The 54,852-nt window shown below is 73.8% G+C and carries 57 protein-coding genes and 1 rRNA gene (1 of these 58 cut by a window edge); 36 read left to right on the forward strand and 22 right to left on the reverse strand.

Translation table 11 applies throughout. The features are described 5' to 3' along the window. The 3 genes from ACIBPC_RS06570 to ACIBPC_RS06580 form a co-directional block, all read left to right on the forward strand. Positions 1–753: the 3' portion of a hypothetical protein gene (locus ACIBPC_RS06570; protein WP_398841792.1), read on the forward strand. It extends 456 nt beyond the left edge of the window; 753 of the gene's 1,209 nt are visible here — the last part of the coding sequence; the start codon falls outside the window, past its left edge; it ends in the stop codon at positions 751–753. Between the two features lie 128 nt (positions 754–881). Continuing rightward, complete coding sequence (locus ACIBPC_RS06575; RefSeq protein ID WP_398841685.1) at positions 882–2,297, forward strand: NCS2 family permease; 1,416 nt, start codon at positions 882–884, stop codon at positions 2,295–2,297. Positions 2,298–2,301: 4 nt separating this feature from the next. Beyond that, a complete protein-coding gene (locus ACIBPC_RS06580; RefSeq protein WP_398841687.1) occupies positions 2,302–2,811 on the forward strand; it encodes an NUDIX domain-containing protein in 510 nt (169 codons plus the stop codon). 254 nt (positions 2,812–3,065) lie between these two features. On the opposite strand, the gene ACIBPC_RS06585 is transcribed toward ACIBPC_RS06580, so the two are convergent. Further along, positions 3,066–3,836 (reverse strand): IclR family transcriptional regulator, encoded by a 771-nt coding sequence (locus ACIBPC_RS06585; protein WP_362966640.1) that lies wholly within the window; start codon positions 3,834–3,836, stop codon positions 3,066–3,068. 119 nt (positions 3,837–3,955) lie between these two features. Here ACIBPC_RS06585 and ACIBPC_RS06590 point away from each other — a divergent pair, with 119 nt between their 5' ends. Next, positions 3,956–5,497, forward strand: coding sequence for an aldehyde dehydrogenase family protein (locus ACIBPC_RS06590; protein ID WP_398841689.1), 1,542 nt, complete (start codon positions 3,956–3,958; stop codon positions 5,495–5,497). Between the two features lie 147 nt (positions 5,498–5,644). After that, on the forward strand, positions 5,645–7,603 hold the full coding sequence (locus tag ACIBPC_RS06595; protein ID WP_398841690.1) for a PhoX family protein: 1,959 nt from the start codon (positions 5,645–5,647) through the stop codon (positions 7,601–7,603). A gap of 81 nt (positions 7,604–7,684) precedes the next feature. On the opposite strand, the gene thpD is transcribed toward ACIBPC_RS06595, so the two are convergent. The 4 genes from thpD to ectA all read right to left on the reverse strand — a co-directional run bounded on the left by thpD (position 7,685) and on the right by ectA (position 10,944). Continuing rightward, entirely contained in the window at positions 7,685–8,584 is a 900-nt protein-coding gene (thpD, locus tag ACIBPC_RS06600) for an ectoine hydroxylase (RefSeq protein WP_398841692.1), read from the reverse strand. 69 nt (positions 8,585–8,653) lie between these two features. Next, positions 8,654–9,052, reverse strand: a complete 399-nt coding sequence (locus ACIBPC_RS06605; protein WP_362966632.1) for an ectoine synthase — start codon at positions 9,050–9,052, stop codon at positions 8,654–8,656. Positions 9,053–9,106: 54 nt separating this feature from the next. Further along, on the reverse strand, positions 9,107–10,369 hold the full coding sequence (gene ectB, locus ACIBPC_RS06610) for a diaminobutyrate--2-oxoglutarate transaminase (RefSeq protein WP_398841693.1): 1,263 nt from the start codon (positions 10,367–10,369) through the stop codon (positions 9,107–9,109). An 86-nt stretch (positions 10,370–10,455) separates the two neighbouring features. Further along, positions 10,456–10,944 (reverse strand): diaminobutyrate acetyltransferase, encoded by a 489-nt coding sequence (gene ectA, locus ACIBPC_RS06615; RefSeq protein WP_362966711.1) that lies wholly within the window; start codon positions 10,942–10,944, stop codon positions 10,456–10,458. Between the two features lie 666 nt (positions 10,945–11,610). Between ectA and ACIBPC_RS06620 the strand changes: the two genes are divergently transcribed. Together ACIBPC_RS06620 and ACIBPC_RS06625 are read left to right on the forward strand one after the other, a co-directional pair. After that, complete coding sequence (locus tag ACIBPC_RS06620; RefSeq protein WP_398841695.1) at positions 11,611–12,702, forward strand: amidohydrolase family protein; 1,092 nt, start codon at positions 11,611–11,613, stop codon at positions 12,700–12,702. A gap of 139 nt (positions 12,703–12,841) precedes the next feature. Beyond that, positions 12,842–13,795, forward strand: coding sequence for an SCO1860 family LAETG-anchored protein (locus ACIBPC_RS06625; RefSeq protein ID WP_398841697.1), 954 nt, complete (start codon positions 12,842–12,844; stop codon positions 13,793–13,795). Positions 13,796–14,132: 337 nt separating this feature from the next. On the opposite strand, the gene ACIBPC_RS06630 is transcribed toward ACIBPC_RS06625, so the two are convergent. From ACIBPC_RS06630 to ACIBPC_RS06640, 3 genes are all read right to left on the reverse strand, one after another. Next, positions 14,133–14,816: a CbiX/SirB N-terminal domain-containing protein gene (locus tag ACIBPC_RS06630; protein ID WP_362966622.1), complete on the reverse strand. Its 684-nt coding sequence runs from the start codon at positions 14,814–14,816 to the stop codon at positions 14,133–14,135. Positions 14,817–14,990: 174 nt separating this feature from the next. Continuing rightward, positions 14,991–15,185 (reverse strand): hypothetical protein, encoded by a 195-nt coding sequence (locus ACIBPC_RS06635; protein ID WP_398841698.1) that lies wholly within the window; start codon positions 15,183–15,185, stop codon positions 14,991–14,993. Between the two features lie 78 nt (positions 15,186–15,263). Next, positions 15,264–16,547 (reverse strand): anion permease, encoded by a 1,284-nt coding sequence (locus tag ACIBPC_RS06640; RefSeq protein ID WP_398841700.1) that lies wholly within the window; start codon positions 16,545–16,547, stop codon positions 15,264–15,266. Positions 16,548–16,617: 70 nt separating this feature from the next. Between ACIBPC_RS06640 and ACIBPC_RS06645 the strand changes: the two genes are divergently transcribed. The 11 genes from ACIBPC_RS06645 (at position 16,618) to amaP (ending at position 25,796) form a co-directional block, all read left to right on the forward strand. Continuing rightward, complete coding sequence (locus ACIBPC_RS06645; protein ID WP_398841702.1) at positions 16,618–17,283, forward strand: class II aldolase/adducin family protein; 666 nt, start codon at positions 16,618–16,620, stop codon at positions 17,281–17,283. Between the two features lie 55 nt (positions 17,284–17,338). Continuing rightward, a complete protein-coding gene (locus ACIBPC_RS06650) occupies positions 17,339–18,460 on the forward strand; it encodes an alpha/beta hydrolase (protein ID WP_398841703.1) in 1,122 nt (373 codons plus the stop codon). A 64-nt stretch (positions 18,461–18,524) separates the two neighbouring features. Then, on the forward strand, positions 18,525–19,898 hold the full coding sequence (locus ACIBPC_RS06655) for a hypothetical protein (RefSeq protein ID WP_398841704.1): 1,374 nt from the start codon (positions 18,525–18,527) through the stop codon (positions 19,896–19,898). A gap of 303 nt (positions 19,899–20,201) precedes the next feature. Next, positions 20,202–21,800, forward strand: a complete 1,599-nt coding sequence (locus ACIBPC_RS06660) for an ABC-F family ATP-binding cassette domain-containing protein (RefSeq protein WP_362966610.1) — start codon at positions 20,202–20,204, stop codon at positions 21,798–21,800. Positions 21,801–22,124: 324 nt separating this feature from the next. Then, the gene (locus ACIBPC_RS06665) at positions 22,125–22,346 is read left to right on the forward strand and encodes a helix-turn-helix domain-containing protein (RefSeq protein WP_362966709.1); all 222 of its coding nucleotides are present in this window, start codon (positions 22,125–22,127) and stop codon (positions 22,344–22,346) included. A 73-nt stretch (positions 22,347–22,419) separates the two neighbouring features. Then, on the forward strand, positions 22,420–23,199 hold the full coding sequence (locus ACIBPC_RS06670; protein ID WP_362966608.1) for an enoyl-CoA hydratase/isomerase family protein: 780 nt from the start codon (positions 22,420–22,422) through the stop codon (positions 23,197–23,199). A gap of 111 nt (positions 23,200–23,310) precedes the next feature. Then, positions 23,311–23,784, forward strand: coding sequence for an Asp23/Gls24 family envelope stress response protein (locus ACIBPC_RS06675; RefSeq protein ID WP_362966605.1), 474 nt, complete (start codon positions 23,311–23,313; stop codon positions 23,782–23,784). A gap of 134 nt (positions 23,785–23,918) precedes the next feature. Further along, a complete protein-coding gene (locus tag ACIBPC_RS06680; protein ID WP_052851674.1) occupies positions 23,919–24,116 on the forward strand; it encodes a hypothetical protein in 198 nt (65 codons plus the stop codon). Positions 24,117–24,119: 3 nt separating this feature from the next. Continuing rightward, positions 24,120–24,527, forward strand: coding sequence for a hypothetical protein (locus ACIBPC_RS06685; protein WP_362966603.1), 408 nt, complete (start codon positions 24,120–24,122; stop codon positions 24,525–24,527). Next, entirely contained in the window at positions 24,524–25,153 is a 630-nt protein-coding gene (locus tag ACIBPC_RS06690; RefSeq protein ID WP_398841705.1) for a DUF6286 domain-containing protein, read from the forward strand. The genes ACIBPC_RS06685 and ACIBPC_RS06690 overlap by 4 nt, the downstream gene beginning before the upstream one ends. Before the next feature lie 61 nt (positions 25,154–25,214). Beyond that, on the forward strand, positions 25,215–25,796 hold the full coding sequence (amaP, locus tag ACIBPC_RS06695) for an alkaline shock response membrane anchor protein AmaP (RefSeq protein ID WP_362966599.1): 582 nt from the start codon (positions 25,215–25,217) through the stop codon (positions 25,794–25,796). Positions 25,797–25,811: 15 nt separating this feature from the next. On the opposite strand, the gene ACIBPC_RS06700 is transcribed toward amaP, so the two are convergent. The 4 genes from ACIBPC_RS06700 to ACIBPC_RS06715 all read right to left on the reverse strand — a co-directional run bounded on the left by ACIBPC_RS06700 (position 25,812) and on the right by ACIBPC_RS06715 (position 29,561). Next, positions 25,812–26,654: a helix-turn-helix transcriptional regulator gene (locus ACIBPC_RS06700; protein ID WP_398841707.1), complete on the reverse strand. Its 843-nt coding sequence runs from the start codon at positions 26,652–26,654 to the stop codon at positions 25,812–25,814. A 35-nt stretch (positions 26,655–26,689) separates the two neighbouring features. Continuing rightward, the gene (locus tag ACIBPC_RS06705; protein ID WP_398841708.1) at positions 26,690–27,469 is read right to left on the reverse strand and encodes an SDR family NAD(P)-dependent oxidoreductase; all 780 of its coding nucleotides are present in this window, start codon (positions 27,467–27,469) and stop codon (positions 26,690–26,692) included. Positions 27,470–27,617: 148 nt separating this feature from the next. Next, positions 27,618–28,454 (reverse strand): SURF1 family protein, encoded by an 837-nt coding sequence (locus ACIBPC_RS06710; protein WP_398841710.1) that lies wholly within the window; start codon positions 28,452–28,454, stop codon positions 27,618–27,620. Between the two features lie 78 nt (positions 28,455–28,532). Continuing rightward, positions 28,533–29,561: a DEDDh family exonuclease gene (locus ACIBPC_RS06715; RefSeq protein WP_362966591.1), complete on the reverse strand. Its 1,029-nt coding sequence runs from the start codon at positions 29,559–29,561 to the stop codon at positions 28,533–28,535. 153 nt (positions 29,562–29,714) lie between these two features. On the opposite strand from ACIBPC_RS06715, the gene moaA reads away from it, so the two are divergent. After that, complete coding sequence (moaA, locus tag ACIBPC_RS06720) at positions 29,715–30,704, forward strand: GTP 3',8-cyclase MoaA (RefSeq protein WP_398841712.1); 990 nt, start codon at positions 29,715–29,717, stop codon at positions 30,702–30,704. Here moaA and ACIBPC_RS06725 read toward each other — a convergent pair. From ACIBPC_RS06725 to ACIBPC_RS06745, 5 genes are all read right to left on the reverse strand, one after another. Then, positions 30,687–30,947 carry a hypothetical protein gene (locus ACIBPC_RS06725; protein WP_362966587.1) on the reverse strand — a complete coding sequence of 87 codons (261 nt, stop codon included), beginning with the start codon at positions 30,945–30,947 and terminating at the stop codon, positions 30,687–30,689. The genes moaA and ACIBPC_RS06725 overlap by 18 nt on opposite strands. 205 nt (positions 30,948–31,152) lie before the next feature. After that, entirely contained in the window at positions 31,153–31,497 is a 345-nt protein-coding gene (locus ACIBPC_RS06730) for a DUF3099 domain-containing protein (RefSeq protein WP_362966585.1), read from the reverse strand. Positions 31,498–31,541: 44 nt separating this feature from the next. Next, entirely contained in the window at positions 31,542–32,951 is a 1,410-nt protein-coding gene (tyrS, locus tag ACIBPC_RS06735) for a tyrosine--tRNA ligase (RefSeq protein ID WP_398841795.1), read from the reverse strand. 103 nt (positions 32,952–33,054) lie between these two features. Beyond that, positions 33,055–34,470 carry a metallopeptidase TldD-related protein gene (locus tag ACIBPC_RS06740; protein ID WP_398841714.1) on the reverse strand — a complete coding sequence of 472 codons (1,416 nt, stop codon included), beginning with the start codon at positions 34,468–34,470 and terminating at the stop codon, positions 33,055–33,057. After that, positions 34,467–35,990 carry a TldD/PmbA family protein gene (locus tag ACIBPC_RS06745; RefSeq protein WP_362966581.1) on the reverse strand — a complete coding sequence of 508 codons (1,524 nt, stop codon included), beginning with the start codon at positions 35,988–35,990 and terminating at the stop codon, positions 34,467–34,469. Before ACIBPC_RS06745 ends, ACIBPC_RS06740 begins: the two co-directional genes overlap by 4 nt. Positions 35,991–36,251: 261 nt before the next feature. Between ACIBPC_RS06745 and fabG the strand changes: the two genes are divergently transcribed. Together fabG and fabI are read left to right on the forward strand one after the other, a co-directional pair. Further along, positions 36,252–36,971 (forward strand): 3-oxoacyl-[acyl-carrier-protein] reductase, encoded by a 720-nt coding sequence (gene fabG, locus ACIBPC_RS06750; protein ID WP_362966579.1) that lies wholly within the window; start codon positions 36,252–36,254, stop codon positions 36,969–36,971. A 2-nt stretch (positions 36,972–36,973) separates the two neighbouring features. After that, positions 36,974–37,753 (forward strand): enoyl-ACP reductase FabI, encoded by a 780-nt coding sequence (gene fabI, locus ACIBPC_RS06755; protein WP_398841717.1) that lies wholly within the window; start codon positions 36,974–36,976, stop codon positions 37,751–37,753. Between the two features lie 61 nt (positions 37,754–37,814). On the opposite strand, the gene ACIBPC_RS06760 is transcribed toward fabI, so the two are convergent. Continuing rightward, positions 37,815–38,495, reverse strand: a complete 681-nt coding sequence (locus ACIBPC_RS06760; RefSeq protein ID WP_362966575.1) for an FCD domain-containing protein — start codon at positions 38,493–38,495, stop codon at positions 37,815–37,817. A 65-nt stretch (positions 38,496–38,560) separates the two neighbouring features. On the opposite strand from ACIBPC_RS06760, the gene ACIBPC_RS06765 reads away from it, so the two are divergent. The 5 genes from ACIBPC_RS06765 (at position 38,561) to ACIBPC_RS06785 (ending at position 42,011) form a co-directional block, all read left to right on the forward strand. Continuing rightward, the gene (locus tag ACIBPC_RS06765) at positions 38,561–39,835 is read left to right on the forward strand and encodes a CynX/NimT family MFS transporter (protein ID WP_398841719.1); all 1,275 of its coding nucleotides are present in this window, start codon (positions 38,561–38,563) and stop codon (positions 39,833–39,835) included. Positions 39,836–39,851: 16 nt separating this feature from the next. Continuing rightward, positions 39,852–39,968, forward strand: a complete 117-nt coding sequence (locus tag ACIBPC_RS06770) for an SGM_5486 family transporter-associated protein (RefSeq protein ID WP_362966571.1) — start codon at positions 39,852–39,854, stop codon at positions 39,966–39,968. Between the two features lie 204 nt (positions 39,969–40,172). Then, complete coding sequence (locus ACIBPC_RS06775; RefSeq protein WP_362966568.1) at positions 40,173–40,364, forward strand: hypothetical protein; 192 nt, start codon at positions 40,173–40,175, stop codon at positions 40,362–40,364. A 58-nt stretch (positions 40,365–40,422) separates the two neighbouring features. Then, complete coding sequence (locus ACIBPC_RS06780; RefSeq protein ID WP_362966566.1) at positions 40,423–40,941, forward strand: histidine phosphatase family protein; 519 nt, start codon at positions 40,423–40,425, stop codon at positions 40,939–40,941. A gap of 29 nt (positions 40,942–40,970) precedes the next feature. Further along, positions 40,971–42,011: a helix-turn-helix transcriptional regulator gene (locus ACIBPC_RS06785; RefSeq protein ID WP_398841721.1), complete on the forward strand. Its 1,041-nt coding sequence runs from the start codon at positions 40,971–40,973 to the stop codon at positions 42,009–42,011. Here ACIBPC_RS06785 and serB read toward each other — a convergent pair. Further along, positions 41,941–43,200 (reverse strand): phosphoserine phosphatase SerB, encoded by a 1,260-nt coding sequence (gene serB / locus ACIBPC_RS06790; RefSeq protein WP_362966562.1) that lies wholly within the window; start codon positions 43,198–43,200, stop codon positions 41,941–41,943. The two genes, ACIBPC_RS06785 and serB, sit on opposite strands and share 71 nt — an antisense overlap. A 218-nt stretch (positions 43,201–43,418) precedes the next feature. Here serB and ACIBPC_RS06795 point away from each other — a divergent pair, with 218 nt between their 5' ends. The 5 genes from ACIBPC_RS06795 to ACIBPC_RS06815 all read left to right on the forward strand — a co-directional run bounded on the left by ACIBPC_RS06795 (position 43,419) and on the right by ACIBPC_RS06815 (position 48,759). Beyond that, positions 43,419–45,947, forward strand: coding sequence for an FHA domain-containing protein (locus tag ACIBPC_RS06795; RefSeq protein ID WP_398841723.1), 2,529 nt, complete (start codon positions 43,419–43,421; stop codon positions 45,945–45,947). A gap of 161 nt (positions 45,948–46,108) precedes the next feature. Continuing rightward, positions 46,109–47,302 carry a GAF domain-containing sensor histidine kinase gene (locus ACIBPC_RS06800; protein ID WP_398841725.1) on the forward strand — a complete coding sequence of 398 codons (1,194 nt, stop codon included), beginning with the start codon at positions 46,109–46,111 and terminating at the stop codon, positions 47,300–47,302. Between the two features lies 1 nt (position 47,303). Continuing rightward, positions 47,304–47,942, forward strand: a complete 639-nt coding sequence (locus ACIBPC_RS06805; protein WP_362966705.1) for a response regulator transcription factor — start codon at positions 47,304–47,306, stop codon at positions 47,940–47,942. A 194-nt stretch (positions 47,943–48,136) separates the two neighbouring features. Continuing rightward, the gene (locus tag ACIBPC_RS06810; RefSeq protein ID WP_362966556.1) at positions 48,137–48,376 is read left to right on the forward strand and encodes a chaplin; all 240 of its coding nucleotides are present in this window, start codon (positions 48,137–48,139) and stop codon (positions 48,374–48,376) included. 143 nt (positions 48,377–48,519) lie between these two features. Then, positions 48,520–48,759 carry a chaplin gene (locus ACIBPC_RS06815; RefSeq protein ID WP_362966554.1) on the forward strand — a complete coding sequence of 80 codons (240 nt, stop codon included), beginning with the start codon at positions 48,520–48,522 and terminating at the stop codon, positions 48,757–48,759. Positions 48,760–48,863: 104 nt separating this feature from the next. Here ACIBPC_RS06815 and ACIBPC_RS06820 read toward each other — a convergent pair whose 3' ends face one another. Next, positions 48,864–49,658: a hypothetical protein gene (locus ACIBPC_RS06820; protein WP_362966552.1), complete on the reverse strand. Its 795-nt coding sequence runs from the start codon at positions 49,656–49,658 to the stop codon at positions 48,864–48,866. Between the two features lie 108 nt (positions 49,659–49,766). On the opposite strand from ACIBPC_RS06820, the gene ACIBPC_RS06825 reads away from it, so the two are divergent. The 3 genes from ACIBPC_RS06825 to ACIBPC_RS06835 all read left to right on the forward strand — a co-directional run bounded on the left by ACIBPC_RS06825 (position 49,767) and on the right by ACIBPC_RS06835 (position 52,089). Further along, the gene (locus tag ACIBPC_RS06825) at positions 49,767–50,558 is read left to right on the forward strand and encodes an ABC transporter ATP-binding protein (RefSeq protein WP_362966550.1); all 792 of its coding nucleotides are present in this window, start codon (positions 49,767–49,769) and stop codon (positions 50,556–50,558) included. An 86-nt stretch (positions 50,559–50,644) separates the two neighbouring features. Further along, positions 50,645–51,067, forward strand: a complete 423-nt coding sequence (locus ACIBPC_RS06830; RefSeq protein WP_362966548.1) for an NfeD family protein — start codon at positions 50,645–50,647, stop codon at positions 51,065–51,067. A gap of 59 nt (positions 51,068–51,126) precedes the next feature. Next, positions 51,127–52,089 (forward strand): SPFH domain-containing protein, encoded by a 963-nt coding sequence (locus ACIBPC_RS06835; protein ID WP_362966546.1) that lies wholly within the window; start codon positions 51,127–51,129, stop codon positions 52,087–52,089. 91 nt (positions 52,090–52,180) lie between these two features. On the opposite strand, the gene ACIBPC_RS06840 is transcribed toward ACIBPC_RS06835, so the two are convergent. Both ACIBPC_RS06840 and ACIBPC_RS06845 read right to left on the reverse strand, forming a co-directional pair. Continuing rightward, the gene (locus ACIBPC_RS06840) at positions 52,181–52,699 is read right to left on the reverse strand and encodes an HNH endonuclease (protein ID WP_362966544.1); all 519 of its coding nucleotides are present in this window, start codon (positions 52,697–52,699) and stop codon (positions 52,181–52,183) included. 188 nt (positions 52,700–52,887) lie between these two features. Beyond that, the gene (locus ACIBPC_RS06845; RefSeq protein ID WP_362966542.1) at positions 52,888–53,427 is read right to left on the reverse strand and encodes a YbhB/YbcL family Raf kinase inhibitor-like protein; all 540 of its coding nucleotides are present in this window, start codon (positions 53,425–53,427) and stop codon (positions 52,888–52,890) included. A gap of 93 nt (positions 53,428–53,520) precedes the next feature. Between ACIBPC_RS06845 and ACIBPC_RS06850 the strand changes: the two genes are divergently transcribed. Both ACIBPC_RS06850 and ACIBPC_RS06855 read left to right on the forward strand, forming a co-directional pair. Next, positions 53,521–54,210 carry a DNA-3-methyladenine glycosylase gene (locus tag ACIBPC_RS06850; protein ID WP_398841729.1) on the forward strand — a complete coding sequence of 230 codons (690 nt, stop codon included), beginning with the start codon at positions 53,521–53,523 and terminating at the stop codon, positions 54,208–54,210. A gap of 363 nt (positions 54,211–54,573) precedes the next feature. Further along, positions 54,574–54,852 (forward strand): 16S ribosomal RNA (locus tag ACIBPC_RS06855); the annotation flags it as partial.

A 54,852-nucleotide genomic window follows, 5' to 3' on the forward strand; every position in this document is an offset into this window, starting at 1 on the left:
GCCGTACGACCGGGCGCGCGCGGCACCGAGCTGGAATCCTGCGGCTGGTACGGCCTCGACCACCTCCACGCGCACGACAAGACCGGCGGCGCGGCGCTCGGCGGCGTCGGCGGCTTCCTCATGTCGCTGTGCTTCTGCGACATCTGCCGCACCGGCGCCGCCGCCCACGGCATCGACCCGGAGGCGCTGCGCGCGTCCGTCGTGAAGGCGCTCGACCCCTGGTGGACGGACGGCCCCGCCAGGCCACGCCCCGCCTACCGTGCGGACGAGTGGACCGCCGTCCGCGACCTGCTGGGGGAGGAGACGGCCGCCGCCGTCGCCGCCTGGCGCGGCGCGACCGCCGGCACGTTCCAGCGCGCCGCCGTCACCGCCGTCCGCGAGGAGGCCGCGCGCCGGGGCGTCGAGGGCTTCCGCGTCCTCCTGCACGCCGACCCGGCGCCGCACCGCTGCGGCGCCAACGCGGGCGTGGACCCGGCGGCCGTGCTCGCCCACGCCGACGGCGTCGTCCTGCCCTGCGCGGGCGGCGCGACGGCGCGCGCCGACGTCCTCGCGCCGTTCGCCGCACACCGTGAAGCTCATCACACCGTCGCGGCGAACTTCCCCGTCGTCACCGGCATGGGAGGCAGCCCCGCCACCCTCGCCGACGACGCGCGCCACGCGGCGTCCCTGGGCGCCACCGAGCTGCGGCTCTACCACTTCGGCCTCGCGCCGGACGCCGACCTCGACGCGGTGGCGGTCGCGCTGGGGAGCTGAGCCGAGGGCGCAATTCCGTAACGGTGCGGCATCGTGTTACACAGGGAAAACCTCCCCAAGCTGCTGAGCAGGCAGAATCCCGGGGTCCCCGTAAAACCGTCCCCCACCCCGTTACAGAGGATGACGTCATGCCTCCTGCGCCCGCGCAGCGCTTGGACCGCTTCTTCCAGATCTCGGAGCGCGGCTCCACCATCGGCCGGGAGGTGCGCGGCGGACTCGTCACGTTCTTCGCGATGGCCTACATCCTGGTCCTCAACCCGCTGATCCTCGGCGGCGACAACGTCCAGGACATCAACGGCGACCAGCTGTCGTTCCCGCAGCTGGTCACCGTCACCGCGCTCGTCGCGGCCGTGATGACCATCCTCATGGGCATCACCGCCAACCTGCCCCTCGCCCTCGCCGCCGGCCTCGGCATCAACGCGATGCTGGCGTTCCAGATCGCCCCGCAGATGACCTGGCCCGACGCGATGGGCCTCATCGTCATCGAGGGCATCATCCTGTGCGTCCTCTCCGCGACCGGGCTGCGCGAGGCGGTGATGAACGCGATCCCCATGGGCCTCAAGCAGGCCATCGGCGTCGGCATCGGCCTGTTCATCGCGCTGATCGGCTTCGTGGACGCGGGCTTCACCACCGGCCTCGCCGGCTCCCCGCCGCTGAGCCTCGGCGGCACCGGCGAGCTGCACGGCTGGCCCATCCTCGTCTTCTGCCTCGGCCTGCTGCTCACGCTGGCGCTGCTCGCCCGCAAGGTGAAGGGCGCGATACTCATCAGCATCCTGGCGATGACCGTCTTCGCGATCATCGTGAACGCGATCGCCGACGTGGACGACGCCGCCTGGGGCGTCACCGCGCCCAAGCTGCCCGACGACATCGTGGCCAGCCCCGACCTCGGCCTGCTCGGCAACTTCAGCCTCTTCGGCGCGTTCGGCGAGGTCGGCACCGTCACCGTCGTCCTGCTGATCTTCACCCTCTTCCTGACCGACTTCTTCGACACCATGGGCACCGCCGTCGGCGTCACCAACGAGGCCGGGCTCCTGGACGAGAACGGGCGCGTGCCGCGCCTGGGCCGCCTGCTGTTCGTGGACGGCCTGGCCGCCGCGGCGGGCGGCGCCGCGTCCGCCTCGTCCAACACGTCGTTCGTCGAGTCCGCCGCAGGCGTCGGCGAGGGCGCGCGCACCGGCCTGGCCAACATCGTCACCGGCGGCCTGTTCGCCGCCGCGATCTTCCTGTCCCCGCTGGCCGCCGTCGTCCCGCCGCAGGCCGCCGCCCCCGCCCTGGTCGCCGTCGGCTTCCTGATGATGGTCCAGGTCGGCCGCATCGACTGGACCGACTACGCGATCGCCATCCCCGCGTTCGTCACCATCGCGGTCATGCCGTTCACCTACTCGATCACCAACGGCATCGGCGCCGGGTTCATCGCCTTCGTCGTCCTCAAGGTCGTCCTCGGCCGCGCCCGCGAGGTCAGCTGGCTGCTGTGGCTGACCGCCGCCCTGTTCCTCGTCTACTTCGGGATCAACCCGATCGAGCAGCTGCTCGGGGTCGACTGACGCCATGCCGCGCCTCCCCGGAACGGGACACCGCTACGCACGCCGCACCGCGCGCGTCCTCCTGCTCGACGCAGACGACCGGCTCCTGCTCCAGCGCATGGAGGACCGCGCGACCGCCGCCGCCTACTGGCTCACGCCGGGCGGCGGCGTCGGGCGGCACGAGGACCTGGCCGCCGCGGCGGCCAGGGAACTGCGCGAGGAGACAGGCCTGCACGTCACCACCGCCGCGCTCGGCGCCCCGGTGGCCCGCACGCACGGGCACCTGGCCTCCGACTGGCTGACCGGCCTGGTCGAGGACACCTTCTTCCTCCACCGCGTGACCGCGCACACCGTCGACACCAGCGGGATGGAGGAGTTCGAGCGCGGCGCCACCACCGCGTTCCGCTGGTGGACCGTGCCCGAGATAGCGGCGACGGCCGAACGCGTCGTCCCCTTCGCCCTCGCCCCCCTGCTCACCGACCTGATCGCGGGCCGCGTTTCCGCCCGGCCCGTCGAACTGCCCTGGCACCACTGAGCGGACGGCGCCCTCCGGGGAGACGCCCGGCGTTCTAGGGTCTGTCCGGCGGGTCTTGCCTGTCTCACGACGTCCGGCGTGGGGGGCCTCCCGGGCCTCCGGGCCTGGGGGAACCTCGCTGCGTTGCCGCATCGCGCGAATACGGCCGGGTATGAGCTGCGATCCGGCGCCTTGCGATGCACCGGCACCTGGGGGCACCCCCAGCCGCCAGGCTGGGGGAGCCGTGAGCCGCGACAAGATCCGCCGGACAGACCCTAGAGGTGCCTGGTCGCCAGCGCCAGCCGGTCGCGGGCGTCGAAGAGCGCCTCGCGGATCAGCTGCTCGTGCCCCGGACGCAGCCGCGCCACCGGCACCGAGCAGCTGATCGCGTCCCGCGCCGGACGGCGGTAGGGGATCGCGATGCCGAAGCAGGTGAGCCCGAGCGTGTTCTCCTCGCGGTCGATGGCGTAGCCGCGCTCGCGGATGACCGCCAGCTCCCCGATCAGCCGCTCGCGGTCGGTCACCGTGTGCTCGGTCAGCGGCTCCAGCTTCTCCGGCAGCAGCGCCCGCACCTGGTCGTCCGAGTGCGTGGCGAGCAGCGCCTTGCCGAGCGACGTCGAGTGCGCCGGGAGCCGCCGCCCGACGCGCGTGAACGGCCGCAGGTAGTGCTGCGACTGGCGCGTCGCGAGGTAGACGACGTTGGTCCCGTCGAGGCGGGCGAGGTGGATCGTCTCCGACGTGTCGTCCGACAGCCGGTCCAGCGTCGGCCGCGCGGCGGCCACCACCTCGTCGCCGTCGATGTACGACGTGCCGACCAGCAGCGCCCGTACGCCGATGCCGTAGCGGGTGCCGGTCGCGTCGGTCTCCACCCAGCCGAGGTCCACCAGGGTGCGCAGCAGCATGTAGAGGCTCGACTTCGGGTAGCCGACGGCCGCCTGCACGTCGGCGAGGGAGTGCATGCCGGGCTGCCCGGCGAAGTACTCCAGCAGCTCGACCGTGCGCACCGCCGACTTGACCTGCGCTCCGCCCGTCTCCGGTACAGCCATCCGGCCTGACCCCCTTGTTCCGCGCCGCAGCGACATATTACAGTCCCGTTATTCACATACAGGGACGTCGTTCAGTATAGAGAACCGGGCGGCGTGCGACAGGAGGAGGCGCGAGCCCGGTGGCCGTACCAGTGTGGAGCGTGGACCCGCGGACCGGAACGCGGCGCGGGCAGGCCGCCGAGGAAGCCACGGCCGCCGGTGTGGACGCCGCCGTCCGCGCCGCGCACGCCACCCGCGCCGCCCTCGCCGACCGCGACCGCCGCACCGCCCTGCTGCGCGCGGCGGCCGCGCGGCTCACCGAGGCGGGGGACGCCCTGATCGCCGCCGCCGACGCCGAGACGGCCCTCGGCGTCCCCCGCCTCACCGGCGAACTCGCCCGCACCACCGGCCAGTTCCTCGCCTTCGCCGACGAGGTCGCGGACGGCGGCGCGCTCGGCGTCGTCATCGACCACGCCGACCCCGCCGCCACCCCGCCGCGCCCCGACCTGCGCCGCTACAAGGTGCCGCTCGGCGTCGTCGCCGTCTACGCCGCCTCCAACTTCCCGCTCGCCTTCTCCGTCCCCGGCGGCGACACGGCCAGCGCCCTCGCGGCGGGCTGCCCCGTCGTCGTCAAGGCCCACCCGGACCACCCCGAGACCTCCGAACGCGCCGCCGCCGCCCTGCGCCTCGCTGCCGCCGACGCCGGGCTGCCCGAGGACGTCGTCACCCTCGTCCACGGCTTCCAGGCCGGGATCGACCTCATCGGCCACCCCCTCGTCACCGCCGCCGGCTTCACCGGCTCGGTACGCGGCGGCCGCGCCCTGTTCGACGCCGCCGCCGCCCGGCCGGTCCCCATCCCCTTCTACGGCGAACTCGGCAGCCTCAACCCGGTCGTCGTCACGGAACGGGCCGCCCGCGAGCGCGCGGACGAGATCGGCGCCGGGCTCGCCGCCTCGATGACCCAGGGCACCGGCCAGTTCTGCACCAAGCCCGGCCTCGTCCTCGTCCCCTCCGGCGACGCGGGCGACGCCCTCGTCGCCGCGCTCGCCGCCCGCCTCGGCGAGGCCGCCCCCGGGGTGCTGCTCGACGCCGGGATGCGCGACGCGTTCGCCTCCGGCGTCGCCGCGCGGACGGCCCTCGACGGCGTGACGGCGCCGGTCGCCCCCGGCCGGGCCGCCGACGGCACCGTCACGCCGGGCTTCCTCACCGTGGACGCCGCCGGGCTCGCCGCCGAAGGCCCGCACGACCTGCTGCTCGACGAGTGCTTCGGCCCGGTCACCGTCGTCGTCCGCCACACCGGCGATGCCACGCAGGGCCCGGCCGCCGCGCTCCTCGCCCGCCTCGGCGGCAGCCTCACCGCGACCGTCCACCTCGCCGCCTCCGAGACCGGCGGCGAGCACACCGCGACCGGCGGGGCCCTGCTCGCCGCCCTCACCCCCCTCGCGGGCCGCGTCCTCGTCGGCGGCTGGCCCACCGGCGTCGCCGTCACCCCCGCCCAGCACCACGGCGGCCCGTACCCCGCCACCACCTCGCTGTTCACCTCAGTCGGCGCGACGGCGATCGAACGGTGGCTGCGCCCCGTCGCCTACCAGTCCACCCCGGAGGCCCTGCTCCCCCCGGAACTGCGCGACGACAACCCCCTCGGCCTTCCGCGCCGCGTGGACGGCGTACGGCAGGGCTGACACGCGGCCGTCCGCACGCCGCGGCCGGAGATGAATAGGCCGTACGAATGGAGGTGGCCGGACGTTCACCTTCGGGGCTTCTCGGCGCCACCGGCGGCTCCTAGCCTCACGGAAACGTCACTGCCGCCCCACACGTGAGGTCACGCGATGTCAGGACAGCTGCCCGTCTTCCCGGAGATCGACCCCGACGACGTGAGCTCCAACCCCTCCGGAAACCGCACCTTCGGGGAGGTGGCCGCACGCCGGCTGTCCCGCCGCGACGCCCTCCTCGGGGGAACGGCCGCCGCTGCCGCCGGGTTCCTGGCGGCAGCCGGCGCCGGCACCGCCTCGGCCGCGACCGCCACGGCTGCCGCACCCGCCGCCGCACCGGCACGGCACGGCGGCGGCCGCGGCCTGCTGGGCTTCACCCCGGTCCCCACCAGCACCGACGACGCGCTCACCGTCCCCGACGGCTACGTCGCCCAGGTCCTCATCCCGTGGGGCACCCCGGTCCGCCCCAGCGGCCCCGCCTGGCGCCCCGACGCGGGCAACACCGCCGAGGAACAGGCCCAGCAGGTCGGCATGAACCACGACGGCATGCACTACTTCCCCCTCGGCCGGGGCTCCGAGGGCAGCCGCCGCGGCCTGCTCGTGCTGAACCACGAGTACATCGACCAGGAACTCCTCTTCCCCGACGGCCCCGCCGAGATGACGCCGGAGAAGGTCGCCAAGGCCCTCGCCGCGCACGGCGTCAGCGTCGTCGAGATCGAACGGCGCGGCGACACCTGGCGCGTCGCCGAGTCGCGCCGCGCCCGCCGCATCACCGGCAGCACCCCCGTCACGTTCTCGGGCCCCGTCCGCGCCGACCACCCGGCCCTGCGCGCGGACGGCCCGCCGCTGGGCACGCTCAACAACTGCTCCAACGGCTGGACGCCCTGGGGCACGTACCTCACGTGCGAGGAAAACTGGAACAACTACTTCGGCACGACCGACCCCGACTGGCAGCCCACCCCCAGCCAGGCCCGCTACGGCGTCTCCCGCAGCGGCGGCGGCTTCCGCTGGCACCTCGCCGACCCGCGCTTCGACCTCGCGGCCAACCCGAACGAGATCAACCGCTTCGGCTGGGTCGTCGAGATCGACCCGGAGAACCCGCAGGCCAAGCCCGTCAAGCGCACCGCGCTCGGCCGCGTCAAGCACGAGGGCTGCACCGTCACCGAGTCGCGCGGGCGCATCGTCGCCTACACCGGCGACGACCAGGACGGCGACTACATCTACAAGTTCGTCGGCCAGGGCAACTGGCGGGTCCAGCGCGCCCTCGGCCGCAGCCCGCTCGACCACGGCACGCTCTACGTCGCCCGCTTCGACGACGACGGCACCGGCACCTGGCTCCCGCTCGAACACGGCCGCGGCCCCCTCACCCGCGCCAACGGCTGGGCCGACCAGGCGGACGTCCTCCTGCGCACCCGTGAGGCGGCCGACGCGGTCGGCGCCACGCGCATGGACCGCCCCGAGTGGATCTCCGTCAACCCCGACAACCAGGACGTCTACTGCACGCTGACGAACGGCAGCGGCTGGGACAGCGCGGTCAGCCCCCGCCGCCCCAACCCGTACGGCCACATCGTCCGCTGGACCGAGCACCACAGGGACAACGCCGCGACCACCTTCGAGTGGGACCTCTTCCTCCTCGCGGGCGACCCGGCGCACGACCCGGAGACGACCCTCGACGAGCGCGACGTCTTCGGCTCGCCCGACGGCCTGGCCTTCGACGCCGACGGCCGCCTGTGGATCCAGACCGACGTCTCCAACTCGACGCAGAACCTCCCCGAGCGCGGCCACGAGAACATCGGCAACAACCAGATGCTCGCCGCCGACCCGCGCACCGGCGAGATCCGCCGCTTCCTCACCGGCCCGCGCGGCGCCGAGATCAGCGGCATCACGTTCACCCCCGACCGCAGGACGATGTTCGTGAACGTCCAGCACCCCGGCGAGGCGACGACCGCCTGGGGCACGCCGAGCCCGGACGACCCGCGCGCCGTCAGCAACTGGCCCGACTTCGCCCCCGACGGGCGTCCCCGCTCGGCGACGGTCGCCGTCCGCCGCAGGGACGGCGGGGTCATCGGCGCCTGACCCGCTCCGCCCATCGCACGCAACGGCGCGGGCCCGGACACCCCAGGGGTGTCCGGGCCCGGTCGCGCCGTCGCCGCGCGGTTAGCGCACGGGGGTGAAGTCCCGCGCGCCGATGAAGTCCGGGCGCCGCACCGGCGCCGCGAACGGCTCCACCGCCGCGTTCTCCACGCTGTTGAACACGATGAACACATTGCTGCGCGGATACGGGGTGATGTTGTCCCCCGAGCCGTGCATGCAGTTGCAGTCGAACCAGGTCGCCGACCCGGCCCGCCCCGTGAACAGCTTGATCCCGTGCCGGTCCGCGAAGTCCGTCAGCGCGTCGTCCGACGGCGTGCCCGCGTCCTGCATCTGGAGCGACTTCTTGTAGTTGTCCTTCGGCGTCTCGCCCGCGCAGCCGAGGAACGACGTGTGCGAGCCCGGCATGATCATCAGGCCGCCGTTGGTGTCGTAGTTCTCGGTCAGCGCGATGGACACCGACACCGCCCGCATGCGCGGCATGCCGTCCTCCGCGTGCCAGGTCTCGAAGTCCGAGTGCCAGTAGAACCCGCTGGCCCCGAAGCCCGGCTTCACGTTGATCCGGCTCTGGTGGACGTACACCTCCGAGCCGAGGATCTGCCGCGCCCGGTCCACCACCCGCGGGTCGCGCACCAGGCGGGCGAACACCTCGCTGATCCGGTGCACCTCGAAGACCGAGCGGATCTCCCCGGACTGCGGCTCCACGATCGACCGTTCGTCGGCCCTGATCCGCGGGTCGTCCACCAGCCGGTCCAGCTCGGCCCGGTAGACCGCCACCTCGTCCGGCGTGATCAGCTCCCCGACCGCGGCGAACCCGTCACGCTCGAACGCCGCCAGCTCCGCCGAGGCGAACGGGCCCGGCGCGTCCGTGCCCGCCCACACCACCGGGTCCTGGCGCGGGGTGGCCACCTCGGTGGCGCCCCGGGTCGGGTACAGGTCGGCTGTCCGCTCGGGTGCGGCTGTCATGACTGACTCCTCTCCTCGTGGTCCTGCGTGTCCTGCGTGTCCTGCGCGCGCTGCGTGCCCCGCGCCGTGCTACGACGCCTCGGTCAGCAGCGGGTAGACGCCGTTCTCGTCGTGGTCCTCCCTGCCGGTGACCGGCGGGTTGAAGACGCAGATGGTGCGGAAGTCGGTGCGCGGGCGCAGCGTGTGCTTCTCGTGCCCGTCGAGGAGGTACATGGTCCCGGGCGTGATCAGGTGCTTCTCGCCCGTCTCCTCGTTGGTCAGCTCGGCCTCGCCCTCCACGCACAGCACGGCCTCGATGTGGTTCGCGTACCACATCCGCGTCTCCGTGCCCGCGTAGAGCACCGTCTCGTGCAGCGAGAAGCCGACGCCTTCCTTGGCCAGCACGATGCGCTTGCTGCGCCAGGTCCCGGACGCCGACTCGACGTCCCGGTCGGTGCCCTCGATGTCCTTCAGCGATCGGACGATCACGCTTCTCCCTCTCGGTCTGCTCTCGGTCAGTGGTGTGTGCGGCGTGGGGCCCGGTCAGTCCGTCTCGCGCACCGCGCGGGTCAGCGTCCGCAGGCCCTCGTCCAGCTCCTCGGGCGTGACGGTCAGCGCGGGCAGCAGCTTCACGACCTCGCTCTGCGGCCCCGACGTCTCCACCAGCAGCCCCAGCTCGAACGCGCGCCTGCACACCGCCGTCGCCCGCTCCGGGTCCTCGAACGTGAGGCCCCACACGAGCCCGCGCCCCCGGTACGCCGCGCCGGTGTGCTCGGCGGCCAGCTGGCGCAGCGCCGTCTCGACCTGCTCGCCCCGGGCGAGGGTCTGCTTCTCCATGCCGCCGTCCGACCAGTACGTGTCCAGCGCGGCGGCGGCCGTGACGAACGCCGGGTTGTTCCCGCGGAAGGTGCCGTTGTGCTCGCCCGGCTCCCAGATGTCCAGCTCGGGCGAGAACAGCGCCAGCGACATGGGCAGCCCGTACCCGCTGATGGACTTCGACAGCGTCACGATGTCGGGGACGATGCCCGCCTCCTCGAAGGAGAAGAACGCGCCGGTGCGCCCGCAGCCCATCTGGATGTCGTCGACGATCAGCAGCATGTCGTGCCGCTTGCACAGGTCCGCGAGGCCGCGCAGCCACTCGGGCCGCGCCACGTTGATGCCGCCCTCGCCCTGCACCGTCTCCACGATCACGGCGGCCGGCTTGTTCAGCCCGGACCCCGCGTCGCCCAGCAGGCGCTCGAACCAGATGAAGTCCGGCGTGCGCCCGTCCAGGTAGTCGTCGAACGGCATCGGGGTGCCGTGCACCAGCGGGATGCCCGCCCCGGCGCGCTTGAACGCGTTGCCCGTGACGGCCAGCGCGCCCAGCGACATGCCGTGGAACGCGTTGGTGAACGACACGATCGACTCGCGCCCCTTCACCTTGCGCGCCAGCTTCAGCGCGGCCTCGACGGCGTTGGTCCCGGTCGGGCCGGGGAACATCACCTTGTAGTCGAGCCCGCGCGGGTGCAGCACGGTGCTGCGGAACGTCTCCAGGAACGCGCGTTTGGCCGTCGTCGACATGTCGAGGCCGTGGGTGACGCCGTCGCGCTCCAGGTAGTCGAGCAGGGCGCGCTTGAGGACCGGGTTGTTGTGGCCGTAGTTGAGCGACCCCGCCCCGGCGAAGAAGTCGAGGTACGTGCGGCCGTCCTCGTCGTACATGCGGCTGCCGCGGGCGCGGTCGAAGATCGTGGGCCAGCCACGGCAGTAGCTGCGCACCTCCGACTCCAGGGTCGTGAAGACGCTCAGGTCGGGCTGGGTGATGGTCACAGCGGTCTCCTGGTCTGCGAGAGGTCTCAGGGATTCGGCGGGTGGGGGGAACAACAGGGGGTGCGGGTGGGCGCGCGGCCGTCGGGTCAGGGGTGGAGCGCGCCTTCGCGGGCCTCTATCGGCCCGATCCGGTAGAGCAGTTCGGGCGCGTGCCCGCCCTCGGGGAACAGCGCCGCGTCGAACAGCACCTCGCGCTCGACGACGGCGCCGTGGCGTTCGGCGAAGGACGTGAAGAGGCGGTCGGAGGCGTGGTTGTCCGGCGTGACGGTGGTCTCGACGGCGTTCACCCCCCGCGCGCTCCCCGCCCGCCGGACCAGGGCGTCCAGCATGGCGGCGGCGACGCCCTTGCCACGCTGCGCGTGATCGACCGCCACCTGCCAGACCAGCAGGGTGCGCGGGGCCTCCGGACGGGTGTACCCGGTGATGAAGCCGACCGCCTCGCCCGATCCGTCGCGGGCCACGATAGAGGTCGCCGCGTAGTCGCGGCACCACAGCAGGTAGCTGTAGGAGGAGTTCAGGTCAAGGACGCGGGAGTCGCGGGCGATGCGCCACAGCGCGGCTCCGTCGGCGGGCATCGGGGCGTCCAGGACGAGGCCGTCGCCGGCGGGGGAGGCGTCGCTCCCGGCCTCGAAGCGGTCGTCGGGATCGGCGGGGAAATCGCGTTCTCGCACACTGCCGGGCGCTTCGCGATGTGCGCGATCACGTCCGTCGCGCCGGGCATCGATATCGGTGTCAGCGGGGTCTGGTTGTGCGGGGGTCATGGAGATTGAATTTACCCAGTAACGCTGAAAAACGCATGGCGGATTCGGGTTACCAAGCGTGCCCTCCTGTGGTAACGCGCGCGTGAAGGCGGACGGCCGGGTCGGCGAAAACGGGCGTTCTGTCCGTTAGTTACCGGACAAAAGGGGCGCTCGTGTGGGGGTCATCACAGATGTGTAACGTCCGTGTGACCTTCTTGTCCTTGTCTTGGCCTGATCCGGTGACCGTCGGGGGAGTCCGCGAAAGGGGGTTTAGGGTCCGCGAAAGCGGGCAGAAGTGCGCCGGTAACCTCCCCTCGATATTCACCGGAATACGCGGTGGAAAAACCGCTGAATTCTCTCTGTCGGGAACATGACCGCCACCTTCCGCACCGTATCGGATTCCCCGCGGCCGGCCCCCGCGCGACCACCCCGAGTGCCTGATTCGTTCGACACGGTGTGCGGCCGTCGCCCCCGTGTGCAGACCGCCGGGACCGTGTGATCATGGGGCCCGTGCCCGACCTCCATCTCACGGGACGCGTGCTCGCCGGTCCCGACGACGTACGGGACGGCCTGTGGGTCGTCGGCGGACGCGTCAGCCTCACCCCGCCCGCCCACGACCGCGACACGGTCACGGTCGACGGCTGGGTGCTGCCCGGCCTCGTGGACGCCCACTGCCACGTCGGCCTCGGACGGCACGGCGCCGTGGACAGGGCGGAGACCGAACGGCAGGCGCGCGCCGACCGCGACGCGGGCGCCCTCCTGCTGCGCGACGCCGGATCGCCCGCCGACACCCGCTGGACCGACGCGCGCCCCGACCTGCCGCCGGTCATCCGCGCGGGCCGCCACATCGCCCGCACCCGCCGCTACATCCGCGGCTACGCCGACGAGGTCGAACCGGAGGGCCTGGCGGCCGCCGTGCGCCGCGAGGCGCGCCGCGGCGACGGCTGGGTGAAGATCGTCGGCGACTGGATCGACCGCGCCACCGGCGACCTCGCCCCCTGCTGGCCCGCCGGCGCCGTCCGCGCCGCGGTCGCCGCCGCCCACGCCGAGGGCGCCCGCGTCACCGCCCACTGCTTCGCCGGGGACTCCCTGCGCGACCTCGTGGAGGCGGGCATCGACTGCGTCGAGCACGCGACCGGTCTCACCGAGGACACCATCCCGCTCTTCGCCGAGCACGGCGTCGCCATCGTCCCCACACTCGTCAACATCGCGACATTCCCCGCGCTCGCCGCCGGGGGCGACGCCAAGTACCCCCGCTGGTCCGCCCACATGCGGCGGCTGCACGAGCGCAGATACCACACCGTGCGCGCCGCGTGGGACGCAGGAGTGCCCGTCTACACGGGGACGGACGCGGGCGGCGGCGTGGCGCACGGCCTGATCGCCGCCGAGGTCGCCGAGCTGGTCAGGGCGGGTCTCCCGCCGCTCGACGCGCTCTCCGCCGCCACCTGGGGCGCCCGCGCCTGGCTCGGCCGCCCGGGGCTCACCGAGGGCGCCCCGGCCGATCTGGTCGTCTACCCGGCCGACCCCCGCGCGGACATCCGCGTCCTGGCCCGCCCGACCCGCGTCGTCCTGCGCGGACAGGTGGTTGCCTAAACCTCCGCAACTACGCCCGATCGAGTGAAGCGGTCCTGTTTCACGGGTCTTTCACCCCCACGCACCGAAGGATGACCGACGTCCCGGACACCGCCGCACACCCGGCGGTGTCCCTCCTTCGCAGAGGGGTAAGCCACCCGTGTCCAACTCCGCCTTCCGCAGGTCCACCGCCGCAGCCGTCGCCACCGTCGCCGCACTCCTCGGGGCGCTCGCCCCGGCAGCCGCCGCCGACGACCGCGAGGACGCCCCGGGCGGGACCGCGAACGCGGCGGTGCTCCGTACCGGCCTGAACGTCTCGCTCCTCAACCGCACGCTCGAACTGCCGCTCGCCGTCACCCTCAACGAGGTCGGCGCGCCCGAGGGGGGCGGCACCGAGGACGAGACGCTGCTGACCGCGACGCTCGACGGCGTCGCGGGCGGCTCACCGTTCGAACTCCTGCGGGCCGAGGCCGCGTCCGCGACCGCCACCGCGGACGAGGAGGACGGCGCCGCCGCCGAGGTCTCCCTCGTCAACGCCCAGGTGCACGTCCCCGGCCTGCCGGGCGTCGCGCTGATCGCCGCCGACGTGGTCGGGGCCAGCGCCGTCTGCGCCCCCGGCGAGGCGCCGCGCGCCGACGTCACGATGCCGGCCGCCGTCACCGTCCTCGGCCGCACCGTCGAGCTGAGCGCCTCGGGCACCACCGAGGTGGACGTCCCGGGCGTCGGCGAGGTCACGCTCGACCTGTCCCGCACCGAGACCACGGACGCGTCCGCGTCCGCCGCCGCGCTGCGGCTCGGTGTCCGCGTCAACCCGCTGGAGCTGAACGTCGCCGAGGTCACCGGCGAGGTCACCCTCGCCGAGGCGGCCTGCACCGCCCCCGCCGCGGCCGAGGAGCCGGGGGAGGAGCCCACTGAGGAGCCGGGCGAGGAGCGGCCCGGCACCGAGGCGCCCCCCGCCGACGCCGAGGGCACCCGGCCGCAGACCGGTCAGGGCCCCGACCTCGCCGAGACCGGCGGCGGCTCCGGCACGCCGCTCGTCGTCGGCGGCGCCGCGGCGCTGCTCGCGGCGGGCGCGGCCACCGTCTGGATCACACGGCGCCGCCGGTCGGCCTGACCGTGCTCCGAGCGGCGTCCCCGGGCGGGGACGCCGCTCACCGGCGGCCGGTCGGTCATGCCGGGGTCGGCGGTTCGACGCACCGCCAGGCGGCCACCGGGGCGCCGCCGTTCCGGCAGTCCCGGTACGCCGTCGGCCGTCGGCCGTCGGCGGCCGCCGGTCCGTCCGACGGAAGCGTGGTGGCGTCCCCGGTCAGGGACGCCACCCGTCCGGCGGACGGCGAGGGCGCCCGGCCGCAGGCCGGTGAGGGCTCGGACCTCGCCGGGACCGGCGGTGTCGGCGGCGGGCGCGGCCACCGTCCGGTTCACGTGACGCCGTTCCTCGACGACCGGTCGGATCAGGCCGGGGCCAGTGGTTCCGCGCGGTGGCCGCAGGCGTCGCACCGCCCGGCGGCCACCGCGGCGCGGTAGCGCGCCAGCACCAGGCCGCCCAGCTCGTCCACAGGACCGAGCACGTCCGCGTACCGCACCTCGGTCCCCGGCCTGGCCGCGGCCCAGCCCTCCGCGTGCGCCCTGGCCCGGTCGGCGTGACCGCCGGGGAAGACGGCGAGCGGCAGCAGGACGACCCGCTCCGCGCCCAGCGCCACGCAGCGGTCGAGGCCGGAGGGCACGTCCGGCGCCGCCACCGAGACGAACGCCACCTCGACGCCCGCCAGCCCGCTGCCCTCCCACAGCAGCCGCGCCGTCCGGTGCGCCGCCGCGTTCACCTCGGGGTCGCTCGATCCGGGCGCGGCGAGGAGCACCGTCGTGCGGGCGCGCTCCGGCAGCGTCACGGCGTCGCCGACGCGCCGCTCCAGCGCGTACAGCAGCTCGGCGGCGAGCGGGGCGGCGTCCAGGCCGACGACCACCGCGCCCGGGGCGGGGCCGGGGGGAGTACCGGGTCCGTGGCCCGCCACCGGCACACCCGCGGCGTCCGGCCGGTCGGACAGCCCGCCGACGAACGAGCGGAACGCGGCGGCGCCCTCGTCGTCCAGCGGTCCCTCGTGCGCGACGAGCAGGGCGGGCGGATCGGACGGACTCACGGATGGCTCCCCGGGGACGCACAAGCAGTCAACATGATCCATTTTCGCCGGTGTTGCGGCGGCGCGGCGCCCGGGGGTCGCCTCGCCGCGGTCCGGACAGCACGGCGCCCGGCCGGGCGGCGGCGCGGCGGCGGTCCGCCGCACCCCTCCCCGGCCGGGCGCCGGTCGCGCGGGCTACGCCGTGATGAGGAAGATCCCGTAACCGACGGCCAGCGCGCACAGGCCGAAGCCCAGGTAGCCCACCGGGCGTACGGCGGCGCGCTCCGACGACCCCGCCCTGATGCCGAGCGAGAAGAAGCCGACCAGCGCGATGGTCAGCACCACGGAGACGACGATGACCTGGGCGAGCGTGCCCCAGTCGATGTCCATCGGATTACCTCGGTCCAGGAGCGGGGGAGGGGGAGGCGGGCGGGAGGAGCGGGCCGTACGGCCGTGTCACGCGGCCGGTCACGGCACCGGTCCCGTGGCGGGGGCCGGGGCGGACACCGGTGCGGCGGGGGCGGGGAGGACGACCTGCGGCGCGGCCGCCACGGCGGTCCCGTCGCCGTTCACCTTCGCCGCCACGCTCCCGTTCACCCCGGCCGCCGTGCCGTCCGCCTGGGCGGCGGCACTCGGGAGACCGGTGTCATCCAGCTCGTTGACGTTCGCCGCGTCCACGGGGCGGCGGCGCGACAGGGACCAGATCAGCCCGGACGCCGCGACCAGCAGCACCGCGACCGCCGCCACGCCCCAGTCGCCCTGGTCGGCGAGCAGCGCGCCGCCCGCGCCGATGAGCCCGGCGGCCGGCAGCGTCAGCCCCCAGGCGACGACCATCCGCGCCGCCGTGGACCAGCGGACCACGCCGCCCTTGCGGCCGAGCCCGCAGCCCATCACCGCGCCGGAGCAGACCTGCGTGGTGGACAGCGCGAAGCCCATGTGCGAGGAGGCGAGGATCGTGGTCGCCGCGCCGGTCTGGGCGGCGAAGCCCTGCGGCGGCTGGATGTCGGTCAGGCCGCGCCCCATCGTGCGGATGATGCGCCAGCCGCCCAGGTACGTGCCCAGCGCGATCGCCGTGCCCGCCGAGGCGATGACCCACATCGGCGGGTCGGCGCCCGGGGCGAGCGACCCGCCGGTGATCAGCGCGAGCGTCATGACGCCCATGGTCTTCTGCGCGTCGTTGGTGCCGTGCGCCAGGGAGACGAGCGCGGCCGAGGCGATCTGGCCGGTGCGGTAGCCGCGCGCGGCGGACCGCTCGTCGGTGCCCCGGGTGACGCGGTACGTCAGCCGGGTCGCGAGCATCGCGGCGACACCGGCGACCAGCGGGGCGGCCACGGCCGGGATCAGCACCTTGGTGACGACCGCGTCGCCGTTGATCGCGCCGGAGCCGACGGACGCGAGGGTCGCGCCGATCAGGCCGCCGAACAGGGCGTGCGACGAGCTGGAGGGCAGGCCCGCCAGCCAGGTGAGGAGGTTCCACACGATCGCGCCGACGAGGCCGGCGAAGATCACTTCGGGGCGGACGCCCGCCTCCTCGTCGATGATCCCGCCGGAGATCGTGCGGGCCACCTCCACGGAGAGGAACGCGCCGATCAGATTCAGGGCGGCCGACATCGCCACCGCCGCACGGGGCTTCATGGCCCCGGTCGAGATCGTGGTGGCCATCGCGTTGGCCGTGTCGTGGAATCCGTTGGTGAAGTCGAACGCCAGGGCCGTGATGATCACGATGGTGATCAACAGCGTGATGTGTTCCATGTACCTGGACAATCATTCGGCGGGCCGGGGGGCAAACGCCGTTAACGTAAGGTGAATAGGTGAACAGCAGATGAATTTGCGGCGGCGTGTTCCTGATACTTGGCGCCGGGCCTGGAGGGAGCTGCTCGCGTACGCCCGCCGGACCGTCGAAGACGGCCTCGTCGTCGGCACGTCGGGCAACCTCTCGGTGCGCGTGCCGGGCGCCGTCCTGGTCACCCCGAGCGGTGTCCCCTACGACCTGCTCGGCCCCCGCGACCTGCTGGCCGTCGATCTCGAAGGCAACCGCATCACCGGCCCGCGCCCGCCCACCAGCGAGCTGCCGATGCACCTGGCCGTCTACCGCGCCACGGACGCGGCACACGCCATCGTCCACACCCACGCCGTGCACGCCACGGCCGTGTCCACCCTCGTCGACGAACTGCCCGCGATCCACTACATGACCGCCGCCCTGGGCGGCCCCGTACGCGTCGCCCCCTACGCCCGCTACGGCAGCGACACCCTGGCCGCCCACGCCCTGGCCGCACTCCGCGACCGCAGCGGCTGCCTCCTGCGCAACCACGGCACCCTCGTCCACGGCCGCGACCTGCGCCAGGCGTTCGACAACACCGCCCAGCTCGAATGGATGTGCAGGCTCTGGCTGGCCGCCTCCTCCGTCCCGGGCCACCACCCCTCGCTGCTGTCCCCAGGCGACCTCGCCGACGTCGCCTCCCACCTGCGCGACTACGGCAAGGGCTGACCCCCGCACGCGCTCCCGGTGGCCGAACAGCCGCCACGGGCGCATGCTAGAGATCATGCGTCGGCGCACCCAGGCGGCCGTAGCCGCCACCACACTCCTGAGTGCCGGAGCGGCGGCGGCCCTGGCCGTCGCCGTGACGAACCGCCGTTCCCGCGGCGGTCCCACGGCCTTCCCGACCGCGCGGCTCACCGTGCACGGCACGGCCGCGGGCCGGGTCACGCTCACCCGCACCGCCGAGTCCGTCCTGCCCGGCACCTACGCCCTGGTCGGCAAGGACTGCCGCGCCGTCGTCGGCCCCGTCGTCGACCACGCCCCGAACGGCACCCCCGACACGGTGGTGCGCCGCCTCGAACGCGTCACCCGGGGCGACCTCGCGCCCGGCGCGACCGTCACGCTGTCCCCGCAGCTCTACGCGGGCGACCCCGGCAGCGCCCTCGGCATCGACTTCTCCGAGGTGGACGTCACCGGCGACCGGGGAACGCTGCCCTCCTGGTTCGTCCCCGGCCTGCGCGACACCTGGGTGATCCTCCTGCACGGCCTGGGCGCGACACGCGAACAGGCGCTCAACGTCCTGCCGTTCCTCCACCACCAGGAACTGTCCGTCCTCGTCCCCGGCTCCCCCGAAGGGCACGGCGACCGGGGGAACGCCAAGGACGGGACCGAGCCCACCGGCCTCGGCTCCGCCGAGTGGACCGACGCCGAGGCCGCCCTGCGCTACGCCGTGCGCTGCGGCGCGGGCAGCGTCGTCCTCTACGGCAGCTCCACCGGCGCGACCATGGCCCTGAACACCGCCGTCCGCTCCCCCCTGCGCGGCCGGATCAGCGGCCTGGTCCTCGACTCCCCGGTCCTCGACCCCGCCACCACCGTCCGCGCCCTCGCGCAGCACCGCGGCGTCCCCGGCGCCCTGTGGCCGCTGGCCCTGCGGACCACGGAGGACGTCGAACAGCCCCCGCCCGACCTGGACGAGAAGGGCCGCGGCTCGGCCCTGCCCGTCCTCGTGATCCACGGCCCCGGCGACACGATCGCCCCCTGGGAGGCGTCGCGCGCGCTCGTCGAACGCCACCCGCAGACGGCGACCCTGCACCCGGTGCCCGACGCGGGCCACGCCGCCATGTGGAACGCCGACCCCACCGCCTACGAGGAGGTACTCCGGCGCTTCCTCACCCCGCTCATGTGACTCGTCATACAAGCCCCTGTACGGGGAGTTTGGGATTCCGGGCCCGACCGGTGAAACTGCTCGGGTGACGTCCCGAACTCCGCGTGAGCCCCGGTTGCGACTTGTCCCCCAGACCCCTCCCCAGCGCACCGCCGACGGCGGCAGGCGCGGCGCGGTCGGCAGACGCACACCACGCCCTCCCCGAGGCATCGCCCCCCAGGAGCGCCTCGCCGGCCAGGCACGCAGACTCCTGGCCGACGCCGTACGCCTCGCCCGCTGGGCCGACCGCACCGGCAGCTCGCCCGAGGCGGCACTCCAGCAGGCGGCGGACGACCTCGGCCTGAGCCCGAGTCAGGTCAGCGAGCACTGGGGCCGCGCCCGCCTCGCCGGCCTCATCGAACAGGCCGACGCCGGGACCGTGCGGGCCGGCTGGCGCCTGCGCGCCTGGGAGCGCGACGACACCGCCGTCCTGCGCGGCTGGGTCGCCCTCTTCGACGCCTGGTCGCTCTCCCGCCCCGCACCCGCCGACGCGGACCCGTACGAGGCCGCCGACATCGTCGCCGCCGTCCCCCAACTGCTGTCCGTGATGCACCTGTCGGCCGGACCGGTCACCGCCGACGGCCTCATCGACCTCCTCACCCGCCGCGTCAGCGAGCTGCGCGCGGACCGCACCGGCCCCGGCATACCCGCCGAGGGCGACGCGGCGGAGCAGGAACGCCTCCTCGGCTGGGCCCTGGACGCGCTCGCCGGGGTCGGCGCCCTCACCCTCCACGCCCGCGGCGTCCGCCCCGCCCGCGCCCGCCTCACCGACCTCGGCAGCTGGGCCATGTGGACCAAGCTGGAGCAGATCTGCATCGCCGCCCAGAGCACCACGGGCGCGGGGAACATCGAGCAGTCCGCCGTGGACATGCTGCGCGGCTGCGCCAACCTCACGCCTGGCCCCTCGCGCGCCGAGTACCGCGCCTGGCTCGCCGTCCGTGCCGCGGGCCCCGCCGTCGCCGAGCTGCTCGACGCGGCGCGCGGCGAGGACGCCCTCATCCGCGGCCTCGCCTTCGAGGCCCTGCGCGTCGTCGGCGCCCCCGCCATCGGCGCCGTACGGGCCGCCGCCGCCGAGCCCGTGCTGCGCCCGTACGCCCTGCTGTGGCTCGCCGACCACGAGGGCGGCGACCCCCGCGACCACGCCGACTCCCACCAGGGCGTCCTCACCCCGGGCGAGGCCACCTGGCTGTGGGTGGACACCGCGTCCGCCGCCCAGGAGAACGGCTCGGAACGCCTCCTCCTCGACCACCTCGACGCCGCGCCCCAGACCTCGCTCGCCCAGCTGCTCACCGACATCAGGACCTGCGGCCACCCCCGCACCGTCCAGGTCCTGATGGCGCTCGCCGCCGCCCACCCCGACCCCGCGACGGCCCGCCGGGTCCGCAGGGCCGCGTTCCAGGTCCACGCGGGCGGCGCCTGACCGGCGGGCGGGCGCACGGGCGCGGGCGGGCCGGTACGGGCGCCCCCGCGCGGCGCGCACGCCCCGCCCCGCCGCCGCGCACCCCGCCCCCGCGCCCGCGGCAGGCCCCCTCCCTCGACGGCCCCTGCCCTCAACGGCCCCTCCCTCGACGGGCCCCTGCCCTCAGCGGAAAAGCGGTTGCCGCACGCCGTTAGACTGGCCGCATGGACACTCGCCCCCTCCTGGCCTAGCGGACGTAAGCCCTCCCGGCAGCTGCCCGTCCCCCTGTCCGCACGTACACGTCCCGCTTCGGAGTACCCGTCCATGATCACCGCCAGTGGAGTCGAACTGCGCGCCGGCGCCCGCATCCTGATCGAGAGCGCCTCCTTCCGCATCGCGCAGGGCGACCGGATCGGCCTCGTCGGCCGCAACGGCGCAGGCAAGACCACCCTCACCAAGTGCCTCGCGGGGGAGGGGAACCCGGCGGGCGGCGCCATCACACGCTCGGGCGAGGTCGGCTACCTCCCGCAGGACCCCCGCACCGGCGACCTCGACGTCCTGGCCCGCGACCGCATCCTCGCCGCCCGCGGCCTCGACTCGGTCCTGCGCGGCATGCGCGAGAGCGAGGAGCGCATGGCCAGCGGGCAGGGCGACGTCCGCGACCGCGCGATGCGCCGGTACGAGCGCCTGGAGACCGAGTTCCTCACCCGCGGCGGGTACGCCGCCGAGGCCGAGGCCGCGACCATCGCCGCCAGCCTGGGCCTGCCGGACCGCGTCCTCGGCCAGCCGCTGCACACGCTCTCCGGCGGCCAGCGCCGCCGCGTCGAGCTGGCCCGCATCCTCTTCTCGGACGCCGACATCCTGCTCCTGGACGAGCCCACGAACCACCTCGACGCCGACTCCATCGTCTGGCTGCGGGACTTCCTGAAGACCTACCGCGGCGGCCTCGTCGTCATCTCGCACGACATCGACCTCGTCGAGACGGTCGTCAACAAGGTCTTCTACCTCGACGCCAACCGCGCCGCGATCGACGTCTACAACATGGGCTGGAAGCAGTACCAGATCCAGCGCGAGGCGGACGAGAAGCGCCGCAAGCGCGAGCGCGCCAACGCCGAGAAGAAGGCCGCCGCCCTCAACGCCCAGGCCGACAAGATGCGCGCCAAGGCGACGAAGGCGACCGCCGCGCAGAACATGGCGCGCCGCGCCGAACGGCTGCTGTCGGGCCTGGAGGCCGAGCGCCAGCACGACAAGGTCGCCAAGCTCCGCTTCCCCGACCCCGCGCCCTGCGGCCGTACGCCCCTCACCGCCGAGGGCCTGTCCAAGTCGTACGGCTCGCTGGAGATCTTCACCGACGTCTCCCTCGCCATCGACAAGGGCTCACGCGTCGTCATCCTGGGCCTCAACGGCGCGGGCAAGACGACGCTGCTGCGGCTGCTCGCGGGCGTCGAGAAGCCGGACACGGGCGGGGTCACCCCCGGCCACGGCCTCAAGCTCGGCTACTACGCGCAGGAGCACGAGACGCTGGACCCGGAGCGCACCGTCCTGGAGAACATGCGCTCGTCCGCGCCCGACCTCGACATGGTGGACGTCCGCAAGACGCTCGGCTCGTTCCTCTTCTCGGGCGACGACGTGGACAAGCCCGCCGGGGTGCTCTCCGGCGGCGAGAAGACCCGGCTGGCGCTGGCCACCCTCGTCGTCTCGTCCGCCAACGTCCTGCTCCTCGACGAGCCGACGAACAACCTCGACCCCGCCAGCCGCGAGGAGATCCTCGGCGCCCTGCACAGCTTCACGGGCGCCGTCGTCCTCGTCACGCACGACGAGGGCGCCGTGGACGCCCTCCAGCCCGAGCGGATCATCATGCTGCCGGACGGCGTCGAGGACCTGTGGAGCCCCGACTACGCGGACCTGGTCGCCCTCGCCTGACGGCCGCCGCACCCGCCGTTCCCGGCACGGGTGATCATGCGCGGTGGATCATTCGGCCGACGCTTGATCATTCATCTGAGTGAGGACGGCTCGTACCGCGGCGTGTCGCCACGCCGCGGGGCGAGCCGTCGTGACGTCTCCGCGCCGACCGCGCTGACCAGCGCGTTCCCCCGCCGTGACCGGCCCCCCGCACCCCCGCGGACCGCCCCGCACCCCCCGGACCCTGGTCCGTTTGTCGTACGGGCGCCGACGAATGGGTGGCCAGGATGCCGGATAGGGGTGATCATGAGAGTCACGTCAGCGCACTTCCACGAGGAGGCACGGGTGGCCGAGACTCTGAAGAAGGGCAGCCGGGTGACCGGCCCCGCGCGCGAGAAGCTCGCGGCAGACCTCAAGCGCAAGTACGAGTCCGGGGCGAGCATCCGGGCACTGGCCGAGGAGACCGGCCGGAGCTACGGGTTCGTCCACCGCATGCTCAGCGAGTCGGACGTCACCCTGCGCGGCAGGGGCGGCGCCACTCGCGGCAAGAAGACCCCGACCCCCTGACAGCACCGGCGGCCCGGCCGTTTACCCTGCGGAGTACCCCGCAGTACTACCGACTGGTAACCGGAGGCCGCCCATGAGCCCGCTCGACCGCGACGGTGTGCGTGTCACCGTCCACGACGCCGTGGCGACGGTCACGCTCACCCGCGCCGACCGGCGCAACGCGCAGACCCCCGCCATGTGGCGCGCCCTGGCCGAGGCCGGGCGCGTGCTCCCCGGCGACGTCCGCGTCGTCGTGCTGCGCGGCGAGGGCCCGTCCTTCTCGGCGGGCCTGGACCGGCAGGCCTTCACCGCCGACGGCATCGAGGGCGAGCCGTCGTTCACCGCACTGGCCCGCCTCGACGACGCCGCCCTCGACGCCGCCCTCCGCGGCTTCCAGGCCGGCTTCACCTGGCTGCGCCGCCCCGACGTCCTCACGGTCGCGGCCGTGCAGGGCCACGCCATCGGCGCCGGATTCCAGCTCGCGCTCGCCTGCGACCTGCGCGTCTGCGCCGACGACGCGGCGTTCGCCATGCGCGAGACCTCCCTCGGCCTCGTCCCCGACCTCACGGGGACGAAGCCGCTGGTCTCCCTCGTCGGCTACGCGCGGGCGCTGGAGATCTGCGCCACCGGCCGCACCGTGCACGCCGCGGAGGCCGAACGCATCGGGCTCGCCGGTCTCGTCGTCCCCGCCGCGGAGCTGGCCGCGGCCACGGACGACCTCGTCGCCGCGCTCCTCGCCGCGCCCCGGGACGCCCTCGTCGAGACCAAGGCGCTGCTGCGCGACGCCGCCGGACGCGACTTCGACGCCCAGTGCGCCGCCGAGCGCGCCGCGCAGGCCCGCCGCTTCCGCGACCTGGCGGGCTTGGGGGAGTAGCACCGGCCGCGCCACTCGTTCGGCCCGCGCGCGCCGCCCGCGTCCGGGGCGGCCGACCTAGGGTGGCGTGTGGGGGGTGGGCAGCGCGCCCCCGGAAGGAGTGAACGGACCATGACCGATCCGGTCACCGGCACCACCGGCCTCCCCGACGACCCCGTGTCGCCCGACGAGCCGCCGCGGCCCGGCTCCTGCGAGCCCGCCGAGCGCGGGCGCACCACCATCGCCGAGGGCGTCGTCGCCAAGATCGCGGGACTGGCGGCCCGCGACGTCCTCGGGGTGCACGCCATGGGCGGCGGCCTCGGCCGCGCCGTCGACGCGGTGCGCGACCGGGTGCCGGGCGGCGGCAGGTCCGCCGCCCGGGGCGTCAGGGCCGAGGTCGGCGAGGTGCAGACGGCCCTCGACCTCGACCTCGTGGTGGAGTACGGCGTCTCCCTCGCCGAGGTGTCGCGCACCGTGCGGGAGAACGTCGTCGCCGCCGTGGAGCGCATGACCGGCCTCGAAGTGGTCGAGGTCAACGTCACCATCGGCGACGTCTGGGTCCCGGACGACGACCTCGCCGAGGAAGAGCGCCCCGCACTGCAATAAGCCGGCGCGCCCGGGGCACAACAGCCAGTACTGCGACCGGATATGTTTGCCGTGCCGGGCGGCGCGCACGGTCCACATGTCCGGCCACAGCACCAGAGCAGCGGCCCGCCGGGCGCCGCCGGAGGAGCGCAACGATGAACAGCATGGCCGTCGTCGGCATGATCGCCGGCATGGCACTCGGCTTCGCCGGGTACTTCGGCGGGTTCGCCGCCTTCCTGCTGGTGGCGGCGCTCGGCGCCATCGGCTTCGTCGTCGGCAGGTTCGCCGACGGCGACCTGGACCCGGGCGACTTCTTCCGCCCGCGGGAGCGCCGTGACGACCGGCGGAGCTGACCCGTGGAGACCGTGACCCGCGTGCCGGCCGGGGAACGCGGCACCACGCGCGTCTCGGAGCGCGTGGTCGCCAAGCTCGCCGCGCAGGCGGCCTGGGAGGCGCTCACCGCCGACCGCTCGGGCCCCCCGCCGCCCCCGCGCCACGACGGGCATCCCCTCGCCACCGCCGTCGTGCGCCGCCCGCCGGGCGCCGCGGGCGACACGGGTGCGAGCGCCGTCGTCCGCGTCGAGCTGGAACTGGGCTACCCCTGCGACATCGGCGCGCGCTGCCGCGCCGTCCGGCAGCACATCGCCGCCCGGCTCGGGGAGCTGGCGGGCATGGCCACCGCCGATGTCGCCGTCACCGTGACGCGTCTGCACTCCCGGCACAGCGCGGCCCCCGGCGGCCCCGGCAGGAGGCGCGTCCTGTGAGCGCCGCGCCGACCCGTCCGCCGGAGCCCGCCGGTCCCGCTCCCGCCCCCGTCGAGGCGGCGGAGGCGGACCCGCCCGCCCGCCCCGCGCGGCGCTTCTGGTCGGAACGCCGCGTCCCCGCCGTCCTGGTCGCCGCCGCCGTGCTGATCACCGGCGGGCCGCTGCTGTACGACATCGTCGCCGTACGGGCCGACCGCCCCGCGACCGAGTGGCGCCGCCGCCTGGCGGACAGCCTGGACTCCACGGCCGTGGGCGACGCCTGGGTGGTCACCGGCTGCGTGGCCGCCGTCCTCGCGGGCGTCTGCCTGGTGGTCCTCGCCGTGACGCCGGGGCTGCGCGGCATCCTGCCGATGCGCCGCCGCGAGGCGGAGCAGCTGCGGTCTGGCATCGAGCGCGGCGCGGTGGGCGTCGTGCTGCGCGACCGGGCCCTGGCGGTGTCGGGCGTCCGCACGGTGCGCGTCACCGTGGGCCGCCACCGCGTACGGGTCCTCGCCGAGTCGCACTTCCGTGACCTGGACGTCGTACGCGCCGACCTGGACGCCGTGCTGGACGACGCGGTCGGGGCCCTCGGCCTGTCGCGGCGGCCGTCCGTCACCGTCCACGCCCACCGGCCCGCGAAGCGGTAGCACCGCAGAAGCGACCCACAAGCGACCCACAAGCGACCCACAAGCGACAGGGACACCACAGATGCTGCGTGTGACGAACCGGGTCCTGCTCCTGCTTGCCGGGCTGCTGCTGATCGCGGCGGGCGCCGCCGGGCTGGCGACGGTCGCGGGACTGGTCCCCGACACCTGGGCGTGGCCCTGGCACCGCACCGGCGACGCCGTCCTCAGCCACGCCGAACGCGTCCACCTGCGCGAGCAGGGCTGGTTCTGGCCCGTCGTGATCGGCGCGCTGTCCCTGCTGCTGGTCCTCGCCCTGTGGTGGCTGCTCGCCCAGTCCCGCCGCCCGCGCCTCGCCGGCGTCCTGGTGGACACCGGCGAGGGCATCCCGGCGCTGGTCAGGGGACGGGCCCTGGAGGAGGTCGTCACCGCCGAGGCCGAGGCCCTGCCGGGCATCGACCGCGCGCGGGTCACGCTGGTGGGGCGCCGTACGCAGCCGCGGCTCAAGGTCGGGCTGATCCTCGCGCCGCAGGCGCGCCCGGAGGAGGCGGTCGGCGCCCTGCGGTCGGTGGCCATCGAGAACGCGCGCCGTTCCGCCGGTCTCGCGGTGCTCCCGGCCGAGATCCGCGTGCGGTCCGCGCACCACGCGCCCGAACGCGTCTCCTGACCGTCCCGCGCACGGTCACGCGTACGGCGGGCGGTCGCCCACGGCGGACAGCAGCTGGAGCTTCTCGTGGCTCTCGCTGCCCGGCGTCGCCGTGTAGACGAGCAACGCGTGCGTCTGGTCCGGCCCGAAGAGGACCTGGCACTGGAGGTCGAGCGTGCCGAGGTCGGGGTGCAGGACGCGCTTGCGGTCGTCCGGGCGGTTCACGCCGATCTCGTGCGCGCTCCACAGCCGGGCGAACTCCTCGCTGCGCCCCTGCAAGTCCTCGGCCATCCGGTGCGCCTCCGAGTCCGCGCCGTACCGCGAGACCGCCGTGCGCAGGCTGGCGGCGAACACGCGGCCGTGCATCGGGTGGTCCTCCTCCGGGTACACGCGGCGCGTGCGCGGGTCGGTGAACCAGCGGTGGACCATGCTGCGCTCCGGCCCGGTGAAGCGCGTCTCGTCCCCGAACAGCGCGACGGCGGGACGCGTCTGCGCCAGCGTCTCGGACAGCGCCCCCACGATGTGGACGGGCGTGTCCTGGAGCCGGTCGAAGATCCGCATCATCCCGGGCGGGATGTGGCCGCCGCGCAGCCGCCTGCCCGGGGTGTTGTGCCCGGCCAGACGGAAGAGGTGGTCGCGCTCGTCCAGCGACAGGCGCAGGCCCTGGGCGATCGCGCCGAGCATCGGCTCGGACGGCTGCGGGCCGCGCCGCTGCTCCAGCCTGCCGTAGTAGTCCGTGGACATGCCGCACAGCGCGGCGACCTCCTCGCGGCGCAGCCCGCGCGTCCTGCGGCGCGGCCCGCGCGGCAGCCCGACGTCCTCCGGCTGGAGCGCCTCCCTGCGGGTGCGCAGGAAGTCCGCCAGTTGTGCACGGTCCATGCCGCCATTCTCCTCCGTCCCGGTCCGGTGCCGCCCTACAGCAGGATGCCGCCCGACGCCTCGACGCGCTGGCCGGTCAGCCAGCCGGTGTCCTCGGCCAGCAGCGTGGCGACGACGCCCGCGATGTCGCCGGACTCGCCGACGCGTCCGAGCGCCGTGTGCGCGGCGAGCGCGGACCGCATCGCCTCGTCGCCGCGCAGCCGCCCGCCGCCGAAGTCGGTCGCGACGGGTCCGGGCGCCACCGTGTTGGCGCGGATGCCGCGCGGGCCGAGCTCCAGCGCCAGGTAGCGCGTCAGGACCTCCACGGCGCCCTTCATCGCGGCGTACGCGGACGAGCCGGGGCTGCCGAAGCGCGTCAGGCCGGTGGACACGTTGATCACCCGCCCGCCGTCCGCGAGGAGCGGCAGCAGCGTCTGGGTGAGGAAGAAGACGCCGCGGAAGTGGACGTCGAGCAGCCGGTCGAAGTCCTCGGCGGACGTCTCGGCGAAGGGGGCGTACAGGGCGGTGCCCGCGTTGTTCACCAGGAAGTCGAACGTGTCGCGGTCCCAGCCCTCCTTGAGGACACCGCGCAGCGCGTCGGCGAAGGCGCCGAAGCCCGCGACGCGGCCGGCGTCGAGCTGGAGGGCGCGTGCGGTGCGGCCCAGCGCGGTGGCGGCCCCGACGGTCTCGGCGGCCTCGCCGGCGTGCGAGCGGTAGGTGATCACCACGTCGGTGCCGTGCTCCGCGAGCCGCAGCGCGGTGGCGCGGCCGATGCCCCGGTTGGCGCCGGTGACGAGCGCGATCCTGCCGGTGGACGGGGTGCTGTGCGTGGTCATGAGGGGGTGTCTCCCGGTCCCGGGGAGGGCCGCCGCGCGTCCTCGGCGCGGCTCGGATGCCCTCCGCCACGCGTTCCACCCTCGCGCCGCGCGGGCGGCGGATGAAGGGCGTACCTGTCCGGGGACCGGCGGTCCCCCTCTGGGAGGGTCAGCCGCCCACGGACGAGGAGGCCGCCGGTTCCGGGGCGCGCGGGGCGGCGGCGGCGCGCCGTTCCTTCGCCTCGGCCGCCCTGATGTCCTTGACCTCGCGGCGGAAGAGGATGATCCAGCCCACCGGCACGCCGCCGGTGAACAGCCACCACTGGATGGCGTACGCGAAGTGCGCCCCGATGCTGGAGTGGTCGGGCGCGTCGAGGAGTTCGGGCTGGGCGTCGGCGTCGGCGGGCGCGGGGGACGTGCCGGTCAGCACGAGGTAGCCGCCGAGCGTCGGGACGCCGCCCATCGCCTCGGACCGCTCCTGGCTGTTGATCATCATCACCATGCCGTCCGGGAGGCCCTCCCGGTCGCGGATGCCGCTGTTCCCCTGCGTCTCGTCCGTCATCAGGCGGCCGGTGACGGTCACCTCGCCCGGGGGCGCCGCGGGGACGTCGGGGACCGCCGTCAGGTCCTCGCCCGCGTCGATCCAGCCCCGGTTCACCAGCGCGGCGGTGCCGTCGTCCTGGACCAGCGGGGTCAGCACCCAGTAGCCGACCGTGTCGTCGTTCGAGGCGCGGTTGCGGACCACGACCTCGTGCTCCGCGTCGTACACGCCGGTCGCCGTGACGGGCCGGTACCTGTCGTCCGGGTCGGGCTCGCCGCCCACCGAGGTCAGCTGGGCCATCGGCACCTCGGGCGCGGCCAGGCTGGAGCCGATCAGCTCGTTGCGCTCCACCCGCTGCTCATGCCGGTGCAGCTGCCAGAACCCGAGCCAGATCAGGAACGGGATCAGGGCCAGCGAGATGAGGGTGAGGATCACCCACTGCCGGGACAGCAGAAAGCGGTACACACCACCCGACCGTACCCGAGGGGGGACGCTCCGCCCCCGGCAGGGTCCCCCTCCGGAGCGGCGCCCGCGGCCGCCCGCTCAGGCGTCCGGGTCCTCCGCGCGGACGCCGGGCGCCACGTCGCCGAGCAGCCGGGTGAACGTCGCCTCGTCGAGGATGGGCGTGCCCAGCTCGCGCGCCCGCGACGCCTTCCCGGTCGGCGCCAGCGGATCGTTCGACACCAGCAGGCTCGTCAGCCGCGACACGCTGCCCGCGATGTGCAGCCCCGCGTCGAACGCCTGGTCCTCCAGCAGCTCCCTGTCCACCGACGTGTCACCGGAGAACGCCACCCGCATGCCCTGCGCCAGCCGCCCGCCCGGCGTGTACCGGCCCGGGTTGGCCCAGGGGCACGGCGGGCGCCGCTTCGTCTGCCGCCAGCCGCGCTGCCCGCCGCCGCCCCAGGCGCCCCACCGCGTGCCGCGCTCGGCGGCCGGCGGGTCGGACCAGCGGGTCACCGGCAGGCACGCCAGCAGCGGCAGCGGCAGCCCGAGGCCCGCCGCCTGGTGCAGGCTCGGGCGGAACGCCTCGGCGAGGACGCGCGCGTCGTCCAGCGCGTGGTGCGCCTGCCGCTGGACGACGCCGAAGTGCGTGACGAGCGTCTCCAGCCGGTGGTTGGCGAGCGGCAGCCCCAGCGCCTTCGACAGGTGGATGGTGCACAGGCGCTGCTTGACGGGCGCGATCCGCCCCGCCCGCGCGTACTCGTGCGCCAGCATCGACCAGTCGAACTTCGCGTTGTGCGCGACCAGGACGCGGTCCGCCAGCCGCTCCGCCAACTCCCCGGCCACATCGGCGAACAGCGGCGCGTCCGCCAGCATCCGCGCCGTCAGACCGTGGATGTGCACGGGCCCCGGGTCGCGCTGCGGGTTGACCGTCGAGTACCAGTGGTCCTCGACCTCGCCCCGCGCCGTGAGCCGGTAGACGGCCGCGGACACGATCCGGTCGTGCGTGGCCAGGCCGGTCGTCTCGACGTCCACCACGGCGTACCCGGTCGGATAGCCGACGGGCCACGGTCCGTCGGCGTTCCGCTGGACGGGGACGTCTAGCGCGGGTGCCTGCTGGTCTTCGAGCATGGTTCCCGAGGATACGGGCCGCCACCGACAGCGCCCCGCGCGGCACGAGTTGACACGGCGGCGCCGGACGGTCCCGTACGGCGGACCCGCGGCGCTGTCGGCGGTGTGCCGTACGCTGCGAAGCATCCGGTCCCCACGCGGCGGAGGTTCACCATGCTGCTCGACACACACGGCCGTACCGCCACGGACCTGCGCGTCTCGCTGACCGACCGGTGCAACCTGCGGTGCACCTACTGCATGCCGGAGGAAGGCCTGTCCTGGCTGGCCAGACCCGAGTTGCTCACCGACGACGAGATCGTCCGCCTCGTCCGCCTCGCCGTCACCGAACTGGGCATCACCGAGGTCAGGTTCACCGGCGGCGAGCCCCTGCTGCGGCCCGGCCTCGCCGGTATCGTCGCCCGCTGCGCCGCGCTCACGCCCCGGCCCCGCCTCTCCCTCACCACCAACGGCATCGGGCTCGAACGGACCGCCGCCGCCCTCGCGTCGGCGGGACTCGACCGGGTGAACGTCTCGCTCGACACCCTGGACCCCGACACGTTCCACCGCCTGACGCGCCGCCACCGGCACGGCGACGTCCTGCGCGGCCTCGCCGCCGCGCGCGCCGCGGGCCTCGCCCCCGTGAAGGTCAACTCCGTGCTCATGCCGGGGGTCAACGACGCCGAGGCCCCCGACCTGCTCGCCTGGGCCGTGGAGCACGGCTACGAACTGCGGTTCATCGAGCAGATGCCGCTGGACGCCCAGCACGGCTGGCAGCGCGCCGGCATGGTCACCGCCGACGACATCCTCACGTCGCTGCGCACCCGGTTCACCCTCACCCCGGAGGACACGGGGCGGCGCGGCTCCGCGCCCGCCGAGCGCTGGCTCGTGGACGGCGGTCCCCACCGCGTCGGCGTCATCGCGTCCGTCACCCGCCCGTTCTGCCGCGCCTGCGACCGCACCCGCCTCACGGCCGACGGCCAGGTCCGCAACTGCCTGTTCGCGCGCGAGGAGACCGACCTGCGCGGCGCCCTGCGCTCCGGCGCCGGCGACGCGGAGGTCGCCCGCCTGTGGCGGGCCGCGATGTGGGGCAAGAAGGCGGGCTCGGGGCTCGACGACCCGGCGTTCGTCCAGCCGGACCGCCCGATGTCAGCGATCGGCGGCTGACGCGGGGGGCCAGTCGGCGAGCGGGACGACGTCCTTCAGGAAGCCCCGCAGCCCGAGGAAGCGCGACAGATACTCACGGTGCTCCTCGCAGGCGACCCATGTCTTGCGGCGCTCGGGCGTGTGGAGCTTCGGGTTGTTCCACGCCAGCACCCACGCGGCGGCGTCCCGGCAGCCCTTCGCGGAGCAGACCACGCTGTCGTCGGCGGGCGCGTTCACCACGGATTCCTCTCTTCTCCCACCCATCGTGTCCGCACCGGGCGCACAAGCGCGGCGGGCGACGGGGGAAAAGGGCGACGCCGGGCAGCCACGGGGGGAGCCGCCCGGCGTCGGTCCGTCGCTCCGACGGGGGATACGGAGCGCCCTAGAAGTATGACATGCAATGCCCTCCCGGGCGCAGCCGAACGGCCCAATTGGTCCGACGGCATCCGTACTTCGGCCGCCGGACGGGTCAGTTCCGGTTGTGCAGGCCGGTGTCCTCCGGGGGCAGTGCGCTGCGTGAGGCGCCGGTCACGAAGGTGGACGGAAGCGACGGCACGTTCTCCCGCCCCGCGTTCGCGACGACCACCGCCACGTACGGCAGCAGCGCGCCCAGCACGAGCGTCACCACGGCGACGGGCCTGCTGACGTCCCACAGCACCACGGTCGCGATCACCGCGGCCGTCCTGACCAGCATGGAGATCACGTACCTCCGCTGCCGCCCGCGGACGTCCTCCGTCAGACCCTGCCTGGCCCCGGTGATCCGGAAGACCTCGGGACCCGCTTCCTTGTGTCCCGCTCGCTGCCCTGTGCGCACGATGCCTCACCACCCGCCTCCACGGTACGCCTGCGGTCCGGCGTTCAGTCGCGGACCCGGGCCAGCTTGCGCCCCGCCTTGAGGTACACCCCGTCCGGGGCCCCGCCGGGCCCGCCCGTGCGCTCGGCGACGACCTCGGCGAGCGGGCGCAGCGCGTCCTCCTCCGCCAGCGCCGCCGCCTGCTGGCCGTCCGCGGTCTCCAGCACGAGCCGCAGGCCGTTCTGTTTGGCCAGCCGCCGCGCGGCGGAGGCGCTCGGCGTGAAGTCGAGCACCTTGGTCAGCACCGTCGTCACCGTCTCCGCGCCGTGCTCCGCGAGCGACACCTCGGGCAGCGCCGTCACCTCGGTGAAGCTCCGCCGCGAGAACTGCGCGGCGAACGCGTCACGCGCCGCCATCGCCGCGTCCACGCCGTGCAGCGCCGTGACGATCTCCCCGGCCAGCACGCGCTTCAGGTCCATCGGGTGCAGCGTGCCGTCCGCGAGCCGCCCCGTGACGATCGCCACCTCGGCGTCCGTCCACTCGGTCAGCGTCCGCAGGTACGGGTCCATCAGCCGGTCCGGGATCGACATGACCTTGCCGAAGAGGTCCTCGGGCGAGGCCGAGAGCGCGATGTAGTTGCCCTTCGACTTGGACATCTTGGCACCGGACCCGTCGGTCCCCTCGATCAGCGGCATCGTGACGACGAGCTGCGGCGTCTGCCCGTAGATCTCCATCACGCGGCGGCCCATCTGGAGGTTGAGCAGCTGGTCCACGCCGCCCAGCTCCACGTCCGCCTCGATCTCGGCGGAGTCGATCGCCATCGCCACCGGGTAGATCAGCTCGGACATCGACAGCCCGTGCCCCGCGTCGAGCCGCTTCCTGAAGTCCTCGCGCTGGAGCAGCGCGGACGCCGACACCTGGGACAGGATGCCGATCAGCCGGGGCAGCGTGATCCCGGCGAGCCACTCGCTGTTGTGCCGGTAGCGCACCCGCCCGAAGTCGAAGAACGGCCGCACCTGGTCCCGGTAGCCGGCCAGGTTGCGGGCGATGTCCTCGTCGGTGAGCGGCGGGCGCTCGCTGGACCGGCCGCTCGGGTCGCCGATCTTCGCCGTGATGTCGCCGATGATCAGCGTCACGTCGTGCCCCATCCGCTGGAAGCGGCTGAGCACGATCATCGGCACGGTGTGCCCGAGGTGGACGTCGGCCGCCGTCGGGTCGATGCCGAGCTTCACGCACAGGCCCCGGCCCGCCGCCTGCGCGGCGGCGATGCGCTCGGCGAGGGCCTCGGCGGACGGCAGGACGTTCACCGTGCGGGCCGTGATCAGCTCGGCCTGCTCGCCCGCCGGGAGGTCCGCCAGGTCGAGCGAACGCCGCGCCCCGGTCTCCGCCAGTAGCTGCCGCACGGTGGTTTCTGAGGAGAGGTCCTGCGCGAGCAGCGCGGACGCGCGCTGCACGGATGCGCCGAGGCGTGTCACGTGGATCATCCCGGAGGTCGGAGGCGGGGAAGGGGCGGCGACCATCCTACGGGCCCGGCGCGTGCCGCCGCCGGGCCCGGACGGACGCCGCCCCCCGCCGCCGTCACACGCCGGGGCTCACCGAACTCATGTGGAACGCGGGCACGCGCAGCGCGGGCATCTCGACGCGCGGGAAGCTCTCGCCCCACTCCCGCGACAGCGTCCGCACGCGCGCGCTCGCCCCGGTCGCGCGCCCGAGCACGTCCAGGGGCGACTCGTTGAAGCGGAAGTTGTTCACCGCACCCGTCACCTCGCCGTTCTCGACCAGGTACACGCCGTCCCTGGTCAGGCCGGTGAGCAGCAGGTTCTTCGGATCGACCTCGCGGATGTACCACAGCGACGTGAGGAGCAGCCCGCGCTCCGTACCGGCGACCAGGTCGTCGAGCGTCCCGGTGCCGCCCGCGTCGAGCAGCAGGTTGCCCGGCACCGGCGCGACCGGCAGGTTCGTCACCTCCGCCGTGTGCCGGGTGGTGACCAGCCGCCGCAGCTCCCCGTCGGCGATCCACTCCGTGCGGCCGAGCGGCAGCCCGTTGTCGAAGACGGACGCCGCGGGCCCGAACGCGTCGGCCGACGAGCGCGCCACCACGAACGGGCTCGATGCCAGCCCCGGCGCCGCCGGGTCGCTCCACAGGGTGACGGGCAGCCCGGTCAGCCGCTCGCCGACGCGCGTCCCGCCGCCCGGAGCGCTGAAGACGGTGCGGCCGTCGTGCGCCTTCCGCCCGTCGGCCATCCAGTGCTGGTAGATCAGCAGGTCGGCCACCGAGGAGGGCGGCAGCAGCGTCTCGTACCGCCCGGCCGGGAGGTCCACGCGGCGCTCGGCCCACGCCAGGCGGCCGGCGAGCGCCTCGTCCAGCGCGCGCGGATCGACGTCCGTGAAGTCGTCGGTGGGGACGGTGACGAAGGCGGAACGCGTACGGGCGTGCGACTTGGCGTTCAGGTCCACGCTGCCGGCCGGCTGGTCGTGCCGCAGCCGCAGGCCGCTCGAGGTCCCCAGATAGGTGGAGACGACGGCGTGCTCGGCGTAGCCGAACAGCTCGCGGCCCGCCGCGGCGGCGCGGGCGAACGTCTCGCCGAGCGCGGGCGCGAAGGCGCCGAACACGGCGGGCGACGTCCGCGCGGGCGGCTCCGCGAAGCGCTGTCCGCCGGCCGCCGACGCCGCCGTCCCGGTGGGCAGCGGCCGCGCGTCCTCGGCGGCGGGGGAGCGGCGGGCGGCCTCCTCGGCGGCGCGCACCAGCGGTTCCAGGTCGTCGTCGGTGACGGCCGAGCGCGACACGACGCCCGCGGCCGTCCCGGTGGCGCCGTCCACGGTGGCGACGACGGTCAGGGACCTGCCCCGCGTGGCGCCGTTGGTCGTCAGCGCGTTGCCCGCCCAGCGGAGGTTGGCGGTGGACGTCTCGTCGGCGATGACGACCGTGCTGTCCGCCCGGGACAGCTCCAGGGCGCGCTCGACGGTCTCGTGGGGTGCGCGCGTACGGCTCATCGGCCCGCCTCCTGCGTGGTGTTGAGGACGTTGATCTGACGGAAGAGCGCCGAGGGGCAGCCGTGCGAGACGGCGGCGGTCTGGCCCGGCTGGGCCTTGCCGCACATGAACGAGCCGCCGAGCACGTACGTCTGCGGGCCGCCGACCGCCTCCATCGCGCCCCAGAAGTCGGTGGTCGTCGCCTGGTACGCGACGTCCCGCAGCTGCCCGGCCAGCTCGCCGTTCTCGATGCGGAAGAACCGCTGCCCGGTGAACTGGAAGTTGTAGCGCTGCATGTCGATGGACCACGACCCGTTGCCCTCGATGAAGATGCCGCGCTCCACCCGCGAGATCAGCCCGTCCGTGTCGGGGCCCTCCGGGTCCGGCCGCAGCGACACGTTGGCCATGCGCTGGAGCGGCACGTGCGCGGGCGAGTCGGCGAACGCGCAGCCGTTGGACCGCTCGTAGCCCGTCAGCGCGGCGGTGCGGCGGTCCGTCTGGTAGCCGACGAGCACGCCGTCGCGCACCAGGTCCCAGACCTGCGTCTCCACGCCGTCGTCGTCGTACCCGGTCGTCGCGAGGCCGTGCTCGGCGGTGCGGTCGCCGGTCACGTTCATCACCTCGGAGCCGTACTTCAGGCTGCCGAGCCGGTCGAAGGTCGCGAACGACGTGCCCGCGTACGCCGCCTCGTAGCCGAGCGCGCGGTCCAGCTCGGTGGCGTGGCCGATCGACTCGTGGATGGTGAGCCAGAGGTTCGACGGCGCGATCACCAGGTCGTAGGGGCCCGCCTCCACCGAGGGCGCCGCCATCTTCCCGGCCAGCAGGCCCGGGATGCGGTCCAGTTCGCCGTCCCAGTCCCAGCCGGTGCCGGTCAGGTACTCCCAGCCGCGCGCGGCGGGCGGGGCGAGGGTGCGCATCGTGTCGAACCGGCCGCCGTCGGGCGCGATGGACGTCGCCGTCAGCTCGGGCAGGACGCGGACGCGCTGCTGTGTCGTGACGGTGCCGGCGGTGTCGGCGTAGAACTTGTTCTCCTGCACGGCCCACAGGCGCGCGTCCACGTGGCTCACGCCCTCGCCCGCGAGCAGCCGCGCGCTCCAGTCGGCGAGCCGCCCGATCCGCTCCTCCTCGGGCACGTCGAACGGGTTCACCTCGTACGGCGAGATCCACGTCCGCTCGCCGTGCGACGGCTCGGGGGCCAGCTCCACGCGCTCGTCGGAACCGGCCGCCGCGATGATCCGGGCGGAGAGCTTCGCCATCTCGACCGCCTGGGACGCGACCCGGGCGGCGGCGTCCATCGTCATGTCGACACCGGCCGCGAAGCCCCAGGCGCCGCCGTGCACGACCCGTACCGCGAAGCCCGTCTCGGTCCTGTCCGCCGCCCCGGCCGGACGGGCGTCGCGCAGCAGCCAGTTGGCGCTGCGGACCCGTTCGAGGCGGAAGTCGGCGTGCTCGGCGCCCAGCGCGCGGGCCCGCGCGAGCGCGGCGTCGGCCAGCTGCCGCAGGGGGAGGGCGAGGAAGGACTCGTCGATCGTTCTGGGCACAATCTCTCCTGTCCGTGTGCCACCGCTGTCCGGGGCACGGCGCTGTCCCGGCGGGGCCCCACCCGATCATGCCTTCCGGCACGGTCGATGCCCAGGGTGGTCCCGGTCGGAGCCGCGCCGCTGTCACCGCCCGTAGCACACGCCGACGTGTAGGAACCCGACAGCTCGGCGACCGAGCGCCTGTCACGCCCCGCCCCCCGTCGGGCAGGTGGGGGAGGCTAGCGTTGTCCGGAGCATACGACGCAGAAAGAAGGTGCCACCTTGAGCCGCTCGGTTCTGGTCACCGGAGGCAATCGCGGCATCGGCCTGGCCATCGCCCGCGTACTGGCCGACTCGGGCGACAAGGTCGCCTTCACCTACCGGTCGGGCGAGCCCCCGGAGGAGCTCGTCGAACGGGGCTGCCTGCCCGTGCGGTGCGACATCACCGACACGGAACAGGTGGAGCAGGCATACAAAGAGATCGAGGCCGTGCACGGCAAGGTCGAGAGCCTGGTCGCCAACGCGGGCATCACGCGCGACCAGTTGATGCTGCGCATGTCGGACGAGGACTTCGACTCCGTCCTCCAGACCAACCTGACCGGCACGTTCCGCGTCGTGAAGGCCGCGTCCAAGGGCATGCTGCGGGCGCGGCGCGGCCGCATCGTCCTCATCTCGTCCGTCGTCGGCATGATGGGCTCGCCCGGCCAGGTCAACTACGCCGCCTCCAAGGCCGGTCTGATCGGCCTCGCCCGCTCCGTCGCCCGTGAGCTGGGCTCGCGCAACATCACCTGCAACGTCGTCGCGCCCGGCTGGGTGGACACCGAGATGTCCCAGGCCGTCAGCGAGGAGCGCCGGGCCACCGTCATGGCCGAGATCCCGCTCGGCCGCTACGCGCAGACCGAGGAAGTGGCCGCCGCCGTCCGCTTCCTGCTCTCCGACGAGGCCTCGTACATCACTGGAGCCGTCATCCCCGTTGACGGCGGATTGGGCATGGGTCACTGAACATGAGCGGACTTCTCGCCGGCAAGCGCATCCTCGTCACCGGGGTGCTCACCGAGTCCTCGATCGCCTTCCACACGGCGCGCCTCGCCCAGGAGGAGGGCGCCGAGGTCGTGCTGACCGGCTTCGGGCGCCTGAGCCTGGTCGAACGGATCGCGAAGCGGCTGCCCAAGCCGGTCCCGGTCATCGAGCTGGACGTGCAGAACCAGGAGCACCTGGCGGGCCTGGCAGGGAAGGTGGCCGAGCAGATCGGCGAGGGCATCGGCCTCGACGGCGTCGTCCACTCCATCGGCTTCGCCCCGCAGGACGCGCTCGGCGGCAACTTCCTCAACACCGAGTGGCCCTCGGTCGCGACGGCCGTCGAGGTCTCCGCGTACTCCCTCAAGTCCCTGACGATGGCGCTGCTCCCGCTGCTCGAACAGCGCGGCGGCTCGGTCGTCGGCATGGATTTCGACGCGCAGGTGGCCTGGCCGAAGTACGACTGGATGGGCGTCGCCAAGGCGGCCCTGGAGGCGACCTCGCGCTACCTGGCGCGCGACCTCGGCTCGCGGAACATCCGCGTCAACCTCGTCTCGGCCGGGCCGATCAAGTCGATCGCGGCCAAGTCGATCCCGGGCTTCGAGGAGCTGGCCGACGTGTGGGACACCCGTTCCCCCATCGGCTGGGACGTGACGGACCCGGAGCCCGCGGCCCGCGGCGTCGTGGCGCTGCTGTCCGACTGGTTCCCGAAGACGACGGGCGAGGTCGTCCACGTGGACGGCGGCGTGCACATGATGGGTGCCTGAGACCGCCCCCGTCCCCTGTCCTGCCCCCGGCGGCCACCGCGCCGCCGGGGGCGGCGGCATGTCAGCCGGCGGCCGCGACCGTGCGGCAGGACAGCGCGTACGAGCCCGCCGCCTCCTCGGCCGCCGCCGGGTCGGCCGCGCGCAGGGCCGTCAGCAGCCCCGAGTGGTCCGAGTAGGCGGCCGGGTGCAGCCGGTCGCCTACGTCGTGCCGCAGGAACGCGCGCACCACGCCGCCGAGATCCGCGTACAGCGCGGTCAGCACGTCGTTGTGCGACGCCTTGACGACGGCCATGTGGAACGTGGCGTCGGCCTCGATGAAACGCTCCGCCTCGCCCGCCTCCCACGCCGCCTCGCGCCGGGCGAGCAGCGTCTCCAGCTGCCGCAGCTCGCGCTCGGTGCGCCGCTCGGCCGCCAGCCGGGCGGCGCGGGCCTCCAGCGCGCTGCGCAGCTCGGCGACGTCGCGCGGCTCGGCGTCCTCGAAGCGCCGCAGCATCACCCCGGCCAGCTCGCTGGTGGCGGTCACATAGGTGCCGGAGCCCTGCCGGATGTCGAGCAGGCCGTTGTGGGCGAGGGCGCGGATCGCCTCGCGCACGGTGTTCCTGGCCACGCCGAGCCGCTCGACCAGCTCCGGCTCGGTCGGGATGCGCGAGCCGACGGGCCACTCGCCCGATGTGATCTGGTGGCGCAGCTGGTCGATCACCTGGTCGGCGAGCGCGGAGCGGCGTGGCGCGGTCAGTGACATGGCTCTCCCGGAAGGACGGCGAATCCCGCGGCGAGGATTCATCCCATGATTCTATGATGTTCTTCATGCAGCAGGCGAAGAACGACCGTACTCTTCCGACACCCTCCCCCGATCGGCCCGCGCCCAGCCCTGCGGGAACGGCGGCCCGCGGTGCCTCCTGGCTGCTCGCGGCCGGCCTGATGCTGACGGCGTTCAACCTCCGCCCCGCCGTGTCCAGCCTCAGCCCGGTGCTGGCCGAGGCCCGCGACGGACTCGGGATGAACGGCACGGTCGCCGGGGCGGTCACCGCCGTCCCCTCCCTCTGCTTCGCCGCCTTCGGCGTCACCGCGCCCCGGCTGGCCCGCCGCTTCGGCCCGTCCGCCGTCGTCACGGCAGGGCTGGCCGCCATCGCCGCGGGCCTCGTGCTGCGCTCCCTGGCGGGCGAGACCGCCCTGTTCCTCGCCGCGAGCACCCTCGCCCTCGCCGGCATCGCCGTGAACAACGTGCTGATGCCCGTCCTCACGAAGCGGTACTTCCCCGACCGCGTCGGCACCGTCACCGGCCTCTACTCGATGACGATGGCGGCCGGCACCGCCGTCGCCGCCGCCCTCACCATCCCGGTCACCCGCGCCACCGGCGACAACTGGCGCGTCGGCCTCGGGATATGGGCCTTCGCGGCGGTCGCCGCCATACCGCTGTGGACCCTCGCCGAACGCCGCCACCGCGCCGCGCGCACGCCCGCGCACGCCCCGGACCCCAGGCCCGCGCCCCCCGCCGCCGCCTACCGCGTCGCCCGCTCCCGCACCGCTTGGAGCCTCGCCGGATTCTTCGGCCTCCAGGCCACCGCCGCCTACGTCAGCATGGGCTGGGTCCCCCAGATCTTCCGCGACGCCGGGGTCCCCGCCGCCACCGCGGGCGTGCTCCTCGCCGTCGTCATGGCGATCGGCGCCCCGCTCGGCTTCGTCCTGCCGCGCGTCGCGACCCGCATGCGCAACCAGGGGCCGCTCACCGCCGTCCTCGGCCTGTGCGGCCTCGCCGGTTACGCCGGGCTGTGGATCGCCCCGGCGGGCGGCGCCTGGGCCTGGGCCGTCCTCCTCGGCCTGGCCAACACATCGTTCCCCGTCGCCCTGACCCTGATCGGCCTGCGCTCGCGCACGCCGGGGGGCGTCGCGCGCCTGTCGGCGTTCGCCCAGAGCACCGGCTACCTGATCTCCGTGCCGGGACCGCTCCTGGTCGGCACGCTCAACGAGGCGACGGGCAGCTGGCACGGCCCGCTGCTCCTCGTGTCCGCGCTGATGGCCGTCCAGATCGTGCTCGGCTTCGCCGCCGGACGGGACCGGTGCGTGGAGGACGGCGCCTGAGTGGGACACTGGGCCCATGCCAGCGCTCGACCCCAACCCCACCGGCGGCCAGCGGAAGCTGCTGCTCGTCCTCGGCGCCATGCTGGGGATCACCGTCGTCATCGCCGTGATCGCGACCATCGCCTCGCCCTGACCGCGCCGCCTCCGCCGCGCCGCCCGGCCCGATGGTGGGGCCTTCCCCACCATCCCCTAGGGGGCCAGGTTCAGGGGCGACTGGGTGGCTCACCGGATGGGCCCCGCGCCCCGCGGCCCATAGGTTCGTCATGACGCTCCTGGGAGCGTCCGGGGGACCACCCCGCGTACGACCCGACGCGACCGCATGGAGGCGACCTGCGTCATGTCCGTCCCGGCAGCAGACCACCCGACCGACACGGAGATACGACTGCGCCGCCGCGCCCTGGTGCTCCCGGCACTCGCGTTCGCCGCCCTGCTGGTGCTCCTCGTCACCGGCGCCGACGCCCAGGCCGCCCCCTCGCTCCAGCCCGCCGCCGAACTGCTGCACCACCTCCACGAGGCGCTGGCACCGTGAGCCGCCGTCCTCCCCGATCACCGCTCGCCACCAGGCACTTCCATGGGAAGCTGGGATCATGAGCGCCGACAGCCCCCGCAGGATCGTCCTCCTCCGCCACGCCAAGGCCGACTGGCCAGACGTGGCCGACCACGACCGGCCGCTCGCCGAGCGGGGCCGCAAGGACGCGCCGACCGCCGGACGGTGGCTCGCCGGTGCGGGCGTCCACCCCGGCCTCGCCCTCTGCTCGACGGCCGTCCGCGCCCGCGAGACCTGGAAGCTGGTCGCCCCCGAACTGCCCGAGCGCCCCAGGACCACCTACGAGGACCGGCTCTACGAGGCGTCCGTCGGCGAGCTGATCGCCGTCGTGAACGGCGTGGACGACGCCGTGCGGGACCTCCTGCTCATCGGCCACAACCCCGGCGTCCACGGCCTCGCCGACGCCCTCACCGGCCAGGCCGAGGGCGACACCCTGACCCGCATGAACCGCTCCGGCTACCCCACCTGCGGCCTCGCCGTCCTCACGTTCACCGGCGGCTGGAAGTCCGTCGAGCACGGCGTCGCCCGCCTCGTCGCCTTCTGGGCCCCGCACGCCTGACCGCGCCGGGTCCTGCCACCCTGGACCGCATGACCGACACGCCGGGCAGGCTGCTCCGCCTGCTCGCCCTCCTCCAGAACGCCCGCCCCTGGCCGGGACCGCTCCTGGCCGAGCGCCTCGGCGTCAGCGAGCGCACCGTCCGCCGGGACATCGACCGCCTCCGCGACCTCGGCTACCCCGTCCTCGCCGACCGCGGCTCCACCGGCGGCTACCGCCTCACCGCCGGAACCGCCATGCCCCCGCTGCTCCTGGACGACGACGAGACCGTCGCCATCGCCGTCGGCCTGCGCACCGCCGCCACCGGGCCCGTCACCGGCATCACCGACAGCTCCACGCGTGCCCTGGCCAAGCTCGAACAGGTCCTCCCCGCCCGGCTGCGCCCCGCCGTACGCGCCTACCAGCAGGCGACCCTCCCCGCCACCGGCGAGCTGAGCACCCCCACCGCACCCGTCGCCGCCGACGTCCTCACCACCCTGGCCACCGCCTGCCGCGACACCGAACGGCTCCGCTTCCACTACGCCCCCCGCACCGGCGACCCCGCACCCCGCCACACCGAACCGCACCGCCTCGTCGGCGACGGCCGCCGCTGGTACCTCGTCGCCTGGGACCTCGACCGCGACGGCTGGCGCACCTTCCGCGCCGACCGCATCACCCGGCCGCTGCGCACCGGCGTCCGCGTACCACCCCGTACGCTGCCCGCCCCCGACGCCGCCCGGTACGTGACCGAGTCCATCGCGGGCCACCGCGCCCGCCACCAGGCCACCCTCACGCTGCACGCCCCGCTCGCCACGGCCACCGTCGCACTGCCGCCCGGCACCGGCGAGCTGACCCCCCTCGACGCCGGACGCACCCTGCTGACCACCGGCGGCGACGCCCTGGACTGGCTGGCCTGCCGCATCGCCCTGATCGACCTCGACTACGAGGTCCACGGCCCGCCCGAGCTGATCGCCCTCCTCGCCCGCATGGGCCGCCGGATCGCCCGCGGCACCGCGCCCGCCGTCAGACCGACCGCAGCCCCGCCGCCACCGGACCGCCCTGCGCGTCGGCCGCCTCGACCTCCTCGCGGGTGATCCCCAGCAGGTACAGCACGGTGTCGAGGAACGGCACCGACACCGCCGTGTGCGCCGCCTCCCGCACGACGGGCTTCGCGTTGAACGCCACGCCGAGCCCGGCCGCGTTCAGCATGTCCAGGTCGTTCGCCCCGTCGCCGATCGCCACCGTCCGCGACAGCGGCACACCCGCCTCCGCCGCGAACCGCCGCAGCAGCCGCGCCTTCCCCGCCCGGTCCACGATCTCGCCCGTCACGCGCCCGGTCAGCCGCCCGTCCACGATCTCCAGCGTGTTGGCGGCGGCGAAGTCGAGCCCGAGCCGGTCCGCCAGCGAGTCCGTCACCTGCGTGAACCCGCCCGACACCACGCCCACCTGGCAGCCGAGCCGCTTCAGCGTCCGGATCAGCGTCCGCGCGCCCGGCGTCAGCCGCACCTGTCCGCGCACCTTGTCCACCACCGACGCGTCGAGGCCCGCCAGCAGCGCCACCCGCGCGTGCAGCGACTGCTCGAAGTCCAGCTCCCCGCGCATGGCGGCGGCCGTGACCTCCGCGACCTGCTCCTCGCACCCCGCGTGGGCCGCGAACAGCTCGATCACCTCGTCCTGGATCAGCGTCGAGTCCACGTCCATCACGACCAGCCGCGGCGCACGCCGCGCCAGCCCCGACGCCACGACGGCGACGTCCACCGAACGGGCCGCCGCCTCCCTCGCCAGCGCCGTGCGCAGCTCCTCGGTCCCCACGCCCGACACCGCGAACTCCACGGCCGTCACCGGGTACTTCGCCAGCCGCGAGATCCGGTCGATGTTCGCGCCCGCCCCGGCGATCCGCGCCGCTATGGCGGCCGTCGTGTCGGCGGTCAGCGGCGCGCCCAGCACCGTCACATGGGAACGGCCCGCACCTCGCGACGGGTTGTCGCCCGTGCCGGAGAGGATCTCGGCCTGCATCCCGTGCTCCTCGGCCCACGTGTGGACGGTGGCCCGCAGCCCGCCCTCCGTGCCCGTGCCGACGGCCGGCGCGCTGACCAGCGCGCACAGCACGATCCTGCCCCGGGTGACGACCTGCTCGATGTCGATCACGTCGACCGCGAAGGCCGCCAGGGTCTCGAAGAGGCCGGCCGTCAGCCCCGGCCGGTCCTTGCCGAAGATCTTCACCAGCAGGGTGGGCGTGTCCGCGCGGGCACTGCCCCCGGCGGTCGTGTGCGCAGAGAACATGGTGGTCCCACGGTAGCCGCTCCCCGCGCCCGCGACCCGCCGGGGCGGCCCTCGCGCTGCGGGAACGTCACGGCCCGGCCCACGCTTCGCACCAGCTTCGTGACTTCCGGGGGTCGGCTTCCCGATCATGGTCCGTGCCTGGAATAGTTCCGACCCACGACAACCATCCCTTGACCTCCGGTCGGAGGTTGCTCGGGGGACGACATTTGGGGCATGGAGTGCCGGAACTCGTACTCGAATTGAACGGACGGACCTGGAACCTGGACGCGTCCAGGTCCTACACGCTGGGGCGCGACCCCCAGGCGGACATGGTCCTCCAGGACACCCGCGTCTCATGGCGCCACGCCATCGTCCGCTGGACCGGACAGGCCTGGACGCTGGAGGACCCGGGCAGCACCAACGGCACGTACGTCAACGGCCAGCGCGTCCAGTTCGTACCGCTCACCCCGGGCACCGTGGTGCACCTGGGCAACGCGAGCGACGGACCGCGGCTCACCGCGTCCGCTCCCGCCGTCATAGCGGGCTCACAGCAGCCCCCGCAGTACCAGCCGCAGCCGCAGCAGCCGCCCTACGGCGCCGGCGGCCTCGCCGCCCAGGCCCCGGGCACCCCGCCGCCGCATCAGGCACCCGCCCAGCCGCAGTACCAGCAACCGCAGTACACCCCGCAGGCCCAGGCGGTCCCGCCCCAGCGCCCCGCGCAGGACCCCGGCGGCTACGCCCCCGACCGCGGCGCGACCAGCCTGCACCAGCTCGCCATAGGCAAGGTCACCCGTATCGGCCGCGCCCTGGAGAACGAACTCGTCGTCTCCGACCTCCAGGTGTCCCGGCTCCACGCCGAGTTCCTCGCCCAGCCGGACGGCCGCTTCGAGATCCACGACCTCGGCAGCCACAACGGCACGTTCGTCAACGGCCAGCGCTTGGAGAAGAACGGCCGCCGCGCCATCGGCCCGCAGGACACCGTCGGCATCGGCCACTCGACGTTCCGCCTGGTCGGCAACCAGCTCCAGGAGTTCGTCGACACCGGCGAGGTCTCCTTCTCCGCCCGCCACCTCACCGTGCAGGTCAACGGCGGCAAGCTCACGATCCTCAACGACGTGTCGTTCGGCGTCCCCGAGAAGTCCCTCGTCGGCGTCATCGGCCCGTCGGGCTCCGGCAAGTCCACCCTGCTGCGCGCCCTCACCGGCTACCGCCCCGCCACCTACGGCGAGGTCCTCTACGACGGCCGCAACCTGTACACGCACTTCGCCGAGCTGCGCAACCGCATCGGCCTCGTCCCCCAGGACGACATCCTCCACACCGCCCTGCCCATCCGGCAGGCGCTGCGGCTGGCCGCCAAGCTCCGCTTCCCCGGCGACGTCGCCGAGGCCGAGCGCAACGCCCGCGTCGAGGAGGTCCTCGCCGAGCTGAAGCTGACCCACCACGCCACCAAGCGGATCTCCTCCCTCTCCGGCGGCCAGCGCAAGCGCGTCTCCGTCGCCCTCGAACTGCTCACCAAGCCGTCGCTGATCTTCCTGGACGAGCCCACCTCGGGACTCGACCCCGGCATGGACCGGGACGTCATGCAGCTCCTGCGCGGCATGGCGGACGACGGCCGCACCGTCCTCGTCGTCACCCACTCGGTCGCCGAGCTGGACCTGTGCGACCGCGTCCTCGTCATGGCGCCCGGCGGCGGCGTCTCCTACTTCGGCCCGCCCAAGGAAGCGCTCAACTTCTTCGGCTACGAGACCTGGGCCGACGTCTTCTCCGCCTTCGAGAACTACCGCGACTACGACTGGATGGGCCGCTGGCGCGGCTCGCAGCACTACCAGATGTACGCCGCCGAGTCCGACGCGGGACCGGCCCAGCCGCCGCAGCAGATGGCGCCCCCGCAGATGGCCGCGATGGGCCAGCAGCAGAAGGCGCAGACCTGGGGCTCGCAGGTCTGGACCCTCATGCGGCGCTACGCCGCCGTCATCTTCGCCGACCGCGGCTTCCTCGGCCTCAGCCTCGCGCTGCCCATCGTCCTCGGCCTGGTCAGCGCCGTCATCCCCGCCGACCACGGCCTCGGCCCCGGCCCGCTCGACCGGCAGGGCCGCAACGGCGACGCGAGCATCATCCTGCTCGTCCTCGTCGTCGGCATGTGCTTCACCGGCGCGGCCAACTCCGTCCGCGAGCTGATCAAGGAACGCGTCATCTACGAACGGGAACGGGCCGTCGGCCTCTCCCGCTCCGCCTACCTCATGTCGAAGGTCTTCGTCCTCGGCATCGTCACGGTCGTCCAGGCCGCCATCCTCGCCGCCATCGGCTTCGCCCCCCGCGACATGCCCACCGACGGCGTGATCCTCGACGGCTCGCCCGCCCTGGAGATGACCCTCGTCCTGATGGCCCTGGGCTGCACGTCGATGATGATCGGCCTCGTCATCTCCGCGCTGGTGCGCACCTCCGAGATGACGATGCCGCTGCTGGTCATGATCTCCGTCGTCCAGCTCGTCTTCACCGGCGCGCTCTTCAAGGTCCACGGCACCCTGGGCGTCGAGCAGATCGCCTGGCTCATGCCGTCCCGCTGGGCCCTCGCGGGCGTCGGCTCCACGGCGTACCTCAACGACCTCAGCGCGTCCCCCGAGTCCCCGGACCCCGACCCGCTGTGGGACCACGAGGCGGGCATCTGGCTGCTCGACGTCCTCATGCTCGGCGTCCTGGCGGCGATCTGCGGCTACTTCGTCATGAAGTTCCTGCGCCGCCACGAGCCCGAGGTCATGCGCAACTGACCTCCCTCGCCCCACTGACTCCCGCACCACGGTGGCGGGCATCCCGTACGCAGATGCCCGCCACCCGCGCGTTCCCCCTGCTCCGGCCCTACGCCCAGCGCCCTACGCGGCCCCTGCGCCCGCCCGATCCCGCCACCGCCCCGACGCGTTACGGTCGGTGCATGGCCCCCCGTACCGGACTGGCCGCCGTCAGCGCCGCGCTCCTCGCGATGAACCGCACCCTCGAAGTGCGGGACGTGCTCCAGACCATCGTCAGCAGCGCGCGCGACCTCCTCGGCGCCCGCTACGCCGCCCTCGGCATCCCCGACGGCAACGGGGGCTTCGCCCAGTTCCTCGTGGACGGCGTCAGCGACCGCCAGTGGAAGGCCATCGGCCCCCTCCCGCGCCAGCACGGCATCCTCGCCGCCATGCTCACGTCCGCCACCCCCGTACGCCTCGCCGACGTCCGCCTCGACCCGCGCTTCGGGGGATGGCCGTCCGCCCACCCCGAGATGTCCGACTTCCTCGGCATGCCCATCACGGACGACGGCGAAGTCCTCGGCGCACTCTTCTTGGCAGGGAAACAGAGGGGCCTGGCAGGAAACCAGAGAGGCCCGGCAGGGAAGCGGAGCGCCCGCCCGGCGCCCGCCCCCGCCGACGGCTGCGCCTTCACCGCCGAGGACGAGGACCTCCTCAGCCTCCTCGCCGAACACGCCGCCATCGCCCTGACCAACGCCCGCCTCTACGAGCGCAGCCGCGAGCTGACCATCGCCGACGAACGCGCCCGCATCGCCCACGAACTGCACGACGCCGTCTCCCAGAAGCTCTTCTCCCTCCGCCTCACCGCCCAGGCCGCCACCGCCCTCCTGGACCGCGACCCCGCCCGCGCGCGCAGCGAGCTGGGCCAGATCGCGGAGCTGGCCGCCGAGGCCGCCGAGGAACTGCGCGCCGCCGTCATCGAGCTGCGCCCCGCGGCCCTGGATGAGGACGGCCTCCTCGCCACGCTCCGCGCCCAGGTCAACGTCCTCGACCGCGCGCACCCGGCCCGCGTCACCCTCAGCTGCCAGGAGCCCCGCGCCCTGCCCGCCGCCCAGGAGGAGGCCCTGCTGCGGGTCGCCCAGGAGGCCCTGCACAACGCGCTGCGGCACGCGGCGCCCACCCTCGTCGAGGTCTCCCTCTGCCGCCGCGGCGGCGCCACCGTCCTGCGCGTCGCGGACGACGGCACCGGCTTCGACCCCGAAGCCGTACGGGCGCGGGGCCGCCACCTCGGCCTCGTGTCCATGCGCGACCGTGCCGCCGCGGTCGGCGGCACCCTGACAGTCAGGTCGGCCCCCGGCGCGGGCTGCGTCATCGAGATGGAGGTGCCGGGTGGCTGACCTGGCGAAGGTGATCCGCGTCCTCGTGGTGGACGACCACCAGGTCGTGCGCCGCGGTCTGCGCACGTTCCTGGAGATCCAGGACGACATCGAGGTCGTCGGCGAGGCCGCCGACGGCCCGGCCGCCGTGGCGTGCGCGGAGGAGCTGCGCCCCGACGTCGTCCTGATGGACGTGAAGATGCCGGGCGGCGACGGCATCGAGGCCCTGCGCAGGCTGCGCGAGCTGGACAACCCCGCCCGCGTCCTCGTCGTCACGAGCTTCGCCGAGCAGCGCACCGTCGTGCCCGCCCTCCGCGCGGGGGCGGCCGGGTACGTGCAGAAGGACATCGACCCGGACGCGCTGGCCGGCGCCATCAGGTCCGTGCACGCGGGGCACGTCCTGCTGGAGCCCGGCATCGCCGCCGCGCTGCTCGCCCAGGAGTCCCAGGGCGGCGGCACCCGGGCGGGCGCGCTGACCGAACGGGAGACGGAGGTGCTCGGCCTCATCGCGCGGGGCCGCTCCAACCGCGAGATCGCCCGCGCGCTCGTCCTGTCCGAGAAGACCGTCAAGACGCACGTGTCGAACATCCTGATGAAGCTGGACCTCGCCGACCGCACCCAGGCGGCGCTGTGGGCCGTACGCCACGGTCTGTCCGACTGATCCCCGCCCCGGCGGGGCAGCACGCCGTTACCCCATTCGGCCCTGTCCCACCAAACCCAGGAGCCCCTCCGGGCTGAGATTCATACGGTCGTGTGGATGTCACCCGTACGGCGCATCCTCCCGGGCGTGGCGCCGTTCTCCATGGCGAGCCGCGGCGGCTGGCCGCGGCGAACGTGCGAGGAAGGTCAAGAGAAGTGAAGAACCTGAAGAAGGCCGCCGCCGTCACCCTGATGGTCGGCGGGATCGCCGCCACCGCCTCCGGCGTCGCCTCCGCCGCCTCCGACGCCACCGGCGCGGCCGTGGCCTCCCCGGGCGTCGTGGCGGGCAACGAGGTCCAGGTCCCGGTGCACGTCCCGGTCAACGCCACCGGCAACTCCGTGAACGTCATCGGTGTCCTCAACCCGGTGTTCGGCAACCACAGCGTCAACTTCTGACGGACGCCGCCTCGGACGCGTTGGGCCGATCGTGCGTAACGAGCCCCGAGCCCGTGCCGTGCCTTCGGCCCGCGCGTTGTGCAACACGTGACTCCGTGCCCAAGGAGTCGCGCGCACAGCAACGTCCAAGAGGAGCACAACCCATGAACACTGCCAAGAAGGCCGCCCTCGTGCTGGCCGCCGCCGGTGCCGCCATCGGTGCCGGCGCGGGTTCCGCCGCCGCCGACGCGGAAGCTGCCGGCAAGGCGGTGAAGTCCCCGGGTGTCATCTCCGGGAACGTCATCCAGGTCCCGGTCGAGATCGCCCCGAACGTCGTGGGCAACTCCATCAACGTCATCGGGATCCTGAACCCCGCGTTCGGCAACGTCGGCGTCATCGACTGACCTCGTCACGACGGACGACACGACGCAGCCGACAGGCAGCTGACACGAAGGCCCCCCGGACCCAGGTCCGAGGGGCCTTCCCCGTCCCCGCCCCGTCAGCCCCGCTAATCCCGCTGCCGCTCCCACGACTCCGCGTACGCGTTGTACGCCGCCACCCGCGCCCGCCGCGCCGCCCGCTCCACCGGCCGCAGCAACCGGTCCCGCTCCGCGATCTGCCCCGCGCTCACCGCACCCGGCGCCATCCCGTCCGGCTCCACCGCGATCGCCACCAGCGCACCGACCCGCTGCGCCAGTTCGAGCACCCGCACCGCGCGCACCGGATAGCCAGGCGCCAGCACCTGGCGCCCCCGCTCCATCCGCGCCCGGTACGCCGCCAGCCGCGCCTGCGCCACCGGCCCCGCCCCCGCCACGTCAAGACGCGCCAGCGCCTCCGTCGCGTCCCGCAGCACCTCGGCCAGCTCCCGTTCCGCCTCGCCGAGCGACGGCACGTCGGCCCCGGGCGCCTGCCGCACCGGCAGACACCGCCACACCACCTCGGTCAGCACGTCACCGGCGGGCCCCGCCTCCTTCACCTCGGGCACGAGACCCAGCGGGGCGCCCGACGCGAGCACGGCCTCCCCGGCCGCGAGCGCCGCCGCGTTGAACTCCGGCGGCCCGCTCAGCCCCAGCGGATGCCCCGGCGCCGGCAGCGCGATCCGCAGCCCGTACACCCCCTGGGCCCGCATCCGGCCGAGCGCGAGCGTCAGCCCGACGGGCCCCTCCTCGCCCGGCAGGCCGACGACGCGGTGCACCGTGTCGTCGCCCACCGCGCGTGACGCGGCGTCGTCGGGCGCCACCTGTCCGGCGAACAGCGCATTGCCCCAGGCGGCGAGCCGCCCCGCACGAGGTTCGATGAGCATGCCCTCTACCTTAGAGAAGAATGCCCAACAACCCTCCTGACGACAGGGCGCGGGAGGCGGTGGCGTAGGTTTTGACTGACAGCGACTGCAAGGGGAGAGACCGCGCGCATGAGCGATGTACTGGAGCTGGTGGACGTATCCGTGGTCCGCGACGGCCGGCCCCTGGTCGAGAAGGTCTCCTGGTCGGTCGCCGAGGGCGAACGCTGGGTCATCCTGGGCCCCAACGGCGCGGGCAAGACCACGCTGCTCAACGTGGCGTCCAGCTACCTCTACCCCACCTCGGGCAGCGTCCGCATCCTCGGTGAGGAGATGGGGCACGTCGACGTGTTCGAGCTGCGCCCCCGCATCGGCATGGCGAGCAGCGCGCTCGCCGACAAGCTCTCCCGCCGCGCCACCGTCCTGCAGACCGTCCTCACCGCCGCCTACGGCATGACCGTCGGCTGGCAGGAGAGCTACGACGAGATGGACGAACGCCGCGCCCGCGCGTTCCTCGACCGGCTCGGCATGAGCGGCCACCTCGACCGCAAGTTCGGCACCCTCTCGGAGGGCGAGCGCAAGCGCACCCAGATCGCCCGCGCCCTGATGACCGACCCGGAACTCCTCCTGCTCGACGAGCCCGCCGCCGGACTCGACCTCGGCGGCCGCGAGGACCTCGTCCGCCGCCTCGGCCGCCTCGCGCGCGACCCGTACGCCCCGTCGATGATCATGGTCACGCACCACGTCGAGGAGATCGCGCCCGGCTTCACGCACGTCCTGCTCGTCCGCCAGGGGCAGCTGCTGAACGCGGGCCCGCTGGAGACGACCCTCACCTCGGCCAATCTCTCGCACTGCTTCGGCCTGCCCCTCGTCGTCGAACGCCAGGGCGACCGCTGGACCGCCCGCGGCCTGCCGCTCGGCTGACCCCCGCCCGTTCACCTCGGGCTCGTCCCGGTCCGTCCCGGGACGAGCCCTGTTCGCGACGCGGTCACCCGCTCTACCATGACCCCGTGGACTTCTGGGTGTGGTGGCTCGTCGCCGCCGGCGGATTCGCGATCGTCCTCGTCCTGACCGCCATGCCCGAGCTGGGCATGCTCGCCGCCGGTGCCGTCGCCGGTGCCCTCGCCGCGGGGGTCACCGACAGCATCGCCGTGCAGGTGGTCGTCTTCGCCGTCGTCTCGACGGCCCTGATCCTCGTCGTCCAGCCCATCGCCCGCCGCGCGCGCGGCGGTTCCCCCGCGCTCAGCAGCGGAGTGGACGCCCTCATCGGCAGGACCGCGGTCGTCCTGGTGCGCGTCACCGGCAGCGGAGGCCGCGTCAGACTCGCGGGCGAGGAGTGGTCGGCCCGCGCGCTCGGCGAGGACGACGTCTACGAACCGGGGAGTCAGGTCAGCGTAGTTGAGATCGACGGGGCCACCGCCGTCGTGATGTGATGGACCGGTCACTTCATCGACAATCATCCCAACTCATCTAGACGCAGGGGGAGTACACGATGGGACCCATCATCATCGTGCTGGTGGTCCTGGTGGTGCTGGTCGTCATCGCGCTCGTCCAGACCATCCAGGTCATCCAGCAGGCGAGCGCGGCCATCGTCGAACGCTTCGGCCGTTACACCAGGACGCTGAACGCGGGCCTCAACATCGTCGTCCCGTTCATCGACCGCATCCGCAACCGCATCGACCTGCGCGAGCAGGTCGTCCCGTTCCCGCCCCAGCCGGTGATCACGCAGGACAACCTCGTCGTCAACATCGACACGGTCATCTACTACCAGGTGACCGACGCGCGCGCCGCGACCTACGAGGTGTCCAACTACATCCAGGCCATCGAGCAGCTGACCGTCACCACCCTGCGCAACATCATCGGCGGCATGGACCTGGAGCGCACCCTCACCTCCCGCGAGGAGATCAACGCGGCCCTGCGCGGCGTCCTCGACGAGGCCACCGGCAAGTGGGGCATCCGCGTCAACCGCGTCGAGCTGAAGGCGATCGAGCCGCCCACCTCCATCCAGGACTCGATGGAGAAGCAGATGCGCGCCGACCGCGACAAGCGCGCCGCCATCCTCCAGGCCGAGGGTGTCCGGCAGTCCGAGATCCTCCAGGCCGAGGGCGCCAAGCAGTCGGAGATCCTGCGCGCCGAGGGTGACGCCCGCGCCGCCGCGCTCCGCGCCGAGGGCGAGGCCCAGGCCATCCGCACGGTCTTCGAGGCCATCCACGCGGGCGACGCCGACCAGAAGCTCCTCTCCTACCAGTACGTCCAGATGCTCCCGAAGATCGCCGAGGGCGACGCGAACAAGCTCTGGATCGTGCCGAGCGAGCTCGGCGACGCCCTCAAGGGCCTCGGCGGCAACATCGGCCGCTTCACCAACCCGGGCGGCAACGGCGACGGGTCCGGCGGGAACGGCGACGGCCCCAGCCTCGACAAGCCCCCGACGCGCGAGCAGCCCCGCATCGAGTGACGGCGCCCCTGCCGCCGCACATCACGACGCCCGCCCCTCCCGTGCAGGAAGGGGCGGGCGTCGTCATGCGCGGTGCGCCCCGCCGGCCCGCCTACGCCGAGGCCGCGCCCTCGGTCGCGAGCAGCCAGTCCGGCAGCGCGTCCCCGTCACGCGCGCCGACCGCCAGCAGCAGCGCCGCCGCCGGAGTCGGCTCGAACGGCTGCGTGAGCAGCCGCATCCCCGCCTGGACGGGCGTGCGGTTCGCCTTCCGCTGGTTGTCCTCCGAGCACGCGGCCACCGTGTTCAGCCACGTGTCCCCGCCCCCCTGCGAACGCGGCACGACATGGTCGATCGTGGTCGCACGCCGCCCGCAGTACGCGCACCGGTGCCGGTCCCTGACCAGGACACCGCGCCTCGACCACGGGGCCCGTTGTCGGAACGGCACCTTGACGTACCGCCGCAGTCTGATCACCTGCGGCACCGGCAGGTCCACCGCCGCCGCGCGCACCCGCAGACCGGGATGCGCCTGCTCCACCACCACCTTGTGCTGGACGACCAGCACCACCGCACGACGCAGCGACACCGTCGTCAGCGGCTCGTACGTCGCGTTGAGCACCAGGGTCTGCCGCACCCCGCCCACCTCCCGTTCCCTCCCCGCCCCGGCGGCGGCTGGCACCACTGTCCCCCCGCCGAGCAGGCCCGACAATGCATTTTGCGCGCGGAGAACCACGCACAGGAGAGCTACCCGCCCGCGCAGCGGAACAGAGAGGCGAACAGAAGGTGACGCGTGACCGTTACGGGCCCGACACGGTCCCGCGGTCAGTCCCCGGCCGGGACCTCGTACTCGCCCACGAGCTGGGCGCGCGCGACGGTGTGGAAGCGCAGGTTGAAGCCGACGAACGCGGGGGACGCGTCCTGGTCGGGACCGAGCCGCTCGCTGTCCACGGCGTAGACCGTGAAGACATAGCGGTGCGGCCCGTCCCCGGGCGGCGGCGCGGCGCCCCCGAAGTCGCGCGTCCCGTAGTCGTTGCGCGCGTGCACGGCGCCGGGCGGCAGGGCCGCGAAGTCGCCGCTCCCCGCACCGGCGGGCAGCTCGGTCACCGTCGCGGGGATGTCGAACACCACCCAGTGCCAGAACCCGCTGCCGGTCGGCGCGTCCGGGTCGAAGCAGGTCACCGCGAAGCTCTTCGTCTCCGGCGGGAAGCCGGACCAGCGCAGCTGCGGCGACACGTTCCCCGCCGCGTACACCTGCGCGTCCTTCAGCCGCGCGCCCTCCCTGACGTCGTCGCTCTCCACCGTGAACGCGGGCACCGGCGGGTGGAAGTCATGGGGAAGGGGACGCCTCCGTGGATCGGACATTACGGACCTCCTCGTCGCGTGGCGCTGTCTCCCGGCTAGCCTAGTCAGCCGCCCGCCCCCTTGATCGTCCGATCGTCCGGAGACACCGCACCCGTGAAGCGCACCACCCCGGCCGGCGCACCCGACCCGGCCACGCCCCTGCCGCGCGCGTTCTTCGACCGGCCCGTCCTCGACGTCGCGCCGGACCTCCTCGGGCGCGTGCTCGTCAGGACGACACCCGAGGGCGAGATGCGGCTGCGCCTCACCGAGGTGGAGGCCTACGCGGGCGAGATCGACCCGGGAAGCCACGCCTACCGCGGACGGACATCCCGCAACGCGACGATGTACGGGCCTCCCGGCCACGTCTACGTCTACTTCACCTACGGCATGTGGCACTGCATGAACCTGGTCTGCGGACCCGAGGGGCACGCGAGCGGGGTCCTGCTGCGGGCCGGGGAGATGGTGGAGGGCGCGGACCTGGCCCGCGCGCGGCGGGTGTCGGCCCGTAGGGACGCCGAGTTGGCGAAGGGGCCGGCCCGTCTGGCGACGGCCCTGGGCGTGGACCGGCTCCTGGACGGCTCGGATGCCTGCGGGGACGACCCGGCCTCGCCGTTCCGCGTCCTGACGGGAACTCCCGTGCGGCCGCGGCAGGTCAGCGCCGGTCCGCGCACCGGCGTGGGCGGTGAAGGGGCCGCCCATCCCTGGCGGTTCTGGATCGCCGGGGACAGCACCGTCAGCCCCTACCGCGCGCACCAGCCGCGCCGCCGGCCGACGAGACTTGACGCCGCCGCCGGGGAGTCGTAACGTAGGTCGAGTCGCCTGGAGCGGGACACAGCGGAAAGCGGTCGTCAAGACCCTCCGCCAGTATCCGGCAGGCGACAACACCTCAGCAGAAAACCTCCCCGACCGGGCCTTTTCGTGGTCCCCGGAAGTAATTCCGGGTGCTCTGAAATCCACCGGCCGGGACCGGATTAGGAAATGATCCGGGGGTCCGCTAAGGTGGTGAACACCGAAGGGAAGCGCCCGGAGAGGCCTGAGAGGGTCTTGAAGGAAGCGTCCGTTCCTTGAGAACTCAACAGCGTGCCAAAAGTCAATGCCAATTGTTTGATTGATATGCACCCCGACTGATTCCTGGGGTGCTGCGAGAATCGACTCGCGTGAGAGACATTCACGGAGAGTTTGATCCTGGCTCAGGACGAACGCTGGCGGCGTGCTTAACACATGCAAGTCGAACGATGATCCGGTTTCGGCCGGTGATTAGTGGCGAACGGGTGAGTAACACGTGGGTAATCTGCCCTGCACTCTGGGATAAGCTCGGGAAACTGGGTCTAATACCGGATATGACCAGGAATCGCATGGTTTCTGGTGGAAAGCTTTTGCGGTGTGGGATGGGCCCGCGGCCTATCAGCTTGTTGGTGGGGTGATGGCCTACCAAGGCGACGACGG

This window comes from Streptomyces sp. NPDC049879, assembly GCF_044461265.1.
Lineage (GTDB): Bacteria > Actinomycetota > Actinomycetes > Streptomycetales > Streptomycetaceae > Streptomyces.

Excerpts from the sequence above, each read along its gene's own strand:
- ACIBPC_RS06575 (WP_398841685.1), top strand. The coding sequence starts at position 882 with ATGCCTCCTGCGCCCGCGCAGCGCTTGGACCGCTTCTTCCAGATCTCG.
- ACIBPC_RS06580 (WP_398841687.1), top strand. The coding sequence starts at position 2,302 with ATGCCGCGCCTCCCCGGAACGGGACACCGCTACGCACGCCGCACCGCG.
- ACIBPC_RS06585 (WP_362966640.1), bottom strand. The coding sequence starts at position 3,836 with ATGGCTGTACCGGAGACGGGCGGAGCGCAGGTCAAGTCGGCGGTGCGC.
- ACIBPC_RS06595 (WP_398841690.1), top strand. The coding sequence starts at position 5,645 with ATGTCAGGACAGCTGCCCGTCTTCCCGGAGATCGACCCCGACGACGTG.
- thpD (WP_398841692.1), bottom strand. The coding sequence starts at position 8,584 with ATGACAGCCGCACCCGAGCGGACAGCCGACCTGTACCCGACCCGGGGC.
- ectA (WP_362966711.1), bottom strand. The coding sequence starts at position 10,944 with ATGCCCGCCGACGGAGCCGCGCTGTGGCGCATCGCCCGCGACTCCCGC.
- ACIBPC_RS06620 (WP_398841695.1), top strand. The coding sequence starts at position 11,611 with ATGGGGCCCGTGCCCGACCTCCATCTCACGGGACGCGTGCTCGCCGGT.
- ACIBPC_RS06635 (WP_398841698.1), bottom strand. The coding sequence starts at position 15,185 with ATGGACATCGACTGGGGCACGCTCGCCCAGGTCATCGTCGTCTCCGTG.
- ACIBPC_RS06640 (WP_398841700.1), bottom strand. The coding sequence starts at position 16,547 with ATGGAACACATCACGCTGTTGATCACCATCGTGATCATCACGGCCCTG.
- ACIBPC_RS06645 (WP_398841702.1), top strand. The coding sequence starts at position 16,618 with ATGAATTTGCGGCGGCGTGTTCCTGATACTTGGCGCCGGGCCTGGAGG.
- ACIBPC_RS06650 (WP_398841703.1), top strand. The coding sequence starts at position 17,339 with ATGCGTCGGCGCACCCAGGCGGCCGTAGCCGCCACCACACTCCTGAGT.
- ACIBPC_RS06660 (WP_362966610.1), top strand. The coding sequence starts at position 20,202 with ATGATCACCGCCAGTGGAGTCGAACTGCGCGCCGGCGCCCGCATCCTG.
- ACIBPC_RS06670 (WP_362966608.1), top strand. The coding sequence starts at position 22,420 with ATGAGCCCGCTCGACCGCGACGGTGTGCGTGTCACCGTCCACGACGCC.
- ACIBPC_RS06675 (WP_362966605.1), top strand. The coding sequence starts at position 23,311 with ATGACCGATCCGGTCACCGGCACCACCGGCCTCCCCGACGACCCCGTG.
- ACIBPC_RS06680 (WP_052851674.1), top strand. The coding sequence starts at position 23,919 with ATGAACAGCATGGCCGTCGTCGGCATGATCGCCGGCATGGCACTCGGC.
- amaP (WP_362966599.1), top strand. The coding sequence starts at position 25,215 with ATGCTGCGTGTGACGAACCGGGTCCTGCTCCTGCTTGCCGGGCTGCTG.
- ACIBPC_RS06700 (WP_398841707.1), bottom strand. The coding sequence starts at position 26,654 with ATGGACCGTGCACAACTGGCGGACTTCCTGCGCACCCGCAGGGAGGCG.
- ACIBPC_RS06705 (WP_398841708.1), bottom strand. The coding sequence starts at position 27,469 with ATGACCACGCACAGCACCCCGTCCACCGGCAGGATCGCGCTCGTCACC.
- ACIBPC_RS06715 (WP_362966591.1), bottom strand. The coding sequence starts at position 29,561 with ATGCTCGAAGACCAGCAGGCACCCGCGCTAGACGTCCCCGTCCAGCGG.
- moaA (WP_398841712.1), top strand. The coding sequence starts at position 29,715 with ATGCTGCTCGACACACACGGCCGTACCGCCACGGACCTGCGCGTCTCG.
- ACIBPC_RS06725 (WP_362966587.1), bottom strand. The coding sequence starts at position 30,947 with ATGGGTGGGAGAAGAGAGGAATCCGTGGTGAACGCGCCCGCCGACGAC.
- ACIBPC_RS06740 (WP_398841714.1), bottom strand. The coding sequence starts at position 34,470 with ATGAGCCGTACGCGCGCACCCCACGAGACCGTCGAGCGCGCCCTGGAG.
- fabI (WP_398841717.1), top strand. The coding sequence starts at position 36,974 with ATGAGCGGACTTCTCGCCGGCAAGCGCATCCTCGTCACCGGGGTGCTC.
- ACIBPC_RS06760 (WP_362966575.1), bottom strand. The coding sequence starts at position 38,495 with ATGTCACTGACCGCGCCACGCCGCTCCGCGCTCGCCGACCAGGTGATC.
- ACIBPC_RS06765 (WP_398841719.1), top strand. The coding sequence starts at position 38,561 with ATGCAGCAGGCGAAGAACGACCGTACTCTTCCGACACCCTCCCCCGAT.
- ACIBPC_RS06770 (WP_362966571.1), top strand. The coding sequence starts at position 39,852 with ATGCCAGCGCTCGACCCCAACCCCACCGGCGGCCAGCGGAAGCTGCTG.
- ACIBPC_RS06775 (WP_362966568.1), top strand. The coding sequence starts at position 40,173 with ATGTCCGTCCCGGCAGCAGACCACCCGACCGACACGGAGATACGACTG.
- ACIBPC_RS06780 (WP_362966566.1), top strand. The coding sequence starts at position 40,423 with ATGAGCGCCGACAGCCCCCGCAGGATCGTCCTCCTCCGCCACGCCAAG.
- ACIBPC_RS06785 (WP_398841721.1), top strand. The coding sequence starts at position 40,971 with ATGACCGACACGCCGGGCAGGCTGCTCCGCCTGCTCGCCCTCCTCCAG.
- serB (WP_362966562.1), bottom strand. The coding sequence starts at position 43,200 with ATGTTCTCTGCGCACACGACCGCCGGGGGCAGTGCCCGCGCGGACACG.
- ACIBPC_RS06800 (WP_398841725.1), top strand. The coding sequence starts at position 46,109 with ATGGCCCCCCGTACCGGACTGGCCGCCGTCAGCGCCGCGCTCCTCGCG.
- ACIBPC_RS06815 (WP_362966554.1), top strand. The coding sequence starts at position 48,520 with ATGAACACTGCCAAGAAGGCCGCCCTCGTGCTGGCCGCCGCCGGTGCC.
- ACIBPC_RS06820 (WP_362966552.1), bottom strand. The coding sequence starts at position 49,658 with ATGCTCATCGAACCTCGTGCGGGGCGGCTCGCCGCCTGGGGCAATGCG.
- ACIBPC_RS06825 (WP_362966550.1), top strand. The coding sequence starts at position 49,767 with ATGAGCGATGTACTGGAGCTGGTGGACGTATCCGTGGTCCGCGACGGC.
- ACIBPC_RS06835 (WP_362966546.1), top strand. The coding sequence starts at position 51,127 with ATGGGACCCATCATCATCGTGCTGGTGGTCCTGGTGGTGCTGGTCGTC.
- ACIBPC_RS06845 (WP_362966542.1), bottom strand. The coding sequence starts at position 53,427 with ATGTCCGATCCACGGAGGCGTCCCCTTCCCCATGACTTCCACCCGCCG.